49 protein-coding genes, 1 tRNA gene and 5 pseudogenes are annotated in these 57,671 nt (G+C 54.2%); 28 read left to right on the forward strand and 27 right to left on the reverse strand.

The genetic code is table 11. The annotated features are described in order from the left end of the window. Nucleotides 1–170: 170 nt before the first annotated feature. The 3 genes from GOB90_RS19235 to GOB90_RS19245 all read right to left on the reverse strand — a co-directional run bounded on the left by GOB90_RS19235 (nucleotide 171) and on the right by GOB90_RS19245 (nucleotide 1,667). Nucleotides 171–818 carry a TolC family protein gene (locus GOB90_RS19235; RefSeq protein ID WP_306309445.1) on the reverse strand — a complete coding sequence of 216 codons (648 nt, stop codon included), beginning with the start codon at nucleotides 816–818 and terminating at the stop codon, nucleotides 171–173. A gap of 112 nt (nucleotides 819–930) precedes the next feature. Next, nucleotides 931–1,218, reverse strand: coding sequence for a hypothetical protein (locus GOB90_RS19240; RefSeq protein ID WP_242012018.1), 288 nt, complete (start codon nucleotides 1,216–1,218; stop codon nucleotides 931–933). A 158-nt stretch (nucleotides 1,219–1,376) separates the two neighbouring features. Continuing rightward, entirely contained in the window at nucleotides 1,377–1,667 is a 291-nt protein-coding gene (locus GOB90_RS19245) for a hypothetical protein (protein WP_146888749.1), read from the reverse strand. Nucleotides 1,668–1,906: 239 nt separating this feature from the next. Here GOB90_RS19245 and GOB90_RS19250 point away from each other — a divergent pair, with 239 nt between their 5' ends. The 4 genes from GOB90_RS19250 (at nucleotide 1,907) to cysE (ending at nucleotide 4,330) form a co-directional block, all read left to right on the forward strand. After that, entirely contained in the window at nucleotides 1,907–2,296 is a 390-nt protein-coding gene (locus GOB90_RS19250) for a TetR/AcrR family transcriptional regulator (protein ID WP_242012019.1), read from the forward strand. Continuing rightward, nucleotides 2,283–2,498, forward strand: a complete 216-nt coding sequence (locus GOB90_RS19255) for a TetR/AcrR family transcriptional regulator C-terminal domain-containing protein (protein ID WP_242012020.1) — start codon at nucleotides 2,283–2,285, stop codon at nucleotides 2,496–2,498. The genes GOB90_RS19250 and GOB90_RS19255 overlap by 14 nt, the downstream gene beginning before the upstream one ends. 246 nt (nucleotides 2,499–2,744) lie before the next feature. Further along, the gene (locus GOB90_RS13235; protein WP_146888746.1) at nucleotides 2,745–3,128 is read left to right on the forward strand and encodes a YidB family protein; all 384 of its coding nucleotides are present in this window, start codon (nucleotides 2,745–2,747) and stop codon (nucleotides 3,126–3,128) included. Between the two features lie 440 nt (nucleotides 3,129–3,568). Then, entirely contained in the window at nucleotides 3,569–4,330 is a 762-nt protein-coding gene (gene cysE, locus GOB90_RS19565; RefSeq protein ID WP_260175980.1) for a serine O-acetyltransferase, read from the forward strand. A 57-nt stretch (nucleotides 4,331–4,387) separates the two neighbouring features. Here the strand turns inward: cysE and folP are convergent, their stop codons facing one another. From folP to ruvC, 13 genes and pseudogenes are all read right to left on the reverse strand, one after another. Next, nucleotides 4,388–5,416 (reverse strand): dihydropteroate synthase, encoded by a 1,029-nt coding sequence (gene folP, locus GOB90_RS13245; RefSeq protein WP_146888737.1) that lies wholly within the window; start codon nucleotides 5,414–5,416, stop codon nucleotides 4,388–4,390. Nucleotides 5,417–5,493: 77 nt separating this feature from the next. Beyond that, the gene (gene ftsH / locus GOB90_RS13250; RefSeq protein ID WP_146888782.1) at nucleotides 5,494–7,422 is read right to left on the reverse strand and encodes an ATP-dependent zinc metalloprotease FtsH; all 1,929 of its coding nucleotides are present in this window, start codon (nucleotides 7,420–7,422) and stop codon (nucleotides 5,494–5,496) included. A 169-nt stretch (nucleotides 7,423–7,591) separates the two neighbouring features. Next, nucleotides 7,592–8,824, reverse strand: coding sequence for a tRNA lysidine(34) synthetase TilS (gene tilS, locus GOB90_RS13255; protein ID WP_146888733.1), 1,233 nt, complete (start codon nucleotides 8,822–8,824; stop codon nucleotides 7,592–7,594). Between the two features lie 115 nt (nucleotides 8,825–8,939). Beyond that, nucleotides 8,940–9,836, reverse strand: a complete 897-nt coding sequence (locus tag GOB90_RS13260; protein WP_242012021.1) for a tol-pal system YbgF family protein — start codon at nucleotides 9,834–9,836, stop codon at nucleotides 8,940–8,942. Nucleotides 9,837–10,081: 245 nt separating this feature from the next. Then, a complete protein-coding gene (pal, locus tag GOB90_RS13265; RefSeq protein WP_146888730.1) occupies nucleotides 10,082–10,561 on the reverse strand; it encodes a peptidoglycan-associated lipoprotein Pal in 480 nt (159 codons plus the stop codon). Nucleotides 10,562–10,819: 258 nt separating this feature from the next. Then, nucleotides 10,820–12,193, reverse strand: a complete 1,374-nt coding sequence (tolB, locus tag GOB90_RS13270) for a Tol-Pal system protein TolB (protein ID WP_146888727.1) — start codon at nucleotides 12,191–12,193, stop codon at nucleotides 10,820–10,822. A gap of 33 nt (nucleotides 12,194–12,226) precedes the next feature. After that, complete coding sequence (locus tag GOB90_RS13275) at nucleotides 12,227–13,228, reverse strand: energy transducer TonB (protein WP_146888724.1); 1,002 nt, start codon at nucleotides 13,226–13,228, stop codon at nucleotides 12,227–12,229. A gap of 105 nt (nucleotides 13,229–13,333) precedes the next feature. Next, nucleotides 13,334–13,777 (reverse strand): protein TolR, encoded by a 444-nt coding sequence (gene tolR / locus GOB90_RS13280; RefSeq protein WP_146888721.1) that lies wholly within the window; start codon nucleotides 13,775–13,777, stop codon nucleotides 13,334–13,336. 3 nt (nucleotides 13,778–13,780) lie between these two features. Further along, complete coding sequence (gene tolQ / locus GOB90_RS13285; protein WP_146888718.1) at nucleotides 13,781–14,500, reverse strand: protein TolQ; 720 nt, start codon at nucleotides 14,498–14,500, stop codon at nucleotides 13,781–13,783. A gap of 154 nt (nucleotides 14,501–14,654) precedes the next feature. Further along, nucleotides 14,655–15,080, reverse strand: a complete 426-nt coding sequence (ybgC, locus tag GOB90_RS13290; protein WP_146888715.1) for a tol-pal system-associated acyl-CoA thioesterase — start codon at nucleotides 15,078–15,080, stop codon at nucleotides 14,655–14,657. Nucleotides 15,081–15,084: 4 nt separating this feature from the next. Continuing rightward, complete coding sequence (gene ruvB / locus GOB90_RS13295; RefSeq protein WP_146888712.1) at nucleotides 15,085–16,155, reverse strand: Holliday junction branch migration DNA helicase RuvB; 1,071 nt, start codon at nucleotides 16,153–16,155, stop codon at nucleotides 15,085–15,087. After that, a complete protein-coding gene (ruvA, locus tag GOB90_RS13300) occupies nucleotides 16,152–16,769 on the reverse strand; it encodes a Holliday junction branch migration protein RuvA (RefSeq protein WP_146888709.1) in 618 nt (205 codons plus the stop codon). The genes ruvB and ruvA overlap by 4 nt, the downstream gene beginning before the upstream one ends. 83 nt (nucleotides 16,770–16,852) lie before the next feature. Further along, a pseudogene (gene ruvC / locus GOB90_RS13305) lies at nucleotides 16,853–17,365 on the reverse strand (crossover junction endodeoxyribonuclease RuvC); the annotation flags it as partial. Between the two features lie 491 nt (nucleotides 17,366–17,856). Between ruvC and GOB90_RS13310 the strand changes: the two are divergent. Further along, complete coding sequence (locus GOB90_RS13310; protein ID WP_221223404.1) at nucleotides 17,857–18,609, forward strand: sulfotransferase family 2 domain-containing protein; 753 nt, start codon at nucleotides 17,857–17,859, stop codon at nucleotides 18,607–18,609. Between the two features lie 18 nt (nucleotides 18,610–18,627). On the opposite strand, the gene GOB90_RS13315 is transcribed toward GOB90_RS13310, so the two are convergent. Both GOB90_RS13315 and GOB90_RS13320 read right to left on the reverse strand, forming a co-directional pair. Continuing rightward, nucleotides 18,628–19,917 carry an alpha/beta hydrolase family protein gene (locus GOB90_RS13315; protein ID WP_242012022.1) on the reverse strand — a complete coding sequence of 430 codons (1,290 nt, stop codon included), beginning with the start codon at nucleotides 19,915–19,917 and terminating at the stop codon, nucleotides 18,628–18,630. A gap of 168 nt (nucleotides 19,918–20,085) precedes the next feature. Beyond that, nucleotides 20,086–21,456: an amidohydrolase family protein gene (locus GOB90_RS13320; protein ID WP_146888703.1), complete on the reverse strand. Its 1,371-nt coding sequence runs from the start codon at nucleotides 21,454–21,456 to the stop codon at nucleotides 20,086–20,088. 279 nt (nucleotides 21,457–21,735) lie between these two features. Here GOB90_RS13320 and GOB90_RS13325 point away from each other — a divergent pair, with 279 nt between their 5' ends. Further along, entirely contained in the window at nucleotides 21,736–22,134 is a 399-nt protein-coding gene (locus GOB90_RS13325) for a hypothetical protein (RefSeq protein WP_146888700.1), read from the forward strand. Nucleotides 22,135–22,250: 116 nt separating this feature from the next. On the opposite strand, the gene msrQ is transcribed toward GOB90_RS13325, so the two are convergent. The 6 genes and pseudogenes from msrQ to GOB90_RS13355 all read right to left on the reverse strand — a co-directional run. After that, nucleotides 22,251–22,874, reverse strand: a complete 624-nt coding sequence (gene msrQ / locus GOB90_RS13330) for a protein-methionine-sulfoxide reductase heme-binding subunit MsrQ (protein WP_146888697.1) — start codon at nucleotides 22,872–22,874, stop codon at nucleotides 22,251–22,253. 60 nt (nucleotides 22,875–22,934) lie between these two features. Then, complete coding sequence (gene msrP, locus GOB90_RS13335) at nucleotides 22,935–23,870, reverse strand: protein-methionine-sulfoxide reductase catalytic subunit MsrP (protein ID WP_146888694.1); 936 nt, start codon at nucleotides 23,868–23,870, stop codon at nucleotides 22,935–22,937. Nucleotides 23,871–24,004: 134 nt separating this feature from the next. Next, the gene (locus GOB90_RS13340) at nucleotides 24,005–25,207 is read right to left on the reverse strand and encodes an MFS transporter (RefSeq protein ID WP_146888691.1); all 1,203 of its coding nucleotides are present in this window, start codon (nucleotides 25,205–25,207) and stop codon (nucleotides 24,005–24,007) included. A gap of 271 nt (nucleotides 25,208–25,478) precedes the next feature. Further along, nucleotides 25,479–26,072, reverse strand: coding sequence for a preprotein translocase subunit YajC (locus GOB90_RS13345; protein WP_146888688.1), 594 nt, complete (start codon nucleotides 26,070–26,072; stop codon nucleotides 25,479–25,481). A 289-nt stretch (nucleotides 26,073–26,361) separates the two neighbouring features. Further along, nucleotides 26,362–27,453 (reverse strand): acyltransferase family protein, encoded by a 1,092-nt coding sequence (locus GOB90_RS13350; protein WP_146888685.1) that lies wholly within the window; start codon nucleotides 27,451–27,453, stop codon nucleotides 26,362–26,364. Nucleotides 27,454–28,163: 710 nt separating this feature from the next. Beyond that, a pseudogene (locus GOB90_RS13355) lies at nucleotides 28,164–28,256 on the reverse strand (IS5/IS1182 family transposase); the annotation flags it as partial. A 96-nt stretch (nucleotides 28,257–28,352) separates the two neighbouring features. Here GOB90_RS13355 and GOB90_RS13360 point away from each other — a divergent pair. After that, nucleotides 28,353–29,275: pseudogene (locus GOB90_RS13360) on the forward strand (transposase). Nucleotides 29,276–29,573: 298 nt separating this feature from the next. Here GOB90_RS13360 and GOB90_RS13365 read toward each other — a convergent pair. Continuing rightward, nucleotides 29,574–29,650 (reverse strand) — tRNA-Arg (locus tag GOB90_RS13365). 80 nt (nucleotides 29,651–29,730) lie between these two features. Further along, entirely contained in the window at nucleotides 29,731–30,894 is a 1,164-nt protein-coding gene (locus GOB90_RS13370) for an alpha/beta hydrolase (RefSeq protein WP_261765966.1), read from the reverse strand. A gap of 81 nt (nucleotides 30,895–30,975) precedes the next feature. Between GOB90_RS13370 and GOB90_RS13375 the strand changes: the two genes are divergently transcribed. From GOB90_RS13375 to GOB90_RS13475, 21 genes and pseudogenes are all read left to right on the forward strand, one after another. Beyond that, nucleotides 30,976–31,191: a zinc-finger domain-containing protein gene (locus tag GOB90_RS13375; protein WP_146888679.1), complete on the forward strand. Its 216-nt coding sequence runs from the start codon at nucleotides 30,976–30,978 to the stop codon at nucleotides 31,189–31,191. A 256-nt stretch (nucleotides 31,192–31,447) separates the two neighbouring features. After that, the gene (gene polA / locus GOB90_RS13380) at nucleotides 31,448–34,231 is read left to right on the forward strand and encodes a DNA polymerase I (protein WP_146888770.1); all 2,784 of its coding nucleotides are present in this window, start codon (nucleotides 31,448–31,450) and stop codon (nucleotides 34,229–34,231) included. After that, a complete protein-coding gene (locus tag GOB90_RS13385; RefSeq protein ID WP_146888676.1) occupies nucleotides 34,231–34,869 on the forward strand; it encodes an SCO family protein in 639 nt (212 codons plus the stop codon). Before polA ends, GOB90_RS13385 begins: the two co-directional genes overlap by 1 nt. Nucleotides 34,870–34,891: 22 nt before the next feature. After that, the gene (locus tag GOB90_RS13390) at nucleotides 34,892–36,571 is read left to right on the forward strand and encodes an ABC transporter substrate-binding protein (protein ID WP_242012023.1); all 1,680 of its coding nucleotides are present in this window, start codon (nucleotides 34,892–34,894) and stop codon (nucleotides 36,569–36,571) included. A gap of 311 nt (nucleotides 36,572–36,882) precedes the next feature. Further along, nucleotides 36,883–37,908: an ABC transporter permease gene (locus tag GOB90_RS13395; RefSeq protein WP_373322080.1), complete on the forward strand. Its 1,026-nt coding sequence runs from the start codon at nucleotides 36,883–36,885 to the stop codon at nucleotides 37,906–37,908. Beyond that, the gene (locus GOB90_RS13400; protein ID WP_146888669.1) at nucleotides 37,908–38,882 is read left to right on the forward strand and encodes an ABC transporter permease; all 975 of its coding nucleotides are present in this window, start codon (nucleotides 37,908–37,910) and stop codon (nucleotides 38,880–38,882) included. The genes GOB90_RS13395 and GOB90_RS13400 overlap by 1 nt, the downstream gene beginning before the upstream one ends. Beyond that, complete coding sequence (locus GOB90_RS13405; RefSeq protein WP_146888666.1) at nucleotides 38,872–39,885, forward strand: ABC transporter ATP-binding protein; 1,014 nt, start codon at nucleotides 38,872–38,874, stop codon at nucleotides 39,883–39,885. Before GOB90_RS13400 ends, GOB90_RS13405 begins: the two co-directional genes overlap by 11 nt. Further along, nucleotides 39,882–40,859 (forward strand): ABC transporter ATP-binding protein, encoded by a 978-nt coding sequence (locus GOB90_RS13410; RefSeq protein WP_146888663.1) that lies wholly within the window; start codon nucleotides 39,882–39,884, stop codon nucleotides 40,857–40,859. Before GOB90_RS13405 ends, GOB90_RS13410 begins: the two co-directional genes overlap by 4 nt. Before the next feature lie 229 nt (nucleotides 40,860–41,088). Beyond that, entirely contained in the window at nucleotides 41,089–41,823 is a 735-nt protein-coding gene (locus GOB90_RS13415) for a hypothetical protein (RefSeq protein WP_146888660.1), read from the forward strand. Nucleotides 41,824–42,222: 399 nt separating this feature from the next. Next, nucleotides 42,223–44,376: a putative bifunctional diguanylate cyclase/phosphodiesterase gene (locus GOB90_RS13420; RefSeq protein ID WP_206752480.1), complete on the forward strand. Its 2,154-nt coding sequence runs from the start codon at nucleotides 42,223–42,225 to the stop codon at nucleotides 44,374–44,376. Nucleotides 44,377–44,566: 190 nt separating this feature from the next. Continuing rightward, nucleotides 44,567–45,799, forward strand: a pseudogene (locus tag GOB90_RS13425) (alpha/beta hydrolase family protein); the annotation flags it as partial. A 252-nt stretch (nucleotides 45,800–46,051) separates the two neighbouring features. Next, the gene (locus tag GOB90_RS13430; protein ID WP_146888651.1) at nucleotides 46,052–47,092 is read left to right on the forward strand and encodes a sulfate ABC transporter substrate-binding protein; all 1,041 of its coding nucleotides are present in this window, start codon (nucleotides 46,052–46,054) and stop codon (nucleotides 47,090–47,092) included. Further along, entirely contained in the window at nucleotides 47,085–47,954 is an 870-nt protein-coding gene (gene cysT / locus GOB90_RS13435; protein WP_146888648.1) for a sulfate ABC transporter permease subunit CysT, read from the forward strand. The genes GOB90_RS13430 and cysT overlap by 8 nt, the downstream gene beginning before the upstream one ends. A gap of 20 nt (nucleotides 47,955–47,974) precedes the next feature. Beyond that, nucleotides 47,975–48,799 (forward strand): sulfate ABC transporter permease, encoded by an 825-nt coding sequence (locus GOB90_RS13440; protein WP_146888764.1) that lies wholly within the window; start codon nucleotides 47,975–47,977, stop codon nucleotides 48,797–48,799. Next, nucleotides 48,796–49,932: a sulfate/molybdate ABC transporter ATP-binding protein gene (locus GOB90_RS13445; protein ID WP_146888645.1), complete on the forward strand. Its 1,137-nt coding sequence runs from the start codon at nucleotides 48,796–48,798 to the stop codon at nucleotides 49,930–49,932. Before GOB90_RS13440 ends, GOB90_RS13445 begins: the two co-directional genes overlap by 4 nt. 99 nt (nucleotides 49,933–50,031) lie before the next feature. After that, entirely contained in the window at nucleotides 50,032–50,394 is a 363-nt protein-coding gene (locus GOB90_RS13450) for a DUF2849 domain-containing protein (RefSeq protein ID WP_146888761.1), read from the forward strand. After that, nucleotides 50,384–52,096, forward strand: coding sequence for a nitrite/sulfite reductase (locus GOB90_RS13455; protein ID WP_146888642.1), 1,713 nt, complete (start codon nucleotides 50,384–50,386; stop codon nucleotides 52,094–52,096). Before GOB90_RS13450 ends, GOB90_RS13455 begins: the two co-directional genes overlap by 11 nt. Then, entirely contained in the window at nucleotides 52,083–52,571 is a 489-nt protein-coding gene (locus GOB90_RS13460) for a DUF934 domain-containing protein (protein WP_146888639.1), read from the forward strand. The genes GOB90_RS13455 and GOB90_RS13460 overlap by 14 nt, the downstream gene beginning before the upstream one ends. 400 nt (nucleotides 52,572–52,971) lie before the next feature. Then, nucleotides 52,972–53,610 (forward strand): sorbitol dehydrogenase family protein, encoded by a 639-nt coding sequence (locus tag GOB90_RS13465; RefSeq protein WP_242012024.1) that lies wholly within the window; start codon nucleotides 52,972–52,974, stop codon nucleotides 53,608–53,610. A gap of 20 nt (nucleotides 53,611–53,630) precedes the next feature. Next, nucleotides 53,631–55,268, forward strand: a complete 1,638-nt coding sequence (locus GOB90_RS13470) for a GMC family oxidoreductase (protein ID WP_146888633.1) — start codon at nucleotides 53,631–53,633, stop codon at nucleotides 55,266–55,268. Continuing rightward, nucleotides 55,261–56,616: a c-type cytochrome gene (locus tag GOB90_RS13475; protein WP_146888630.1), complete on the forward strand. Its 1,356-nt coding sequence runs from the start codon at nucleotides 55,261–55,263 to the stop codon at nucleotides 56,614–56,616. Before GOB90_RS13470 ends, GOB90_RS13475 begins: the two co-directional genes overlap by 8 nt. A 232-nt stretch (nucleotides 56,617–56,848) precedes the next feature. Here GOB90_RS13475 and GOB90_RS19695 read toward each other — a convergent pair. Continuing rightward, nucleotides 56,849–57,553 (reverse strand): annotated as a pseudogene (locus GOB90_RS19695) (transposase); the annotation flags it as partial. Nucleotides 57,554–57,671 lie beyond the last annotated feature (118 nt).

Consider the following 57,671-nt stretch of genomic DNA (forward strand, 5'->3'; position numbering starts at 1 on the left):
ACCTTAAACCCCAAAGGGCTGAAGACTTTACCCGAACCGGAAGAGCTTTTCAAGAGCCCCGCCGCTGCGGTGAAGCGGGGTATAAGTCCCCCACACACCTACCGTCAACACCTAAAAATCAGAAAATTCATACAAACCCGAAAAAGCCCGGATATCCGCCAGAAATCAGATCAGCCACGGCGACCCGCAGGAAAAACCGATTCCCAGCCGCCGCCCAGCGACAGGTAAAGCCGCACCAGATCCCCGGACACAGTGGACGTCATGTCCGTAAAATCAGTCTCAGAGCGCAGGACACGACGCTCAGCATCCAGCACATCAAGAAAATTCGTCATGCCATGCCGATACTGCTCGCCCGCAAGCACATAAGCCCGGCGATTGGTTTCAACCTGAGCCGAAAGCTCATCACGCCGTGCCTGATCCGTGGAATAAGCAGTCAGCGCATCGTCAACGTCCTTCCATGCCGAAAGAAACGTCTTGCGATAACCAATCGCAGCATCCCGCTGAGCCGACTTCTTCAGTTCAAGCTGGCCCGTCAGCCGGCCGTCCTGAAAAATCGGAAGCGTAATCGACGGACCAACATTCCAGGCCCGTGCATTCCAGAAACCAAAATCCCGGAACGAAAAAGACTGAAAACCAAAACCCGCGTCGATCGTGACTTTCAGATAAAAATCAGCTTCCACCTGCCCCGCCTCCGCCGTCGCGGCATGAAACTGCGCCTCCGACGCGCGAATGTCAGGATGACGGCGTGCCAGATCAGACGGAACACCAGCAGGAACACGAGGCGGAATAGCCGACGGAACAGATAACTCAGACGTCAGAACCCCGGCGGAGAACCCATCAGAAGACTGATCGCATTGACCTGAAGCGTTACCTGCTGCTCCGCCTCAGGAAGTCGCCTCAACCTCAGAACGCGCAGACTGCTCGTCCAGATCACTCACAAGACCAACAATAACGTGATACTCTGAGTGCCCACATCCGCTCGGCCTCGTCACGGTTAGCCCCCGGAATTCTGAGCCGCTCCTGGGAACCCCGGAGCGTCACATAATCACGCGGCAGATATGCCTCGCGAGCGATCAGTATCAAACGCCTCTGCTCGCCGCTCTCCTGAAGGCAGGCCTGAGCGGCTTCATACTGACGGCGGACCCGTCCCCACAGATCAACCTCCCACGTTGCATCAATGCCATCGCGCCACTGATCAAACAGAGGAATCTGTGGCACTGGATGACGAGTCTTCCAGGAGGGAGGAAACCGATCCCCCGGAACTCTGGCCAATGCGCGAAATGATACGCTAAAGCGTTTTTGTGCTTTCCTGCGTGCGCGAATAAGGCCCGGTGGGGCTCAGCCCCGGTAAACCGTTCAGCACAAGCCAGAACGAGTTACGTGCGACTCTGAGCCAGTTCCTCCGTCGCACGCTGAATGTCCAGATTCTGAGAAGCGACCCGATCTTCCAGTGAAGTCAGTTCGGCATCGTGAAACACATTCCACCACGCAACGTCCGGTGCATCGGGCACCGTAGTGCTGTCATTTTTACCATTGGCGACCTGTGTGGAACGCCATTTCGGCGGTGTCCACGTCTGGGGCTTCTGGTAATTCGGCCCGACAGCGCAACCGGGCAGGAGCGCAGCAAGCCCAGTCAGAAGCCACTTTGACTTTACTTTTCTCACCATCCGTCTCTCACAATCGACGTCCTGTCTCTTAATGTTCTCGCGCCATTCATCTCACCCAAAGACCACAAAAATGGCGCCCCGCGGGGACTATTCACATTCCCTGCTGAGCCAGGCGCAGCCCGGCTCAGCAGGGTTCTGCGATACATCTTAATTATGACCGATCGGTTCGGTCATCATGCAAACCTATCGGCTTTCCTCCGGTCATCAATCTCGGGCAGGTTCCAGAAACAGAGGATATTATGAAACGGAAAGACTCCGGAGACGCAGAGACTGAAGATACAGAAGCGAATCTGCTAAAAGCTTCGGACGGGAAAAATGCTGAAACAGCCTCTCATGGAGAGGATCTGAACGCCAAGCGTCAGCAAATCCTTACAGGTGCGGGAGCGATTTTCGCGGAGCTGCGTTACGAGGGTGCGAGTATGTCCCATATTGCGCGTCGCTCCAGCGTGTCCAAAGGGACACTTTATAATTACTTTGACAGCAAAGCGGCGCTCTTTGCTGCCTTTGTCAAACAGAAAGCCTGTCAGGAACTCCCGCACACGTTTAGCTCAATCAGGAAAGATCTGCCCCCAGGGAAACTCTGCTTGGTGTGTCGCCCGGGCTATCATTACTTTCATGACCTCACCTGATGCCCTGATGCTCTACAGAATCGTCGTTTCCGAAGCCGGACATTTCCCGCTGCTTGCCCAGGCATTCTGGGAAAATACTCATGAAGTAGCCATCGCGACGCTGGCCGGGCGGCTGAAAGACCAGAGTGAAAAAGACGGGCTCCGCATAACAGATCCCACTTTTGCCGCCGAACGGTTTTTGCGCTTTGTCAGACGCGGATAGCAATGAAACGGCGCCTCCTGCTGCCCGTAGACATCTCTGAAGCTGAAATTGGGCATATCGCAGCAAGTTCCGCTGATATGTTTATGAGCCTATCCGGCAAAGTCCGACCGAACTGTTCCCGATATGCTGCGTTTATAAGCTGTCAGGCACCGAATGACCACCCGATACAGAGGTTGCTTTCGGTAAAACGGATATGAGCGATGCTCAAAAGCCGTGGCCGCCTTAATTTCTGAAGGAGCTTCGTGAATGACAGCGTCAAGAGAGGACAACCTCCCGACGGGACTTAACACTGTAGCCGATTTTCTGACCGGAGCACCGACCGATCATTCCGGCATCGCCTCGGCTGTAAGTGAGTATGCAGGAAAGGAAAATGCGCCGGGGATTCCCGAAATACGTCGTCGCGCACATGAAGCGGGGCTGGATGGTGTCCTGCTGGGATGGCGTCAGGAAATTTCAAAACAACCCGCCGATGAAACGGTCATTAAAAAACTGATCCCGGAAGATATTATTCAGAAAATCAGCAAAGAAACGGGCGTCTCGGTTCCGGCGACTGTAACCGGACTGGCGCAGGTGTTGCCTGGCATCGTTTATAGGAATGCTCAGCGCGAACATCAGCCTCGGAACAGATGATATTATCCCGGATCTGAGCGACGGTTCTGGTTATCTGCCTCTTTGTGGGGCAGTTTTTTTTGCAATTAATTCTGAATAAGCCGGAAAATTGTAGATATGTTTGGACGGACGAAACGGGTTTCCTCCGGTGCTTTCCTGTGAACGATTTTTGAATTTCGTGTGGATTCAGGTCAGATCCCGTGCATCTGGAATAGCAGCCTGAAAAGTGGTACAAACACCCCCGGTATATGGAGTAACAGGTCTTGAGTATAACGCCTGTTTTCCTTCTGTACGCGAGGTCATTTCATTTTGTCAGGCCGCCAATTCGTTTTGAATACGCACCGAATTACGACTGTTTCGGGGTGATGTTCCCGCAGTAACCAGAACACGGTTTTATTCTTCTTATGCCGCACCCCGATACTCTGCCCCTTCCGGTTAATCTGACCTCACTCTGGACCCGCATGGTCGAGGAGTCACGCGTCTGCTGTGATCCACTGGTTATGGGACTGCTGACAACCGGCATCAGTGCTCATGAGAACTTCGCAACGGCACTGGCGGCGATGGCAGGGCGAAAGCTGGGCAACCATTTCGTTGGCTCCGACGATCTGACTGTTCTCGTTATGGAGTGTTATGCCTCAGCGCCTGATATTGTCTGTGCCGGAGCGGCTGATCTCCTGGCTATCAGAGAGCGCGATCCGGCCTGCCCCGATTTTGTTACGCCATTCCTGTTTTTTAAAGGATTTCACGCGGTGCAGTGTTACCGCGTTGCCAACTGGCTATGGCATGAAGGCAGGCGCCATCTGGCTTTGCATCTCCAGAGCCGTTCATCTGAACTTTTTGCCGTCGATATCCACCCGGCTGCAATATTAGGACGTCGAATTCTGTTCGATCATGGGACCGGCATCGTCGTAGGCGAGACGTCCATTATTGAGGACGATGTTTCCCTGCTCCAGGGGGTCACCCTCGGAGGAACAGGCAAGCATGCCGGAGATCGTCATCCAAAGATCAGACGGGGCGTCCTGATCGGGGCCGGGGCCAAAATCCTTGGTAATATTGAAGTTGGCGAAGGAGCGAAAATCGGCGCCGGGTCAATCGTGCTGGAAGCTGTCCCTCCCTATACGACCGTGGTCGGGAATCCGGCGAAAAAGGTTGGCACGCGGCATACGCATTTACCTTCCCTTTCCATGGATCAGACTCTTCCGCCAATTGACTATATGATCTGAAAGAATGTTCCCGGCAGCTTCCGTCTTTCGCGGCACGTCGCAAGGATCGCTGAAATTTCAGGAAGCGAAGCAACCTTCCCACACCTGAACAGCCTGTTTCATTGCCACATAATCATGGACCCGGAAGAGCGTTCCGGGCAGATTCATCCCCGGCGCTGATGCCGCCAGAGTGCCCGGATCGCGCTGTGAAGCCTGCGTAACGCCGGTCAGACTCCCGATAAATCGCTTGCGGGATGTGCCGAGAACAAGTCTGCAATCGAGATTTGCGAATATCGGAAGACGGCGCAGCAACTCACAATTTTGTTCCGTATTCTTTGCAAAACCAATTCCCGGATCAACTATGATCCTGGATCTGGAAACCCCTGCCCGCTCAGCCTTCTCAATCCGGGCAGCCAGTTCTCTCACGACATCGACGGCCACGTCTTCATAAGACGTAAAGCTGTTCATCGTTTCCGGAGTGCCTCTCATATGCATCAGGATAACCGGACAAGAGCGCTCTGCGAGCAGAGGAAGCGCATCAGGATCGTATGTCAGAGCAGAAACATCATTAATAAGGCTGGCACCGGCATTCAGTGCTGCCTCCATTGTGCGGGCATTCCGTGTATCGACCGAAATGGCGACGCCGGTTCCGACAATTTCCTTAAGCACGGGCGACAGGCGCCCCCACTCCTCCTCAGACGTCACAATATCCGCAAACGGACGCGTGCTTTCCGCGCCGATGTCGATCACGCTCACGCCGCCGGCGATCATATCGTCTGCCCGACTGATTGCCTGCCTGGCGGTTTTATATTGCCCCCCGTCGCTGAAACTGTCCGGCGTAACATTCAGAATACCCATGACCAGGGCTCCGGGAGGAAGATCGGTCATCGGCGCTGATCCGGTCAGCACAGCGAGTTCATCGTTCCAGGCACCCGGAATGCGCTCAACTGGCAGGGGACCCGTTCTCACGTTTCCCTCGATCAGAGTCACGACTGTGAAGGCAGTGGACCCGCCAGCCAGCGGAAGGGCAATGCCGCTGCCGATCGCAGCGCGTGCTTCGCTTCCCCACATAAGTCCTGCAGGTTCAATCAGCCTCCGTGCATCCACGCCACACTCCATTGTCTTACACAAAACAAAAAAGGGCGGGAGCATGATGCTCCCGCCCTGTCCGGATGATCCGGTTCTTAACCCGGCTGAGGAGCCGCGCCCTCCAGAGGGGGCACCGGACGCCCGCCGGATTTACCGATCACCGGAGGTACCGATGAGCGGCGATTTTCCGGCATGAGGTCATCAACTTCCACGCGCTCGATTGGCTCACCACGAAGAATCTGCCGAATCTCTTCACCACTCAGTGTTTCATACTCAAGAAGAGCTTCAGCAAGACGATGCAGTTCATCAATATGATCGATCAGTAACGTGCGTGCCCTCGTATAGGCCGCATCGATAAGCTTCTTCACTTCCGCGTCGATCTCGCGAGCCGTTTCTTCCGACACGTTTTTGCTCTGCGTAACAGAATGCCCGAGGAACACCTCCTGCCCGTTATCGCCGTAAGCAATCATCCCCAGCTTTTCGCTCATGCCCCATTCGGTGACCATACGCCGGGCCTGATCAGTCGCCATCTTGATATCGCCTGAAGCACCGGTACAGACATTTTCGGGTCCGAAAATAATCTCTTCAGCGGCACGACCTCCCATCGCAAGGTCAAGCTCTGCCAGACATTTAAACTTGCTCTTTGAGTAACGATCTCCTTCTGGCAGGCTCATAACCATACCGAGCGCTCGTCCACGTGGAATAATCGTGGCCTTATGGACCGGATCGGTGCCTGGAGTCAGGATCGAGACAAGAGCATGCCCGCCTTCATGAAAGGCCGTCATCTTCTTTTCGTCTTCGCTCATAACCAGCGAACGACGCTCGGTGCCCATCAGCACCTTATCTTTCGCGTTCTCAAACTCACTCATCGCGACGGTGCGCTTACCCTGACGGGCAGCGAGCAAAGCAGCTTCGTTAACCAGATTCGCAAGATCAGCCCCGGAGAACCCCGGCGTGCCACGCGCAATAACTTTGGGATCAACATCTGAAGCCAGCGGTACCTTACGCATATGAACGCGAAGAATCTGTTCACGCCCGTTAACATCCGGATTGGGCACCACCACCTGACGGTCGAAGCGGCCTGGACGTAAAAGCGCGGGATCGAGAACATCAGGACGATTCGTCGCTGCTATCAGGATGACGCCTTCGTTGCTTTCAAAGCCATCCATCTCAACCAGCATCTGATTAAGAGTCTGCTCGCGTTCATCGTTGCCACCACCAAGCCCGGCCCCTCTGTGGCGACCCACGGCATCGATTTCATCAATGAAGATAATGCAGGGAGCGGCCTTCTTGCCCTGTTCGAACATGTCACGAACACGGGATGCACCGACACCAACGAACATCTCGACGAAATCAGAACCGGAAATGGTGAAGAAAGGGACATTGGCCTCACCGGCGATGGCCCGGGCCAGGAGGGTCTTACCCGTGCCCGGAGGCCCGACGAGCAGAACGCCTTTGGGGATTTTGCCGCCCAACCGGGTGAATTTCTGTGGATCTTTAAGGAATTCAACGATTTCCTCAAGCTCAGACTTGGCTTCGTCAATACCCGCCACGTCAGCAAAGGTGACCCGACCCTGCTTTTCCGTCAGCATCTTAGCGCGGGATTTACCAAAGCCCATGGCCCGACCGCCACCTGAGGGCATTTGCCTCATCATGAAAAACCACAGGCCGATCAGCACGAGGAACGGCGACCAGTTCAGAAGATAACGAAGGAAAGGATTCCCTTCGGTCTCAAGTGGCTTGGCAATAACTTCCACGCCTTTATCCGTCAGACGCGATACAAGCCGCTGGTCATCGGGTGCATAAGTCTCAAAAGCAGTGCCGTCAGTCAGCTTACCGGAGACATTATGTTCCTGGATGGTGACGGAACGCACCCGCCCCTGATCAACATCTGCGACAAAGTCTGAGTAAGGCAACTGTTCAGCCGCATGCTGAACGCTGCCGGGCTGAAACATATTGAACAGAAGGAGAAGCAGTACGATAACGCAGACCCACAGGGCCAGATTACGTCCAAAATTGTTAATCACAGTCTCTGTTCCACGCTATGCCTGCCTTCTGTTCGCTCAAACGGTGACACACCATGAGACCGGTTTCGGGCATTGATTGCAATCCTGACTTTACAGATGGTGTCATCATTCAGCGATGAAAGGCACGACTTATCTAAATATATGTTCATGCCGCCCTGATGGCACGTCACTCCGCAGCAGCCTGAGCCCGGTCAGCCGACGACCATAACGCACAGGTCGTGGCAGCGACTGCCGGAGTGAACCGAAAACCTGCCCGCTTCAATGCCGGTTCTTCGCATAGCCCAAGATGAGGGACGCATATCCGCCGGCCACCTCGCCAGAGAGCCGGAAGTGTCGCGCAGAGAACAGCGGGAATCCCTTCGCGCCTGTCACGTTTTAATCCACTCCCCGTCGCGGCAATGCTGATTCCCTCCAGATCGCCGTCATACCGAAGTGCAAAACGTCCGTCCCATATCGCCTCATCTGCGGCAGGCATGGCGGGTGCCATTGCCATATATTCCCGCATCAGGACCCATTCTTCGGGCAATCCCGCTGCCGGAAACACTCTCAGAAGACGTGTTCCGAAGAGAGTACCTGCGCTGTTACGGCTTCGGAATGCCGCCACGACCCGCCTGGATGGCGGATAAGCGTTCCCGCCGACAGAACGAATAAGGGCAGCAAGTATGTCCGGAGATGGCAACTCGTTTCCGAGACGCACCCATCCGGAATGCGAAAAAATTGTGCCTGCTGCCAGTCCCGCTGCCGTGCTCGTTTCATGACCCTGGCGTCGTTCACCTGATTTTACGGCCTCATCAAGAAGCCGAGACCGTTCCGAGGCTGAGAGCCGCTTCCTTATACGAACCCGTTCAGCACATTCATTTTCGTTAGACGGATCATCACTCCATGAAATACCTGCGTGGCGAAGCGTGTTCCGGAGAGAAAATCGGGACATACCCAGAAGTGGCCGGACAAGACGAATATCCGGCGTTTCGGTAGCCCACGCCATCCCCGCGAGTCCGTCGCCTTTTCCTCTGAGTTCCCGCATGGCGATCGTTTCAGCCTGGTCATCAGCCTGATGCCCAAGCAAAAGATTAAGGCTGCCAAATTTTCTGCAGGCCTTTGTCAGGACTGCGTAGCGGGCTTTACGGGCACGATCCGCAAGTCCGGGACCGGGCTGCAATGTACTCAGCGTCAGCAGATGCGCCTCGATGTTCATTTCCTGAAGTGTCTTCAAAGCAGTCAGAGCTTCGCTGGCAGATTCTGCCCGGAGGCCGTGATCTACTACAAATGCCACGAGATTATGCCGCCAGGCAGCAGCCAGCCAGGCGAGCGCCAGTGAATCACCGCCACCTGACACGGCGAGGGCCACGGGGCCGCCTTCCTGGGTATCGGGGCTCCATGGCCCCAGCCGTGCCATCATTGCCCGGAAATAATCCTGGGTGACGACAGCTTCTTTACCAGAATCAGACCGGGCGGAATTCACAGGCCACAATTTTCAGACTGAGCCGCCCCCGAGCTCTCAGCCTCGAACCTGCTTATGAGCACCCTCCCCGTTTGCTATAAACCGCAGCCGCTTTTGACACGCGGGCCGGCGGCGAAGGGAATTCCGCATCCAGCTTGTCCAGAGCCTGACAGGCAGCTTTTTTCTTATCCATTGCGAGAAGTGAAGCGCTGACGCCCAGCAGGGCCTCCGGAGCGCGCGGACTTTTCGGCGACTGTTTATAGGCATCGTAATACGCTGTTGCAGCCTGCCCGTATTGTTTCTGTCCGGCCAGTGACTGTCCGAGCAGGAACTGGGCGTCCACCTTTATTGTCCCTTTTCCATGCTCGAGAGCGGAACTGGCATTCTGCTGAGCACCGACGTAATCTTTTCGCAAAAGCGCGGTATTGCCTGCCTTCAGATAGCCTTCGGGTGTCTCGGCTGAGGCAGACGAAGCCGTTTCCGCGCGAGGCGGTGCAATCGTTTCTTTCGCAGCGGATGAGACCGGAGCTGAAGCACCGCCTTTCCCACTCTGCATGGCAAACTGCATGTCACCCATCTGCTTGGACAGTGACGCGCTCTGTTCTTTAAGCTGATTAGTCAGTTCGTCGATCTGCCCATGCATCTCGCGATTCTGTTCTTCGAGATTATTTACCCGATCCAGAAGCTGTGCGGTGAGATCATTGCCTGAACCGGAGCCCGAGCCTGCGGCAACGGGAGCCGGGAGGGAACCGTTGCCAGTTGATCCACCCGCAGACTGAACCTGGCTGAGCTGCTGTTTCAGCTCCATGATCTGGTCCTGCAACGCGATACCTTCGCGACTGCTCACCTGCGCATGGGCGACCAGCGGACAAACCAGGAGAATCGCAGCCGTGCCCAGCAGGCCAGCGACATGCCTTCTGATATAATTTTTCTGGAACTGCCCAGTCATTGCGGACATCGCGCGGCTCATGGTCCCGGCTCCCTGCCGTTATTCCGGTATGATCCCGACGTGTTGCATTAATGCGAACCGCAGGATCGAAATCTGTTCAAATCGTTTAGCGCATTCATTCGGCCAGCTAAATCAGCCTTATGAGAAGCAGACTGACCTGCATTTATAATATGCGTATGAATAGGACCAGACAAAGAAATGCCGGACAGACGCACGAGGCACCTGTCCGGCATTCTGATAACCGGACCTGCTCTGTCTGGAAAAAATTACTGAACCGACGTCACTGCGTTGCGGTTCTGGCTCCAGACATCTTCCCCGTCGCCGGTCGCTGTCGGGCGATCCTTGCCATAGGAGATTGTCGTCATCCGTGAACCTGCGGCGCCCTTGGCAGTAAGATAATCATGAGCCGCATTCGCGCGACGCTGACCAAGGGCCAGGTTATATTCCTCTGTGCCACGATCATCGCAGTTACCAGCGATCTGCACGGTGACCTGCGGATATTTTGCGAGCCAGTCAGCCTGCTTGTCGAGTGTCGCTTTCGCATCGCTCGTCAGGCCGCTCTGGTTGAGGTCGAAGAAAACACGATCACCAACATTGGCAACCAGATCGGCTTCGCTTCCCGGAACCGGACCGCTTGGCTGAACAGCCGCGCCTGTACCCGTGGCAGCACCTGTGTTGGCGTGATCATTCGCGCAACCAGCCAGCAGAGCTGCTACAGCGAGTGTACCGATAAGTTTCAGTCTCATTGCTTTGATCCTGGGATCAGTTCCATAGCCGGAACATAATGGGGATTAAGACGCGGGAAAAAGCCGGATTTCTCCAACAGTCTCAATTTGCGGACATCACACACGGAAATACTTTCCACATGCAGTATCCACTGCCGGAGACTACATCTGCCTAAGCCATACCCCGCAAGCGCGGTCAAGCATGTTCTCTCTCTGCTGCGCGCTTTTATCAGCCCACTATTGCAGGAAGAGAACATCTCTATCAGTCCCGGAATTTTTTTAAACGTTCAGGGGCGACCATGTCGGGCTGGAAGCACCTTCCGGCGTAGCGATCGCATGCTCATGGAACCCTGTAATATCAATGGTATGAATGCGCGCGCTTCCGTTTTCACCTCCGGTACGTCTGCAGAAAGCCAGAACACGGCCATTCGGACAGAATGTCGGTGATTCCACTGTGTAGCCCTGTGTCATAATGCGCTCACCCGTTCCGTCCGGGTTCATGACGCCGAGCGAGAACTGACCACCGGCAATGCGTGTGAAACCGATGAGATCCCCACGCGGTGACCAGACGGAGTCTCCGTAATTGCCGCTGCCGTAAGACAGACGCCGCGCCGCGCCACCAGATGCACTCATAATATAAAGTGCCGGTGATCCTCCCCTGTCGGAATTGAACACAATCTGCGATCCGTCGGGGCTGAAGCTGGGACTGACATTAATGGCGCCGCCGGAGGACGTGAGTTGTCGCTTTGCACCGGACGCAATATTGACCGAATAGAGTTCCGACCCGCTTCCACGCGCAACCGGAACGATAATCGTACCGCCGTCCGGGCTGTAATGTGGCCCGAGCGGCACACCATTGAAGTCGCCCAGAATGTGCTGGCGCCCGGTCGCAAGGTCAAAAATATAGATGCGCGGTACTGCCGTGGCATAAGACAGAAACGCAATCTGATCCCGCACGGGATTGAAAGATGGCAACTTGGTCTGGCTGCTGCTCAGGACACGATAATTCGCACCGTCCTGATCCATGACAGCAAGACGCATACGTGGCGCGTGAATCGATCCTGAACGGGAAATAAGGCCGATCCGGGTATCGAAGTATCCTTTTTCTCCCAGCATGCGCTGATAGATGACATCACCAATTATGTGCGCAATCCTGCGCCAGTTTGCCGCGCTTGTCGTGTAGGCCGTTCCCTGGATCTGCTGGCCGGTGAGAACATCCCACAGACGGAACTCCACGCGTACCGTCCCCGAACCTGAAGCCGTGCCGGTTACCGCAGCGCGGGCACCCATGGCTTTATAAGGCGCGAAATCGGGGGTTCCTGAATTGGCAGAAGACGGAATGACCTTGAAGAGGCCAGTGTTTGACAGATCATCAGTCAGCACGCCGGTAATCTGCTCGCCAACCCCCGGACCGAACGAGGGAATAACAATCGGAATTGGTGCCGTACGCGCCTGATCAACTGTGATTTCCGCGGCAGGCGCATCGGCTGCCTGTGCACCGGATGGCGTAACGATCATGCCACCGGCGAGACCGGCGCCCAGCACAGCCCCGCCTCCGAGTAAAGAACGTCGGCCAAGTCCCGGCGCCCCGAAGATTTCATTCAATGCGTTGAGCTGGCGACCGGAAAGGTAAGTATCGCGAGTCGAACCCATGGTTTTTTCCTCTCTTCTTGTTAGCCGGGCCTTTTATGGCCGGAAGACGAATTTTAGCTGACGGGTCTGACCCAGCAGATTCTTCGGAATGGGCAGCTTTGAGCAGGTGGGGCTGAGCACGGCAGCCCGCGCCCGCTCGGCCAGAGCACGATAAGATGTATCTGCGTTCATTCTTGCCTGCGTGTCAGGAGCGAACGAAACGATGCGCGCTTCTCCTGTCGCATCCACGGTAACGATCAGATGTGCGGAGAAGCTCGCATAGTCCTTTGCCGCCGTATCCTCAGTATAACAACGACGGACTTCACCACCGATGGCGCGCTGATCTCCCGTGCCCATGCTGGTTGTGATATCGCCATCCGGTGTACCGCCGCCATTCGGTGCACCGCCCTGCCGCGGATTAGCGGCGGCTTTTGGTGCGTGTGTCTGCTTTGAATCCTCCCGGAACGAATCAAGCGTCTCCAGCAGAGAATGCGTATCCGGTGCGGTCTTCTTCGCCTTATTAGGCTGCGTGATATGCGACGGAAGCGCCGTGTCCGGCAATGCATCAGTTGGCTGCGTCTGAGGCGAAGGCGGAGCAACAGCGTGTGATTTCTGCAGCTGTGCCGGCGGGGTCGGCGGCGCTTTGACAGCGTCTGGCGACGGCGCCTCGACCTTTGGCGGGATCGGGGTATCCGGCAGGGGCGGCGCTTCCGTCTGAGGCGGAGGCGGCACAGGCGGAGGTGGCGGCGGAGGCGGCGGAGTTTCCTCCGTTGGCGCCGGTTTCGGGGGCGTCGGAGTTGCCGGGGCTTCTGTCTTCTGAGGTGCCGGGGACGGCGCAGGCTTTGACGAAGGCGTAGAGGACTTCGCCGGGGGACCATTACCGCTTGAGGCGCCCTCGAACTCCATCTGAACCGGCGGCGGCTCAGGAGGTTCAGGAGGTTTCGGCAGGGGCGGAATCACAAGCAGAAATGCCGCCAGCACAAAGAAATGCAAGGCGCCGGACGCAGCAAGCGACTTTCGCATCAGGACAGAATCGGAACGGCGAGGCCGAACCATGAAGTGTCTCGCTCCGACGATCAGACCGATCCGCCAGCCGTCTCATTGCGGCAGGCGGATCGGTGTGTGGATGGCAGGGATAAAATCAGGAGCATGAGATGTGCTTCACTGTCCGGCGGCTGCGGGTTGCTGTGCGAGAAGCGCGACATGCGTGAAACCGCCTGCCGTGATCTGCCCCATCACCTGCATGACCTTGCCGTAATCGATATGTGAATCGCCGCGGACGAAGATGCGATGTGCCGGGTCGTTATCCGATGCCGCTTTCAGCTGGTCGACGAGCTGATCCGCCGACACAGGATTGTCGCCGAGATAGATCGATCCATCGGCTTTAATAGACACGGTGATCGGTTTTGTGTCCGTGTTGACAGGTTTCGCATCTGTCTTCGGCAGATCAACGTTCACGCCGCTGGTCATCATCGGGGAAGTCACCATGAAAATGATGAGCAGAACCAGCATCACGTCGACCAGCGGCGTGACATTGATATCCGACATCGGTTTTCTGCGACGACGCGAACCCCGGCCTCCCCCTCCTCCGACAGACATGCCCATGGATCAGGACCTTTCTTCGGACTGACGGGAAAGGATTGCAGCGAACTCCGTTCCGAAACCATCGAGGCGGTCCTGGAAGCGGGCCAGGGAGTTATTTATGACGTTATAGGCGATCACGGCGGGAATGGCCGTCACAAGACCGATTGCCGTGGCGAACAGAGCCTCGGAGATACCCGGCGCCACGACACTGAGATTGGTGTTGTGCATCGCCGCGATCGAACTGAACGAATGCATGATACCCCAGACCGTGCCGAACAGACCGATAAACGGTGCGACCGGGCCAATTGTGGCGAGAAAAATCATCCAGCGTTCCAGGCGATCCATCTCACGCGTGATCGTGATATTCATGGCGCGATCGACACGCTCCTGAACGCCGCCATGGATCAGATCGATCCCCGGGATCCGGGCTGAACGCCGCCATTCCCCCATAGCCGCGCCAAAAACAGCGGCCAGCGGATGCGTGGGTTTCGCGCCTTCGGTTTCATAGAGATCGTCAAGATTGCCACCGGACCAGAATTTGTCCTCAAACGCCGCAGCCTGTTTCTCTATACGGCGCATGGTCACGATCTTATTAAAGACGATCGCCCAGACTCCGATACTACTCCCGATCAGACCGATCATCACGAATTTGACGACGATCGACGCCTGCATGAACAGGCCCCATAGTGACAAATCCCCGGCCGCAGCCACGCCAAGATTTGCTGCGTCTACCGCATGATCCAAAAACGCCTCCTGTCCTTACGGCCCTGCCATCTTCCTGCCAGTCCTGTCGTCCCGACTCGAAGAGATGCCAGATTAATGTCGCGTTCCTTACTGGCTTCCTACGGAAAGCAGAAGAGACCTTGCGATCATCGACCTGCGCTTCCGGAGACCAGCATTATCGGGCGCCCGGCGTTTCATCGGCGAGCCTGGCAAGAAGAGCACGCCAGGGTGGCGGAAATCGGGCAGCCCTGCCGTCGGCGATACGAATGCAGGCAAGACGGACATCAAGATGCACGAAAAGTTCGTCTCTGTGATACATGCCCTGATCAAGGCGGCAGCTTGCCGCACCCTGCTCCATAAGACGGGTTTTTACGGTCAGCACATCGTCGAGACGGAACGGCGCCCGAAAATCGAGCGTTGCGTTGCGGACCACGAAAGCGAGTCCGTATTCACGATTGAGATCCGAGGCTGCCATGCCGAGACTGCGGATAGCCTCCGTACGGGCCCGCTCACCGAAGGCGAGATACCGGGCGTGATACACAACCCCGCCAGCGTCTGTATCTTCATAGTATACGCGGAAATCAATGCTGTGCGTGGTCAACGGCTTAGTCTCCCTGAATGTCATCATCTGCGAGGAGATCAGACTGAGCGGCCTGGGACGAGGCCGGCGGAATGAGACCAAGATGACGCCAGCCCCGCTCACCGAGAACACGCCCCCGGCTCGTGCGGAGCACAAGACCCTCCTGAATCAGGTAAGGTTCAATCACGTCTTCTATCGTGTCACGTGCTTCGGCAAGAGCTGCGGCCAGCGTTTCGACTCCCACCGGTCCCCCGTTATGGTATTCGGCAATGCGCCTGAGATAACGGCGGTCCATTAAATCAAGCCCCAGACTATCGACTTCCAGCCGTGTCAGCGCAGCATCCGTGAGTTCCGCGCCAACAGGCTCGCCACTCACATTTCCTACTGACGCAAAATCTCTTACGCGACGCAGAAGACGACCTGCGATGCGGGGCGTTCCCCGTGATCGCCGTGCGATTTCATAAGCGCCCGCGTCGGTGAGATCAAAGCCGAGCTTGCGTGCGCCACGCGTCACGATCAGCCGGAGCTCCTCCGGTGTGTAAAAAACAAGACGCAAAGGGATACCAAAACGATCACGGAGTGGCGTTGCAAGCAGTCCGGCACGTGTCGTGGCCGCGACGAGCGTGAAGGGAGCCAGATCGATTCGCACGGAACGCGCGGCGGGGCCTTCACCGATAATAAGATCGAGCTGAAAATCCTCCATTGCCGGATAGAGGATTTCTTCGATCGCAGGTTGCAGACGATGAATCTCGTCAATGAACAGAACATCGCGCGGCTGCAGATTGGTCAGGATGGCAGCCAGATCACCGGAGCGCTGGATAACGGGACCGGAAGTGGCGCGGAAACCTACGCCGAGTTCACGGGCCACGATCTGGGCCAGGGTCGTTTTTCCAAGCCCGGGGGGACCATGAAGAAGAACGTGATCAAGGGCTTCTCCGCGAGCACTCGCAGCTTCTATGAAAATAGCCAGATTCTCGCGACTGGCTTTCTGTCCGGTGAAGTCAGCAAGCGTTTGCGGGCGCAGAACACCTTCCCCAAGATCGTCCTCCCCGCGAGCCGGATCCACCGTGCGATCCGTGTCAGAATGCCCGCTCATCTGGCCAGTTCTTTCAGAGCACCACGGATGACGGCATCGAGCGTGGCTCCCTCTCCGTCTCTGGCAATGATTTTCGTAACGACAGGCCAGGCCTCGGCGCGCCGGAATCCAAGACCTGCGAGAGCCAGCAGCGCATCCCTCTCAATGGAGGCTGGCTGACCTGCCTGAGCGATGACAGAGGAGTTCCCTGCTCCTGGGCCGCCGCCGGGCATTTTCGGCGCTTTGTCGCGGAGTTCCGTTAGCAGACGTTCGGCCAGTCGGCCGCCGACGCCCGGAGCCCGTGTGAGGCTAGCCTTATCAGCGCTGCTGATCGCCGCAATCAGTTCAGATGGCGACATTGTGGAGAGCAGACCGAGAGCAACCCGGGCTCCGACGCCCTGAATCCCAGTGAGCAGCCGAAACCAGTCACGCTCTGCACTATCGGAAAAACCATAAAGCAGAATCGCGTCTTCCCGCACCACAGTCTCAACCAGCACACGGGCCAGTTCAGGGGGCGCAGGCAGAGCAGAAAGTGTTCGGGTCGAGGCAAAGACGAGATAGCCGACGCCGTTGACATCGAGAACGCAGCGATCCGATTCGACCTGCGTGAGAAGGCCTGCAAGTGAAGCAATCATCCGGTGATGTCCGGTGTGACTTTGATCGATGATGATCTGACGCGGCGGGCAGCCGGTGCGTCAGGCCCGGCTGCCCGCCTCTCGGCTGAGGCGCGACCGGCGGCAACACGAAGCGCACTGGCCCGCAGATGGGCATGACAGATTACCACAGCGAGCGCATCGGAGGCATCCGCGCGGCTGATCGTAGCGGTTGGCAGCAGGCGACGAACCATCATTTCGACCTGATCCTTCGTTGCGGCTCCGGTGCCGACAACGGCACGTTTGACGGCCATTGCTCCATATTCCGCCACGGCCAGTCCTTCCAGAGCCGGGGCCAGCAGGGCGACACCGCGGGCGTAACCGAGTTTCAGAGTGGAAGCGCCATTGCGGTTGACGTAAGTCTCCTCCACTGCGGCTTCCTGAGGTTTGTGGGTCTGAATAAGGGCTGTCAGTGCGTCGTAGAGCGCACAAAGACGAGTTGGAACAGGCTCATTGCCGTCAGTCGCAATAACCCCGTCCGCCACGTGGCTCAGACGATTGCCTGCCACGTCGATGATACCCCAGCCGGTAAAGCGCAGACCAGGGTCGATACCAATGAGGCGTGTGCATGACGTCATGTCAGTGTCTTAGCTGCCACATTGTATGGAAGCCAGAGCTGTTCCTGATTTGTGCTTTTTTTTCCACTCGGATCTGTCGCCTGGATCGGACACAGCGGGCAGTGAATTCCATGAAATGGGTCCAGGACCCGGAATCCGACAATCTCATCAGCCGTGATTCTGGTTTGTCTGTTGACGCACCTGACCAGAATCCTGTGGCCGGGCAGGTAATTTTTCCTGTGAGTGATCCTCATCGGGCAGTAAATCACTTCAGTTGCGGTATTCAGTGGCAGGCCAGAACTGAATCCGCTGTTGTTTATGTCAAAACTTGTGTTTTATGTCTGTAATCACACAAAAATGCCGTTTCAGGTACATAACCTCACATGCGTTACATGAAGATACATATTTCGTGTTGTGTAACATATTTGACCTTGTTCTGAATCTTTTTTGAGTGCCGTTATCCTCGCGCGCTTTGTGGTCAGGGCGCTATCCACTAAGCGCCAGAGGAATTCATGCAGCTTTCAGTTTCCAGCTTTCAGGACACTGTATTATCCGGACAATCGTCCGATTTTTCTGACCGGCTGCTCCGGACAATCGGGGTAAGATTGCTCGGAGATATGCATGAACGCTGCTCGGAACTGGGGCTGCCGATACCACAGGGACGAAAGCGCCGTAACCGGCATGAAATGATCAGAAAAGCCGGTGTTCTTTTTATTCATGTCCCCAAAAATGCGGGGACTGCCATCTGCCGCACTTTATATGGTCGTGAACTCGAACATCGCAGCATCCGGTATTTCCGGAAAAGTGTGCCGGCATTATCCGCTCTGCCCAGCGTCGCAATTATCCGTGATCCGGTGGAACGTTTTATCTCTGCTTACCGACATGCAAAAGGCGGTGGTGGCCGCCACAGAGATCTCGCCGAAACCTTCGCGGCGGAGTACGCAGCTTTCAGATCGATTGATGATGCGATTGCTCATGTTGAGCGGGCGGCAAACTGGTACCAGGTGGATCATATTTTCCGTCCTCAGAGCTGGTATGTCACCGATGGAAAAGGCCAGATTCTCGTTGACCGGCTGTTTCATATTACCAGACTTCACGAGTTGTCAGAGTATCTGGATCCGGAGGGAACACTGGCTATTCCGCAGCTGAACGCTGCCATTACGCCATCCCTTTCGGCAACACCGGAACAGGTCGAGCGTATCCGGGCGCTGTATAAACGGGATTATGAAATTCAGACCCGGGTCCTGAACAATCATATGGACTGAGATTTTTCGGTCAGTGTGTCAGAAGTGGCCGCAGTCTGACTGAAATGGTTCATCAGCAAGCCGGGCTTTAATCCATGATATCTGATCTTTAACGGAATTCGTCATTGTCGGATCATGGTCGAGACCAGGGTAAAAGCGAAAAGCAAGCCGGATACCGTTGTTGCAGGCTTTACGGGCAGTTGAACGGACACCGCCTGGTGGAACAGAGGTGTCTCCCCCGCCGGTTATGACCAGCAACGGTCCTCTGACTGACTGATTGCCAATAGCATTTTCCCACAACATCGCCTGCACTGCCAGGTTACGTGTCCAGTTTGATTTTGTGATCTGATTTTCGGTCTTACCGTAGAGCGCTGCATACCCGGTGAACCAGCAACCCGAGGTGGCGATCTCATTATAATGCGCCATACCGGCGTGATTAAGCATGCTCTGAGGTTTATACTCCGGATAACGGGCTCTCAGACCAAAAGCGACCATCGGAAGATAGAAAGGGGCGCCTCCTTCCGCCGGTGCCGGCCTGATGAAGTCCAGCATATCGACTGTGCCGGAAACAGAGACAGCTCCACGATAATGCGGGTCATCGATCTGCTGCTCCATTTCGGCCACGCTCCAGCTGGCCATACCGCCCTGTGAATGTCCGTCGACGACCCAGTCATGGCTCAGACCGGGAAAAGCCTCACGAACGGCACGAACAGAATAAATGACGTCATAGGCCTGCGCGAGTTTATTCATATACTGGTGCGGTCCAGGCGTCGCGAGACCATGATAATCTGTGGCCACGACAGCCAGCCCGGCTTTGGGAAATTCGAACAGCCCCTCGTCTCCGTAGTAGAGATCCTTCATACGCGACGGAGCACAGGGTTGCGCCACACCGCTGGTGCCATGAGCCCAGGCGACGACAGGCCAGCCGCCTTTCGGTGGTGTGCCCTCGGGAATAAGCACGAAAGCAGACGTTGTGACATCGTGCCGTGCGGCATCCAGAGAATGATAGAGAATACGCCAGGCTTTTATGCCTGATGGCAGAACGTAATCTGTGCCGGGCTCCTGACGGATCAGTTTACCCGGCGTGATGTCTCCGGCTGCCGGCGCCGTGTAAAATGCCGTAACGGGAAGCGCGTCCTGTGCTTCCATCGCCCGGGCCTCAGGGAGTGACGTGGGAAGATCATCCCCGGCCTGCGCCGATACGGTGAAAGCAAACAAACTGTTCAGACAGAGTGACAGCATCCATCCGGGGCGTTTCACACGACAATACATGGCAACTCCCGCAGGCTTTTGGGTCCGGGTTACCCCGGATTCCGTAGAATCGGCCATGTGGATGCCCGTATGCGGGAGACAGTGAACCACTTTAGCATCCTTACGATTCCGAAAATATTTTTATACCCGGACAGATCAGGCTACCAGAGTGAAAACTGAATAATCAGACCGGGATTGTCGGCCGCGTTTCTTCACCACGCCTGACTTTCTCGGGATGCCGCTGACTTACAGCGCAGGTTGTGCCGGTTCGCCACCACGCCACACGGACGCGATCTGGTCGACGGCAGTGATGTCATCAGTCGGATCAGACTTCAGGATGACAAGATCAGCGCGTTTGCCGGGAGCGATAATGCCGCGATCAGTCAGATGCATGAGCGCAGCGGCCTGTGCCGTGGCGAGATGCAGGGCTTCCAGCGGTGTTAGTCCTGCCGCGACGATCAGACGAAGCTCGCGATGTTCGGCGAAACCAGGAATCCGTAACGGAGTAGCCCCTGAATCGGTGCCGAAGCCCACATTAACTCCGGCATGAGTGAGGATAACGAGGTTCTTCTGGTTCATGGCAACGGCCTTACGGGATGCATCGGCCAGCGGATTAGCAAGCGTTTTCTCACGCCATGCAGGATCAGCAAACTGAGCCCGCAGAGCCGGATTAAGACCCTGAGCAAGTTCGGGATCATCCAGCAGTTCTGGTTTTTCAGCAAAAAGATAAACTGACTCATCAAGGCTGATCGTCGGAATATACCAGACACCACCAGCCTTCATGGCAGAAATCAATGCGCTGTCAGCCGGCTGATCCCGAACCCCATGGGCCAGAATATCCACGTGCTGTCCCACAAGCTCTTTTGCATAATGGAGATCATGAATATGGGCGGCAACGCGCAGGTTTTTCTCATGCGAATGCGTAATGACGGCCTGAGTAATTTCAGATTTCATAACGGGAAGTCCCGATTTACCAGGCACACCGTTTTTAAAATTATCGACCCAGATTTTTACAAGATCCGTTCCTTCGGATGCCATTTTATCAACATCCGCCCGTGCTTCGTCGGGGGTTGCCGGACGGAGAACCTGGGCATCACCAACATGCATCATGCCGACGGGAGGCGCCCCGTCGGGCACACCGATCCCCTGATCGACGCCGAACAGATCTGCCCCCGCATTGAGGCCGGCATGCTGTTCGCGGCGGAGATCGTCAAACAGAGGCGATTTCGTAACGCCAAGTGCGACCACCGTGGTGACACCATACAGTTCGAACTGACGAAGCTGCGCAAGGATATTGTCTCGCGTGAAATTTGCGCTGCCTGAGGACGTCCCGGAAACGAGACCGACATGGCTGTGGTCAGAAACCAGTCCCGGAATCATCGTCTGTCCGGCAAGGTTGATGATTTTCGCATCCGGAACGGACGGCGCCTGCGCCATGGGTGTAACGGCTGTGATTTTGCCGTGGCGAACCAGCACAGCCATGTCCGTGCGAGCAGGAGCACCCGTGCCGTCAATGACACGCACATGCTCGAACAGGGTTGATGTTTCAGCGGCATATGCGGACGCACTCAGGCCCGGAATCAGAGCGCTTACACAGAGAAGCAATAATTTTTTCATAGGAATGAGAACTCCGGAGATTCTGTGCGGAGAGAGGTCAGATCGATAAATGCTATCCTTGCCATAAGACCGGCGTCTGTCCACTTTTTACCAGCCGCTCGATGAAGAATTACCGGACGGGTATCCATACATAAGGAAACTTATTTATTACAAAGCATCTTTATAAAAAACAGAATATATGGCGCCCCCAGAAACGCTGTTTATAAACCTCCGATGAAACCTGTCCGTCACGAGGCCGTTCAGATCTGAACAGGCCACCGCTATGCCGGAGAACGTCTCATGCCAGATAAAACAAACGCGCCGAAGGATGCCTCTGTAACAGAAGCTATCACTAGGGTTGGGGATACTCTGACTGCTGCGGCAGATGATAAATCGGGCCTCTCGAGTGCTGTTATCGACTACATGGGCGGTGAAGATAGTGTCGGACGGAGGCAAATACGTGAACGGGCAGAACGTGCCGGCCTCGGAGATACACTGCGTCGGTGGGAGCACGAAAGTCTGCCCCATGGCGGTACCGAGGAGATGGTTCCGGCTCTTCTGACACCTGAAGAAATAGACCGTTTTTCAGCACAGACAGGGTTATCGCGGCCTGCCACGGTTGCTGCTCTGGCTGAAATACTGCCGAATGCCTGTCGCCTCGACCATATTGAAGACGAACAGAAATCCGGAGGAGGATAAATTCGGGGACTGTTCTTTATATTGAACTGAACTGCGAGACGTAATCACAGGCTTTCGTGTATCAATAACTGTCGTATTCTGCACGATATGATTCGAGATGACATAAATTCCTGGAATTATTCAGCATAAATGCGTCTATGCACTCTTTTTCCCCACAGGAAATTAATACCTCGAACACTTAGAAGCCCAATTCCGAACAGGACATAGAATATGGCATTCACATGCCATGTCTTGAATGCCATCAGAAAATGGATTGAAGCTGCAATCAGCGCCACATAGACAAGGCGATGAAGATATCGCCAGTTGCGTCCCAGCTTACGAATTGAAAGCCTGTTAGACGTGACGGCCAGAGGCACCAGACACAAAAAAGCTGCCATTCCGAAAATAAGAAAAGGGCGCCGTGTGATATCACGATACAGCGTAACAAAATCGAATCGTAGATCAAGCGCGATATAGGCTGCAACATGCATCACTACGTAAGCGAAAGCGAGCAGCCCGACGGCACGACGATAACCAGTAAGATTAACACCGGAGACAATGCGTAACGGGGTTATGGCCAGAGACGCGAGCAGGAAACGGAATGCCCAGAGACCCAGTATATGCTCAAAGCTACGAACCGGATCCGGGCCAAGTTTGTCATGTACTCCCAGCCAGAAAGACCAGCATGCCGGGACAAAACCTGATGTATAAAGCAATAAATTCAGGAATGATCGCCGTGTCCACCAGACGGATATGACCATTGCATAAGTCCTCCGGAGCCTGCACGCAAAATACAATTTTAAACAACTGTATCTGTATATTTAATAATATTTCCGCAGATCCATCCCCGCATAGAGGCCGGCGACCTGTTCACCATACCCGTTAAACATCCGGGTCGGTTGTCTCTTTTCTCCAAAAAATCCACCACTCCCAATGACTCTTTCACTGGCCTGACTCCAGCGTGGATGATCAACATCCGGGTTCACGTTGGCATAAAAGCCGTATTCATCGGGAGCGAGCCTGTTCCAGGAAGTGGGAGGCATTGTTTCAAGCAGAGAAATCGTCGTGAGAGACTTGATCCCTTTAAACCCGTATTTCCATGGCACAACGAGCCGTAGCGGAGCTCCGTTCTGGTTCGGGAGTATCTCTCCATAAAGCCCTGCCGCAAGCAATGTCAGAGGATTCATCGCTTCATCAAGTCGCAGACCTTCCACGTAAGGCCAGGCGATATTTCCAAAGCTGTCTTTCTGTCCGGGCATTTCATCGGGACGCATGACGGAGCGGAAGGCGACGAATTTTGCTGACCCCAGGGGTTCTGCCTTCCGCAGAATTTCGGCTAGTGGAATACCGTCCCAGGGTATGACCATGGACCATGCTTCGACACAGCGCATTCGGTAAATTCTGTTTTCAATCTTATGCGCGGTAATCTGCTGATCAACATCGATGGTGATGGGTTTCGCAACGGCACCGTCGATACGGAGCGTCCAGGGTCGCGCATGAAAACTACCGGAAAGCCGGGCCGGGTCCGATTTATCAAGTCCGAATTCATAAAAATTATTGTAGTGCGTGATGTCCTCTCGCGGGGTCGGACGCTCTGTTGTTCCAAACGGCCCCGGACTGGTCTGCAGACCAGCGGCTTTTGCCGCGTGTGTCACAGCAAGAAGCCCGGTGGACGCGAGAATTGTCCGACGTCTCAGATAGTGTTCTTTCAGGGTAATTTCACTGGGGGAAGGCTGGGGGAAAAACGAGGAAGCCACGGCAGTTGCTCCTGCCAGAAGGAAGATGATTCGATGATGATATCGTTATTCGGAGCCAGACAGTTCCTGCCGGCTGCGTGGCCGCGTCCCCGTCAGAAGACACTGGCACAGTATCAGAGCTTTATCTACTTTTGCTATGTGTGTGCATGAGGTCCGGTCTCCGCCAGCTTGCGCGGAAACGCCATTGGACTGAACACGGTCAGCAGAATTCCGATTAACGCTACAGAAACTGACGCAGGCACAAGAATAGCAAAACCCAGATTGTTCAGCAGGTGGCCGCCAACAGCGGAACCAAGAAGGATGCCAAAATTACTGCTTGAATTAATGGCCGCCCCAGCAACATCAGCGCTGGTAGCGCGCGCCCGAATAGCTCCGGACATGACAAAAGGAATGACGGCTGCGTAGCCGGCGCACCACAGCCCTACCGCAGCAACTGACATCCAGCCGGAAAGCAGATGATCATATACCAGGCACATGCCCGTCAGCATGGCGATGCCGCCGCCAAACAGCCCGGCCGCAGGCAGACTGTCCACAAGCTGCCCGGCAGCCCAGAGACCCAGCACACTGACAGCTCCGGTAATGAGCAATGCAATACTCAGATCGCGTTCCGGAAGGCCGTGAGCCAGAAGAAGCGGCGACACATACGTATAAAGAAGGTTATGCGCAAAAAAGAAAACAGCATTAACCGCAACAACGATGGCAAAAATCCGTGCTGCGTGCCGGGAACGTAACGTTGGCAGGCGGGGCGTGCCTCCGGCAGGAGCACGGACGCGGGGTAGAAAAACAGCAATGAAAATTGTCAGCAGGACTGCAAGGCCTGCCATTATGTACAGAGCAACACGCCAGCCGGCAAAATGCCCGAGGGCAGCCGCTCCGGGAACACCGAGCACAGAACCAAGAGAGGTTCCGCCATATACAAAAGAAATAGCGCGCCCGGTCATACGCTCCGGGACGAGATAGGCAGCATATGCAGATGCAATAGACATCAGCACGGCATGCGCTACACCGCCGAGCGCCCGCCCCAGGCACAACACGAAGAAAGTCGGAGCAGTTGCTGAGATCAGGTTGGAAATCACATATCCACCCAGGCAAAGCAGCATCAGCATCTTCCGATCCATCCTCGCCGTAAAAATAGTCAACGGGACAGCGCCGAAAGCCACCAGAAGAGCATAAGCACTGACGGCCAGCCCCGCATGCCCTTCCTCAATGTGAAATGCCTGGGAAACATCAATCAGAAGCCCAACAGGCGCGACTTCTGTCGTAACGGCGATAAATGTCGAGGCGAACAAGGCACAAAGGCCTGCGATTGCCGGACCGGACAGTGATTTGAAGAGCATGACTTCCCTGGGCAGAAAAGGTGACGCTGAACGCACTCACCGGGGAAGTCATTTGACATAGATCAGCCGGCGACGGAAAGGTCGGACTCAGAAGGAGGGGGAGATGTTGTTTTCCTCGCATGCCCCCAAATCTGACAGGTCACACGACGGGACCATGACCAGCACAGCAGAGCGAAGTCTTTCAGATGGTGAACTCGTTACTGTGTTCCGGTTCACCGGCACTCCCGATTTTCTCCATGTTTCAGATGATCACCGGGAGCACAATGAATTCTCAGTTACCACTCATCGGAGACGGGTTCTGAGCAGGGGCTGCTACAGGTGCCGCCGTCCCTTCCTGTATGCTGACCGATGGCGAAACAACACGATTCATCACAGTGAAAGAAACGGCATCCATCGTTGTGACATCGACAAGATCGCCAGTTTTCAATGTTGCCAGCAGAGGCTGAAACGCCTTCTGCTGCACGGAAACAGTCTGGCTTGCGCCGGACGGTCCGGCAATCGTGACAATTTTCCGGATTGCATCGACGGCTACGACATGCACACGACGACGCCGGAATGAAATCAGAGTTCCATGAGGGTGACGGTTCCGGTAGCCATGAGCCGCAGAGACTGTTGAAACGGGGGCCGGAGTCTCGGGACTTGCCAGCGTTGCGTCCAGTGTCTGGAAAAACCGGACCCCGATCCGGTCCCCTGGCTGCAGATGCGGGAGATTTCTGGTGCCATGAGGAATTTCAATGGTGATCAGCCCCCCATCGCTATCCCGCAGGAGAAGATCCCCCTCTCCCGCGTCAATCGTTTCCACTGTAGCTACCGTTGTCTGGTTTCCGGTAATCACCGTCTGAGCAGAAATTTTGCCGGTGTGCATGACGCCCGCACAGCAAAGAGTGAATAATATCACAAAGCCGGAATGGCGATGTTTCGTGGCGGCAGGGGTTATCAGGCTTCCGAAAGGCATGGGGAGATCCCGCTTTTTATGTCTTTAATAAGAACGCTGCTATTACATCATTCAGACTGCGGTATCCACTCCTGCCGGGATTCGCACAACCTGCGGTTTTCGGCGCCGGCAGTGGACATACAAACAGGACATCCCATTCTCACCAGGATTTTAGGTTCTCTCCACTAAGCATGACGGATAAAAATTTATCCCTGACTGCTTAACGTGCAGATTCGAGATTTCCGTCTGCAGGTATGGTGTACTGACCTGAATATGCGGCTGCCCGCCTTGAATCCTTAGCCGACGCACGCTCCTTCAGTTTCTTACGCAGAAACCGCGTTACGGGCTGCTCAATAAACTGAAAAACGCAACAGCCAAGAATAACGCCCCCGGCAACCGACAGCAGAGATTGCACAGTCGCACTGACGGAAATAAAATAGTTCAGATAAAGAACAACACGTTTTACGGCGTCAGAAGCTATACTCTGGAAAAGATAGATTGAGTAAGATGCGCTACCCAGATAAAGGAGAACACGACTTTGCGGAAGAGTTCCCCCACGCTCCACCATAAGAGCCGCTGTAAAAATTATGGAGATGATAACGGCTGCCAGCAGCGAACTGAAAGCCAGACTCATTACGGCGAGAAATAGAGTCACCGACAATGAATACAAAAACTGTATTTCTTTACTGAAATTATCAAGATTTATTCCAAAAACTCTTCCCAGAACGGCTCCCGCGCCAAATTCGAGAAGGCGTGGGTCAGTGTAAGCTTTCGCGATTGCAGAACTGAAATCATTTGCTGCGCCAAGCGTACAAAAAAATATCAGAAAAAATATCAGGACAACAATTCTTTTTGTCGTGTTGAGAAGCAAGCATCCCGCGAAAATAAAATAAAAAAACATTTCATAATTAAGAGTCCATCCAAGATACAAAACCGGAAACAGTTTATGCTCTTTGTCAAAATCAGGCATAAAACAAACAGACTTTAGAACGTGCTCTATGTTGCTCGTTACAAGATGGGGCACATAAATATGAAATTTTACCAGAACTAAAGTCGCCAATGTAGCTATATAATAAAGAGGAACAATTCTTACAAATCTTTCTAAAACAAAATCAGAAGGAGAAGTCTCCTTTCGGTCTGTAAGAGCGATCATTATAAAACCACTAATAATGAAAAACAGATCGACTCCATATTTTCCACATTGCGTCAGCGGAATAATTGTTTGAAATTGGTGAAAAACGACAACACTTAGCGCCGCAATCGCCCTCATATACTGGATCGACATTACGACAGAAGTTTTGCGATTCAGCACGCCAAAATCCCCGGCATAGATTCTAAGAAGTAAAAATCTCAGGAAAGCTCATGAAACCGCTATGACATGCCGCATTGATCGTCAATAACTAATCATAAGGATATATGATTTATTATAAAAAAACAAAATTTATTATAGATAAATTCAGAATGTATGATTTATTATGCGTCATGTGATGATAAATTACATTATATTTTTGTTTTTATAGATTGTTATTTTATTTATTTTTATCTATTTAATAATTAATTATAAAAGAAAAAAGAAATCCTTTTCATGTGACCGGTGGATATCTGCCGGCAAACCAGTCTTTTGGATCAGGAGTTTTTGTGCCGTCCTTTTAAGTTTCATCACGATATCTGTCTCTAATGCGTATACAGAAAACAGAATATATTATGGCACTCCACGTTACACCTGTACTAATTTTTATTTTAGATGTAAATAACAAAAAAATATCATAATAAAATACCGTTTTTTATTTATATTAATCTACAAATAATTAACATATAAATAAAATAACCATGAAAAAATAAATTAATAATGTTTATTTAATTACACTTCATAACAAACCAATAAAAATTATTTGATGCGCATAATAATGCAGAGCATAGAGTCATCAAAACAGAAAAATCTGCTTTTATGATCAGCGCAAACTGTCTTATCAGCCAGGCCCGCAGGGGATTTTGGTATTCAGGATTTACCAGGCACAGGACTCATAGCCAGAACATGATGGTTGCTGCGAGGCAGATGGCTGAGAAGAAAGCGTTCGGGCATCTATCGTAGCGTATTGCGACACGCCGCCAGTCCCCCTGAGCCTTCCGAACCTGGAAGGTTCGAAAAACCCCTTGGTTTGAGTGTTTCTGTGTGATGCCATTCCTCCTGTCTTGGATGGGAGGAACGGCATGAAGCAGCCCGGTTTCTTTGATGTTGATGAGCGGCTTGCACGTCTGAGCAGGCCTGGCGATCAACTCGAAGCGTTTTCGCGGACTATGGATTTTGACGTGTTCCGGCCTGATCTGGAGAAGGCCCTGGCGTATTCGGACGGGAGCAAAGGCGGACGCCCGCCGTTTGATCCGGTGCTGATGTTCAAAATCCTGGTGATCCAGCCCCCTGAACAATCTTTCCGATGAACGAACGAAGTATCTGATCAACGATCGCCTTCCGTTCATGCGCTTTCTTGATCTGGGCCTGTCGGATCGTGTGCCCGATGCGAAAACTGTCTAGCTGTTTCGCGAACGCCTGACACAGGCTGGTGCGATTGAGGCTTTATTCAATCGTTTTGACATCCCCCTGCACGATGCAGGCTATTTTTCGATATCGGGTCAGATCCTTGACGCCACACTGGTCGCGGCCCCAAAGCCGCGCAATACCAATGGTGAGAAGGCTGATCTCCGGACTGGCCGGATCCCGGACGACTGGAAAGACAAGCCGGCAAAGCTGTCGCACAAGGACCGCCATGCCCGCTGGACGCTGAAGTTTACCAGGGCGAAACGGCAAGAGGATGGGACCACGCCTTCCACAGACCTGGCCATCCCGTTTTTCGGCTACAAATCTCACGTTTCCATCGACCGGAAGTTCAGACTGATCCGCAAGTGGAGGACACGGATGCCGCAGCCAGTAATGGCACCAGACTACGTGAGGGATTGCCGGATAAAAGCAATACAGCTGCGAGTGTCGAGCATGTCTTGCCGATCAGAAATCACAGATGGGACCGTTTATCCGTAGTGTAGGGGTCAAGCGGGCCACCACGAGGATCGGGTTGGCCAACATTGCCTACAATATGCGCCGTTTTCTCTTTCTCGATAGGATCAATGCAGCCACATAGCGGCTTAAGGCGTAATACCCAACGCTCTGTTCCAAAAGCAGAGCGAAAAAACACCAGGTCAAACCATCAATCATCGCACCATGGGCTGAAATTCACCCCACCAGGCTATAAATCAATGGTTCTTCGATCCCTGCATGTGTCTCAGGGCGTTACCTCTTTGCAGTAGAATTAAAGACAGGTGCCGAGCTCATCATCCCCATACATCTTGCGCTGAAACTGGAGGAAATGTCTAACCGGACCAAAGGTTAGACACTACAATGCAACAGATCGGCGTTTATGTGCAGATTGTTTACTGTTCTGGCGGACCCGACGCGATTCGAACGCGTGACCTTCGCCTTCGGAGGGCGACGCTCTATCCAGCTGAGCTACGGGTCCAGTTAAGCTGTTTCTACTGCACTCAGGGCATAGTTGCCAAGAGCGTTTCCTCAAGCAGCCCCAAAAACTGCATCAGCTCTTTATTTTACCAGCAGACTGTCCATCCGCTCAGGCAAAAGAACGGGAAGTGCGGCGCTGGTGGGACCGGAGGCATGCGGAGTGGCAGCATGCAGGCTGGCCCAGGCCGCTGCGGAGACATCCCCGCCGGATGGAAGCGGCACGTCCGGGGTAAGGAGCCAGGAAAGAATATCAGATGCGATGCGCTGACGTGCTTTGTCGCGGAGAAGCAAGTGATGGCCGCCAGGGATAATGTCACGCCGCACGGTTGCGGGAAGTCTACGCCAGGCACGGGCCATGGCGTCTGCGGGAATCAGCTGATCGTGGTCACCATACACGATAAGCGTCGGCCCGCTCTGGTCGGAGGATCTGCCGGCGGCTTCAGACATCAGATCGACCAGACCACGCAAAGCGATCAGTTTTGTTGAATGGAGCGTGAGAGGATCAAAATACAGGCGGCGGAGGGCCGATATATTATCACTGGCAGTAACACGCACGGGGAGTTCGCGTCCCGTCACGCGACCATTCGGAGCCAGCGCGGCGAGGAGCCGGAGAGGAATATCGGCGCCGGAACCAAGATTCCACACAGCCGGCGCGAGCAGGATCGTTCCGGCGATACGTGGACGTTCCACGTATAACCCGCGATACCCGGACATGGTGAGCATGGCTACGGCGCCCCCCATGCTTTCCCCCATAAGCCAGAGACGCATGTCGGGTCTCTCCTTTGCAATCAGCGTCAGTTCCTCAGCGGTATCCTGCACCATACGTTTCGTTCCCGACCACCCTCCCCTGTCCGGCGCCGCACCGAAGCCTCGCAGATCGGGCGCCCACAGTGTGAAACCGGCGGCAGCAAGGGACGGAGCTGTCATTTCCCAGGCATCGCGGCTGTCGTTAAAGCCGTGCAGGGCGAGAATGATGCCGCGTTCAGGCTTAATGGCCGGCCAGATGCGAACCGGAATTTGCGCCCCATCTGAAAGCGTCAGCATCCGGGAAGGTGGAATCAGGCGGGCATCGGAAGCATAGCGCGAAGGGACATGGATAACGGGTTCGCTGGCACAGCCGCTCAGAAGCAGCAGAGTTATAAAGGAAGCACACAGACGACCTGCTTCAATCCGAAGACGGGATGTTCCGTTACGCCGAACTCTGAAGAGAGCAGACACAAAAGCGTGGGGATGGTTTGAACTCACGGTGTTCCGGCGTATCATTCCAACACTTTATCGCCGGGCACCATGGCCAGCCAGCCCCGGCCCGCAGGACAGGATAGTTTCATGCTCATTCAGCCGACGAACCCGACACCGAAGCCGCGTCTGGGCCATGTTGAAACAGTGATTGTGCAAACGCACAGGATTTCCTGCGATGGCGGACTGGGTGCACTCGGACATCCCCGGGTATGGCTGAAGATTGGCGGACATCAGACATTCTGTCCTTACTGCTCGCGCCTGTTCGTGGTGGACCCGAATGCAGGCCCCGATACGTCGCACTGAAAGCGCGCAACAGGGCTGCTCTTCCAGGCATGACTGCCGGCCATTCCGGTTGCGGCCGGAAAGCCGTAACCTTCGCGCAATTTTCCCCGGCATGTGTTACCTGACGATCTCGTGACGGGCCGGATGTATTCCGCTCGTCTGCTCCGGACTTAAGGTTCGGGCTTTTTGCTGTGCGCGTTTCGTTTTATCCGGTGTTTTCACACCGGAGCAGATGAGAGCGTCTGGCCGGGTTCTCAGTTGCGGGACGACTTATCTCATGACCGATACGGGGATGCCTCACCTTATTCTGGTGGATGGCAGCGGGTTTATTTTCCGGGCGTTTCATGCCCTGCCGCCGATGAGCAACCCGGATGGCGTTCCGGTCAATGCGGTATTCGGATTCTGCAATATGCTGACACGCCTGATGCGAGAGCATGTGGGAACGCATCTTGCGGTTATTTTCGACGCTGGCCGGGTCACATTCCGCAATGAGATTTACCCGCAATATAAGGCACATCGGCCCGATGTTCCTGAAGATCTGATTCCTCAGTTCGGTCTGATCAGGGAGGCGACGGCGGCGTTCGGCGTGCCGGGAATCGAGTTGGACGGATTTGAGGCTGACGATCTGATTGCCAGTTATGCGCGGTCCGTGGCCGAAGCAGGCGGCCAGTGCACCATTGTCTCGTCCGACAAGGATCTGATGCAACTGATCAGTTCTCACGTCGATATGATGGACCCGATCAGGCAGAAGCCGATCGGTGTGCCCGAGGTGGAAGCAAAATTTGGCGTCGGGCCGGATAAGGTCATTGATGTTCAGGCACTGATGGGTGACCCGACGGACAATGTGCCGGGGATTCCGGGAGTTGGACCTAAAACGGCGTCCGCTCTGGTCAATGAATTCGGATCTCTCGAAGCCGTGCTGGCGGCGGCTCCGGAGATGAAAAAATCCAAACGTCGGGATGCACTGATCGAGCATGCGGATGATGCACGGATTTCTCTGAAACTGGTCACACTGAAGACGGACATTCCTCTGCCCGTTCCTGTGACAGATCTGGCAGTGGATGATCCGGATGTCATTTTACTGGGCGAATGGCTGGACAGGATGGGCTTCCGGTCGATCCGACATCGGTTCGGGCTGGGAGACGGGTCGCCGCTGACACAGGCGACAGCCCGTTCTTCGATGCGCGCCGCTCACGTTGCGGCCGGTCCTCCGGCTCCTGCCGCTGAACCCGCGAAGGTGCCTTACGGGCCATATGAAACAGTGACCGATCTGGCAACGCTGGCGACATGGATCGAAGCAGCGGAGCAGATCGGCGTCTGCGCGGTTGATACCGAAACGGACGGACTTGATCCTTTACGGGCACGTATGGTGGGCCTGTCACTGGCGGTCGCCCCGGGGAAGGCCTGTTACGTTCCGCTTTTGCATGAAGGTACGCTGGAAGCGCCTGTCGGTATGCAGATCGAGGTCAGGGACGTTGTCGCCGCGCTGACGCCACTGTTTGCCGATCCGTCGGTGCTGAAGGTGTTTCAGAATGCAAAATTCGATCTGCTTGTATTCCGGCGGGCGGGGCTAGAGGTTCTGACTCCGACCGACGACACGATGCTGATTTCGTATGCGCAGTCGGAAGGTCTGCATGGGCAGGGCATGGATGAACTGTCGAAGCTGCATCTGGGTCATGTACCGATCACATATGATGAGGTAACGGGCAAAGGGCGGAACCGGATTCCGTTCCAGCAGGTAACGCCGGACCGGGCGACGGCCTACGCGGCTGAGGACGCGGATGTGACACTGCGTTTGTGGCAGGTGTTACGACCGCAACTTCGGATCAATCAGGCGCTGGCTCTTTATGAAGAGATTGATCGTCCGCTGATCGCGGTTCTGGCTGATATGGAGCAGGCTGGCATCCGGGTGGACGCGACTGAATTGCGGCGACTGTCGGAGAATTTTTCCGGGCGCATGTCCGTTATTGAAGCTGAGATCCATGCCCTGGCCGGTCGGAATTTTAATGTCGGCTCCCCGAAGCAGCTTGGAGAGATTCTCTTTGATGAGATGGGGCTGAAGGGCAGCAAGCGCGGTAAGACCGGGGCGTGGAGCACGGATTCCTCAGTATTACAGGAACTGGCGGATCAGGGGATCGGACTGGCGGAAAAGATTCTTGCCTGGCGGCAACTGGCAAAGCTGAAGAGTACTTACACGGATGCTCTGATTGCACAGATGGATCCGGCAACGGGACGGGTTCACACCTCGTTCCAGATGGCGATCACGACCACCGGCCGTTTGTCTTCTAACGATCCGAATCTGCAGAATATTCCGGTACGCACGGAAGAAGGTGTACAGATCCGGCGCAGTTTTGTCGCACCGGAAGGAAAGGTTCTGCTGTCGGCGGATTATTCGCAGATTGAGTTGCGTCTGCTGGCAAGCGTCGCGGATGTGCCGACCCTGCGTGAAGCCTTCGCGCTGGGGCAGGACATTCATGCGCGAACGGCATCAGAGGTTTTCGGTGTGCCACTGGAAGGGATGGATGCACTGACGCGCCGTCGGGCAAAGGCGATCAATTTCGGAATTATTTACGGGATTTCCGCCTTCGGTCTGGGCAGACAACTCGCGATTCCACCGGGTGAGGCACGAGCTTATATTGATGCCTATTTTGCTCGTTATCCGGGAATCCGGGCTTATATGGATGCCCGACGGGCTGAAGCAAAGGCACACGGCTATGTCATGACACCGCTGGGACGACGGTGTTATGTACCAGGGATTACGGCAAAAAATGCGGCACAGCGGAATTATGCCGAGCGGCAGGCGATTAACGCGCCTCTGCAGGGTGGCGCAGCAGATATCATCAAGCGAGCGATGGTCCGGCTACCGCGTATGCTGGCAGAAGCCGGCCTGCCTGCGGTGATGCTGCTGCAGGTTCACGATGAACTGCTGTTCGAAGTTGAGAAGCAGGCGGCGGAGGAGACAGCCTCAGTGGTAAAACGCGTTATGGAAGAAGCGGCATCTCTGCCAGTGCCACTGGTGGTGGAAACCGGTATCGGCGCCAACTGGGCGGAGGCACACTGATGTCACAGAATAAGATACATCCTGTGCAAAAGCGCCGGAATCCAAAGCTGATGGTCATCGTCGGGGCCACTTTGCTTGTCGCGGGTATCATGACTTATGCGGGCTATCGCATATCGGATGCCATGGGTCCCATGGTAAGTTCCGAGGGGAATGAAGTCGGCGGACGCTTTCGTCTGATGGACGCATCTGACGGCACGATGACCGATGTAACATTTCGCGGCCGCTGGATGCTGGTCATGTTCGGCGCGATTCATTCTGTGGATGACAGCAGCGCGAAAATGCTGACTCAACTGAGTCAGGCTCTCCATGTTGTCGATCCTGACGGACGCCGGATCGCACCGGTTTTTGTCAGCCTTGATCCGCAGCGGGATCTTTCTGAGCAGTTACGACAATATGCCCTGCAATTCCCGGCGAAAATCATATCCGGTACCGGAGCGCCGGCGACGCTGGAGGCCGTGACAAAGGAGTTTCATGCTTCGATCGAAAAACGTCCTGATCCGGAATGGGGTTATGCATATATGACTTCTCCACAGATCGTTATCATGAACCCTGCGGGTGGCTATGCAGGAATGATGTCATCCTCGGCCAGTGCACAGGAGATGCAGGCCAGACTGCAACCGCTTCTGACACAACATTAGCATGCTGCTCCGGAGTGTTTTTTTGACGGGCGTTATTGCTTTGATGCCCGTTACAGCAGCTTTCGCATCTGACGATAGCGTAGCGTCCCGCCCGGCCGTTCCCCCGGGGCCTCATACAGGCGGGATTCTGCGCCTGACAGCTCAGAACTCCGGTGGGACTCTGGATCCTCAGGTCAGCTATCTACATCTGAACTACCAGATCGAAGCCGTCGTTTATGACGGGCTGACCACATTCGCAAAAGCACCCGGAAGTCTCAATCGCCAGGCCATACCGGATCTCGTCGATTCACTTCCGGTTCCGGAAGATGGCGGACTGACATACAGATTTCACCTGCGACCGGGAATCCGTTTCTCGAATGGAAAATTGCTGACGCCTGATGATGTTGTCTCATCCATGCGACGACTTTTTAAAGTGAACAGTCCGACAGCCGGACCATATTACAGTCATATCGTCGGAGGCACCGCATGTCTGCACGCTCCGGAGCATTGCGTGCTGTCAGGAGGAGTCGAGGCTGATGACGTCACAGGAACAGTCACTTTTCATCTGACACATCCGGATTCCGAGTTTTTTGACAGGCTGGCATTTCTGCACGGCGCTATCGTACCGGCTGAAACACCTGCGCGTGACACAGGAAATACAGCGCCGCCTGGAACGGGGCCTTACTATATTGCCTCTTATGATCCGAATTCAGGAATGGAGCTTAAACGAAACCCGTATTTCCGCGAATGGAATCACGATGCACAGCCGGCAGCCTATCCGGACGCAATTCACTATGCGTTTGGTCTTGATCCCGAGGCTGCCATAACAGCCATTGAGAACGGTCAGTATGACTGGATGTACGAGAACGCTTCACTCGACCGGCTTGCGGAGATTGGCAGTAAATTTACAGATCGCATCCATATCATTGATTTCCTGAATCTTTATTATGCTGCTCTCAATGTTAATATTCCTCCTTTTAATGACCTTCGGGCCAGACGTGCATTTAATTACGCGCTGAACCGGAAGGCGATGGTGATCCATAGCGGTGGTTCGTCGGTGGCGGTGCCATCGTGCCAGATGCTGCCTGTGGGGGCTCCTGGTTTTGAACCAGGGTGCATCTATACGAAGGGAGCGTCCCCTGAAAACCCTGCGCCGGAGTGGAAGGAACCGGACATGGCCCTGGCGCGGCAGCTTGTCGAAGAAAGTGGGACCAGGGGGCAGCATGTCACTGTCATTTCGCCATCGGAACCGGGCTACGTTGCCCGCGCCAACGAATTACGGAGCACGCTGGCCAGCATGGGCTATGTGGCCTCTGTCCGTTCGATCACTCAATCCGTGCAGTTCAATTATATCCAGAACAGCGACAATCGTGTGCAGGTTGGTCTGACCGGCTGGAATGCGGATTATCCGTCCGCGTCAACTTACCTGCAGGCTCTGTTCTCCTGCGGAACATTTACGCCACATTCCGACAATTCGATCAACATCTCCGGTTTTTGTGACCATGACCTTGATGCCCTTATGGACCAAGCGGGCCTCGTTTCTGTTACAGACCAGAAAGCAGGAAATGCGTTGTGGGCTGAGGCATCCCGTCTGCTGATGGCGCAGGCCCCCGCAGTTCCGATCGATCAGGTACGCTGGGTTACGCTGACCTCTTCGCGCGTTCAGGGCGCTTTCGTGGCCCCGATTTACCAGGTGGTTTTTTCCCAGTTTCAGCTCAGATAGTATGCCATTTGTCGTATTTTCTTCTGGAATAATAACAGATAAAGCTCTTTCATATCATTCTGTCTCATTGCCATTCTGAGAAAACCATGTCGGAACCGGAACGTCCCCGGTGACATCTGCTTGTGGTTGACCCCCTCACAAGACGCATTATACAGCCTCTGTTCTCTGCTCTGTCATTGGCCTGCTTCGTGTTGCACATAGTGTCGATGTCAGACTTCGCGCCTGTTGGCTCTGTTCCGGGTTGAGAGACCTGTTACGATGATCATTCTGCTCAAAATCTAATATTCCGGGTGTGAAGGGGGTTTGCTTTTATGATGACACAGACCGATCCTGTGCCCTGCGCCGCCTCCGCACCACCCGGACCATGGCGAACCGCTATCCGGGCACTCAGCGTAAATCGTTCGGCCATGGCCGCATTCGCAACGCTGCTGTTTATCACAATTGCCTGTCTTATGGCGCCGTTTTACGCTCATGACATTGCACATACAGACCCGTTTACCTCCAATGTTGCCGGTTCATTTATGCTGCACGGTCAGGAAATTGATATTATGCAGCCTAATGATAACCCACTTCATCTCGGGCTCAGTCCGGCAGGACCGACCTGGCACGCTTCTGCTTATCTGCTCGGAGCAGACAGTCAGGGCCGTGATGTGGCGGCGCGGCTGTTATATGGTGGCCGAAATTCACTGATGATTTCTTTTTCGGCAGCACTGCTGTGCATCACGATGGCAGCAACGGTTGGTATTCTTGCTGGTTTTTTCGGTGGCTTTGTCGACCTGATCCTTTCGCGCCTGATGGATATCATGTGGGCAGTGCCGGTCTATCTGTTTGCAATTTCACTCTCGATCGTGACGATCAGTCAGGGCCTGAAGATCGGACCATTTACGATTGAAAGCGACAATCTTCTGATCCCGGTGGTGATCATTGCACTGGTGTACGTGCCTTATGCGGCACGACCGATCCGCGGGCGGGTCATGGCTCTGCGGAATGCTGAATTTGTAACCGCAGCGAAAAGCCTTGGCGTTCCGCGCTGGAGGATACTCGTGCTTGATATTCTGCCCAATGTTTCAAACACGCTGGTTGTGCTGACCCCCCTGCTGACAGCCCTGGCGCTCCTGGCTGAATCAGCCCTGTCGTTTCTGTCCATCGGCGTGCAGGCTCCGGCCGCATCGTGGGGAACAATCATTCAGGATGGTGAGGGCCTGATCTACACCCGGCCAATGGTCGCCCTTGCTCCCGGTCTTGCTATTGTGATGGTGGTGCTGGCCCTCAATATTTTTGGCGATGGCCTTCGTGACGCGCTGGATGTACGTGAAACCAGTCGAAAGAACGCGTAATGATCTCAGCCCTTCTCAAACGGCTCGGACAGACACTCTTCGTGCTTTTCGGCATTTCCGTTCTGGTCTTTCTTGTATTCTTTGCCACACCCGGAGCGGACCCGACCTCCCGCATCGCCGGCAAGAATGCCTCGCCGGAAACGATGACCAGGGTAAGACACGAATATGGTTTCGACCGTCCGCTCCCGGTGCAATATGCGACGATGATGAAGAAGCTCTTCATCACCCGTGATCTGGCATCCTACGTAGATCGTGGTGAACTGGTTGTGCCGGAAATCGTGAGAGCGGCGCCGGTGACACTGTCTCTGGCTACGGGAGCCGCAGTGATCTGGGTCGTTGCGTCCGTCGCCATGGGCACGGTTGCAGCAGCTTTTCGGCATACCTGGATTGACCGCAGTCTGATGATGCTTGGATTAATAGGAATTTCAATCCCTGTTTTCTGGCTTGGTCAGGTTGCAAACCTGATCACACAGGCCCGTTATCACGACACATGGTTGTTTTCCTGGGTTCCGGGGCTGGGATATATTCCGTTTTTAGAAAGTCCCGTCGGATGGTTCAGAGCCCTGATTATTCCATGGGTTGTCCTGGCGGTCCTGTTCATTGGAATCTACGGGCGTGTATTGCGAGCTGATCTTATTACAGTGTCAGGCGAGGACTTTATGCGCACTGCACGCGCCAAAGGGCTCTCTCCAACCCGCGTGCTGCTGGTACATGGATTGCGGACCTCCATGATTACCTTCGTTTCCCTGTTTGGCCTCGACTTTGCTCAGCTTATTGGCGGCGGTGCCTTGCTGACGGAAGTGGTGTTCGGATTACAGGGCGTTGGCCGTCTCACCTATCAGGCCCTGTCCAACCTTGATCTGCCGCTGATCATGGCAAGCGTGATGTATTCAGCAGTCTTTGTCGTGATGGCGAATGCCGTCGTCGATGTGGTCTATGTTCTGCTTGATCCCAGAGTTCGTGATGCACGCTGACGTTCCGCTTCTTGAGGTGCAGAATCTCTGCATCAGTTTCAGATCACACGGACGCAACGTGCCGATCGTCGAGAATGTCTCATTCTCCGTTAATATGCAGGAAATTCTTGCTATTGTCGGAGAATCAGGATCGGGCAAAAGCGTGACGGCCACAGCGATAATGGGGCTGATTGATACACGGGATGTAAAAATCACAGGATCGGCGAAATTTCGCGGACAGGAGTTAATCGGTTTACCACAGAAAGCTTTTCGACAGTTACGAGGGCGCCATATTGCAATGGTTTTCCAGGACCCGATGACAGCTTTCACCCCGGTTTATACGATCGGGTGGCAGATCGACGAACAGATCCGGGCTCATGAACGGGTTTCAAAGTCTGAAGCACGAGCCCGGACAGTGCAGATGCTGGGCAATATGGGTGTGCCAGATCCTGAGCGAACAGCAAATCGCTATCCTCATCAGCTTTCCGGTGGATTACGGCAACGGGCAATGATTGCAATGGCCCTGTCCTGTAACCCCGCACTCCTGATCGCTGATGAGCCGACAACTGCACTGGATGTGACTGTACAGGCTCAGATCCTCGATCTTATTCGCAATCTCAGACATGATTATGGTTCTTCTGTATTATTAATCACGCATGACATGGGGGTCGTAGCCGAAACATGCGATCAGGTTATGGTCATGTATTCCGGCCGGGTGGCAGAGTTCGGCCCGGGCGATGCGATTTTTGCGCAGCCTGCGCATCCATACACGGCGGCGCTTCTGGACTCTATTCCGCCGTTGACGGGTCCCCGCCCCACGCGGTTGCCGTCGATCGCGGGATCTCCCCCCTCCCCTTCCGAACGTCCTGCGGGGTGTGCTTTCGCCCCACGCTGTAACTACTCTCATAAGAGTTGCGAGACCGTCCCACCTCTCGTCACGTATGGACAGCAAAGTGTTGCCTGCGTTCTGCCCGTTGAAGGCCGCGCTTTACCATCTCGTGCTGTTACGAAAGATTTAGCGTGACCGGACCTTTGCTGCGCGCAGAGAACCTGCGTAAGGACTACAAGCTCTCCCGTGGGCAAAAACTCCGTGCGCTGGACAATGTTTCTTTCGACGTCATGCCTGGCGAAGTTCTGGGGCTGGTTGGCGAGTCCGGATGTGGAAAATCGACACTCGGACGATGTTTGTTGCGACTGACTGAGCTTTCATCCGGCAGGATTACATTTGACGGACAGGACATTTCATTCCTGAGTGAACGCGCATTGCGACCGTTACGGCGACAGATACAGATGGTATTTCAGGATTCTTACGCTTCATTGAATCCACGTCGAAGAATTGCAGATCTGATCGCAGAGCCTTTATGCGTCCATCGTGATAAAAATGGCTGCAAAAGAAGTGGGCCAGCCATTCAGGCGCGGCTCGCAGAACTGATGAATCTGGTTGGGCTTCCTGTTTCCGCTCTTACCCGATATCCGCACGAGTTTTCCGGCGGTCAGCGACAACGAATCAATATTGCCCGGGCTCTGGCCCTGGCCCCTCAACTTGTGATTGCGGACGAGCCGGTCTCCGCACTGGATGTTTCGGTTCAGGCTCAGATCGTTAACCTGTTTACTGATTTGCGAGAGCAGCTTGGCCTGACTTATGTTTTCATAGCGCATGATCTGGCTGTGGTAAGACAGATCTCAACACGCGTTGCTGTGATGTATCTTGGGGCAGTCGTCGAACTCGGCGATACTGACACCGTATTACATACTCCTGCTCATCCTTATACTGTGGCTTTGATTTCGGCTGTGCCCGAACCGGTTATTCGCCACGCCGCATCCCGCACGCTCCTGCATGGGGATGTACCCAGTCCGATATCGCCCCCCTCAGGCTGTCGGTTTCATACACGCTGCCCACACGCAGAAACCCTTTGTTCTGCTAAAGCACCAGACCTGCATTTACTGTCGGATGGACGCCTGGTTGCATGCCATTTTCCATTAATGGAAAATCTTTGATTTAATAATTTTCAGTAATTTCGAATAATTTTATATTACTTTCAACATTGTGCACAGCAAAACTTTTCAGCATTTTATTGCTATATCGAAACGATAAACTCCTATTTTACTGATGTAAAAAAAAATTTATACATAAACATATTTAATATAATAAGAATAGAATTGTATTAATGAAATATTATCATGGTCTTGCAGGTCGATTCAGGCCTCTATTATTGCGAGGACCATCATGTACGCATTACTATTTTCCGAGCCGGTTCTTGATCGCGACGTAATCCGTGTCGGAACCCGCGAAGGTATTTTTTCATCGCCACTGATCCGTGCCTGCGCACGCGGAGATCAGCAGGCAATCCGTGGTCTCCTGACCGGCTTCTGGCCTTTCGTGCAAGCCTTTGAACGGGCTATTGATCAACGGGTAGGCCATTTGCCGCTCCGTCCGCTGGTAGAGCGCTTCGGACAGTCCCGCGTGAAAGAGTTTTTCGGAGAGGCCCGCGAAGCTGTTCGTGAAATGAAAGACGAAGAAGGGTCACATGCGCTCTTATGGATTTCCGGTGCGGAAGAACTCGGCATCAACCTCAGTTCCGGCGACTACCCCATAATCGGGTCCGTTGAGGAACTGATCAAGGCGTCAACAAGCACGGATCCTGTCGAATTTTTTTCCTGGCTTGCCGGCGTGGAATATCTCGCAGAAGAATTGTCCGCCTATCTTTGCCATGCCCCTGCGTTCACCAACGCGTTTCCATCCCGCCGCTGGATCTGGGGAGAGGCGCACAATGCTCATGAGCATGACGGACCATCACATCTTGAGATTGATGAAGACCTGGCGCGCGCCTATCATCCTTCGCATGATCCAGCGGTCGTTGCCGCGACACTGGCTGCCAATATCGGTCGCTGCATACAGCTTTTTGATATCGCGGCCAGCGAGATTTTCACGGAGACGACACCACAACGAGAGATGGCGTAACACACCTTATAAAATTTGAATTTATAAAGATGGATATGTTATTATATTATTAACTGTTTTTCAAGAGGTTTGCAGTCGTGTGGCCGGTCAGATCTGACCGGCCACACGGGCGACCCTCTACAAACCGGGGTTACAACAATACAGCGCAAAGTCATCCATTCACCACACCCCTCGGCTCACCAACACGACGGTGACAGACGTCAGTCAGGAGCAGAGCAGTTTATCAGGCGTCTCATCGGTCTGGTCAGAGGGCCGGTTATACCGTTGCGTCTGAGGCAAACTGTCATTCTCCAGCGTCGAAGGACGCTTTTGCGATTGCTGCCATTCTATCTTGCCGCCAATGTTGTAAGTGCTCCTCTGACATTGTTGTTTTTCCGGACAGCTCACCCGTTTTATGTAATGAGCCTTTTAACCCTCATTGAGGCCATTGTTCTCGGTTACAGTACTTATATAGCGATTCGGCCAGCTTCTGCCCTTGCTTCGCCAGTGTTCGTTGCGTTCAATCTGACACTGGGTGTCTGCTGGGCCACACTGCCTGTCGTTGTTTTTCCGCATGGGTCCGGTCACGAGCAAACCCTTGTTGCCGGCGTTATTGTCGCTCTGATCGCTACATCGCTTTCAGTCTCACCCGTTATTCTTGGCACAGTTGCTCTTGCGAGTGCTATTATAGCAGGCTGTACTATCGCGCTTCTTAAAGCGTGGCACGTTCACCCACATCTGCTCTATCCGGTTCTTCTGACTGAACTGGCGATTTATGCAGGGTTTATTCTGGGATTGGGATGGGCTGTCTATGTACTTCTGACCCGCTACATGCTCGCAAGTCTTGATCTGGCGGAGCAGACAAACATTGTACGCCTGATGTTACGACGATCAGACCAGAGTGTGGGAGAATGGGTCTGGGAAACCACCTCTGACGGACGACTGAATGGCCCCGTTGCCGGACTTGAAGATATTCTCCAACTGTCCGGCACACTGGAAGGACGTCAGTTTCTGCAGGAACTGGCTGGAAATGCACCGGTTTCCTCTCAATGGCTTCATCTCGCCCAGTGCATGAAATCACGATTGTTTTTTCGGGACCTGGCGATTCCACTTACCCGAAACGGTAAAGAATGCGTGCTCTCCCTCACGGGACACCCTCTTTTCGAAAATGAGGAATTTATCGGTTACAGAGGTATCGGAGCCAATATAACGACAGGCTATGAAGAGGACCGGCGCGCCTCCTTCCGGGCGACGCATGATGGCCTGACCGGCCTGCCAAACCGTTACGCCTATGAAGATGCTCTCCGCGCAGCCCTCATGGCTTTATCCATGGAACGCGAAGCTTTTGCACTGATTGCAATCGATCTCGACGGTTTCAAAGCTATCAACGATTCCATGGGACATGTAGGTGGAGACTTTGCATTAACGGAGATTTCGCGACGGTTAACAACCTGTCTCACCGGCGAAGATGCACTCTTCAGAATCGGCGGCGATGAGATGATACTCATTCATCGGCGGGCAACGGTGGATTCAGCCATCCTGCTTGCCGGTACGATGCTCAGTCTGGTTTCCGAGCCCCTTACAATCGCAGAAACAGTTATCAGGCCGTCGACAAGCATCGGCATTGCGCTGGCTCCGCTGGCAGGATCCAGCGAAAGCGGCCTGCAGGAGGCAGCAGATCTTGCACTTTATGAAGCCAAGCGCCTTGGTGGAAACAGATTTCGGGTTTTTGAACCCTCTTATCGGACTGTTGCGGATTCACGCCGGGATCTGATCCGTGATTTGCGGGAAGCTGTACGTGACCAGTATTTCACACTTCAATATCAACCGGTCGTCAATGCGCAGACGCGACAGCTCGTTGGTTTCGAGGCGCTTGCCCGCTGGACACATCCTGTTCTCGGACCGATCAGCCCCGATCGTTTTATACGCCTTGCTGAAGAAGCCGGTCTTATGCACGAACTGGGATCATCACTGCTTCGTCAGGCATGTCTGACGGCTGTTCGCTGGCCGGAGCCGCTTTGGGTTTCTGTCAATATCTCGGTTGAACAGCTTTATCACCGAAATTTTATTGCTACTCTGAAAAACAACCTTGAACAGACCATGTTACCACCATCTCGCCTGCAACTCGAAGTAACAGAAACAATTTTCATGGAAGCCGATGCCACGACATACGGCGTTCTCCAGTCGTTACAGGCGCTGGGCGTTGACGTTGTACTTGACGATTTTGGCAAAGGTTATTCTTCACTCGGCTATCTGAGATTTTTTCCATTTTCGAAAATAAAGCTTGATGCAAGTTTTGTACGCGACATGCTTTCCGATCCGCGCAGCGCCGCCATAGTCAGCTCTGTTATTGCCCTGGCGGTGGACCTGGGCGTTGCTGTCACAGCGGAAGGCGTCGAAACAACAGAATATTTTGAACGGTTACGCGACAAAGGCTGCACGGAAACTCAAGGCTACCTTTTTGGTCGCCCCATGAAGCAGCAGAATGCCTCCTGCCTCGTAGAAATGCTGACGCGCAAAGAATCTTTTATAATGGACAGCGCAAGCACGGCACTGGCTACCAATATGATCTGACCGGATTCGTGATAAAATAAATATCCTCCTTTCGACCCGCACCCGCTTCAGCCGTGTCTTGTCGGGCTTTCAAACGCATCGCTAGCATTTATATAAGACCGCAACGAAAGGAACCAAAGGATGCGGCGGATCGTTTTCGCTCGCCGTAGTCAGCAGTCCTGCGAAATCTGTATCCACGGAGGCTCACGGACAGACTGATGGTTACGATTATCTGAGCGGATATTTTCTATCGCGGGGTTATGCTGTTCTTCGGCCCATGCCCCGCGGGTTTGGCAACTCATCTGGTCAGATTATTACCGGAGGATGTGATCTCGCATCAGTAGCCCAAAAAAATTCCGATGATATCCGTGTCATAACAAAGACGATTACAACTCTTTCTGTGATCAACAGTCAGAATATCGTTACCGCCGGAATCAGTTTCGGCGGCTGGTTACAGATGGCTATGGGAACCCGCCCACTTCCAGGCACAAAGGCGCAGATTTTATTCTATCCGATCATGCATGAATCCGATTGCCCCGATGACAGTAAACCTCTGACCGACGGCGCCGGAAAGTTTGGAAAAGCCACTAATCTTCCAACATTATGGGTTCAGGGCGATAATGACTCAAGCGCTTCCGCAACATTGTGGAAAGCCATTTATTCATTATATGAGACAGGAAATCCGATTACGACTCTGATAAATATCGGCATATTCGGGAGGGATTCTCATGACCTGCTGGACGATCCGGATGGCCTGTCACCGTGGATAAAGCAAGCGGATGCATTTCTTAAAAAATCCGGATTACCTGGAGATGTTCTGACACCAGCATATCTGCCGGTTCTGCCACCTTTGGCATCAGGTCTGGGCTCAATAGATGATTTCACTATCCTCCCGCAGCAGAATGATCTTATGCGTCAGGCATATCGAACTTTTTTGTCAAAACAGGCACCACGCGCTTTCGTCACAGGAGACAATGTCGCAGTCATCGGCACGGTAACCATTGACCCGATCGGACAAGCCTTAAGCAGTTGCCGCGCAGCAACAACAAATTGCCAGCTCTATGCCTATAACGACCGGGTCGTATGGAGCGGACCGGGCGCACAGGCCACAGTGCCTGAGTCGCTGATCATTCCGTCCGGGAAAACGGCAGGTATATTTTATTCCGCAATCAGAACCGACTGCACAGCACGATATCTCCCCGCTCTGCATATCCTTGAAAAACCTCAGCACGGCACCGCTACCGTTGTTGCAAAAGTTATGTCACATCCAGGCTACACAGGCCTGCTCGCTAAATGTAATGCACAATATGTGAAGGGATCAGGCATCCAGTATCAACCCGACGCAGGATACCGTGGAACAGACCAGATGGTAATTGGAAAACAGAACAGCGAAACCCCGAATGATGTTGACAAAAAAATTATATATAGAATTACAGTAAAATGAAAAATTTTTCTATTTGTAAAATATTTTATTATCACAATATATATTATAATAACAAATATTTAGATCGGACCGTTCTGCATATCTATTTCTGAATATTTTTCCATGGTTCAAAACCCCTTCATATAACGATAAAAAATAGTTGTATAAGCTGAAACCCACCCGGGCTTGCCGGATTTGCCCCGACACCATATTGTGCAATAAATTTTATCACTAAAAATAATAGTGATATTTCCTCTCTAGGGTTTCGGGTCTATGCCTCTGCATCTGCCGCCAACTATCTCACGCCGGGCTTTGCTTGGTGGCGGCCTTGCATGCGCCGGGATTGCTGCGCTTAGTCGCCAGCACCAGGCTCGCGCGGCAAAGACCCTGCTTAACGTCTCCTATGATCCGACACGCGAACTCTATCACGACATTAATACGGCTTTTCACGAAGACCGTGACATCCGGCGCAATGATGGTGCCATTGTCGTACGGACTTCGAATGGCGGGTCCGGCGCGCAGGCGCGATCGGTGCTTGAGGGATCTCCCGCAGACGTAGTTACTCTCGGCCTGGCGCGTGACATAGATATTCTTGCACAAAACGGTTTTCTTGCCCGTGACTGGCAAAAGCGGCTGCCACACAATTCAACACCTTTTACAAGCGCAATTGTTTTTCTGGTTCGAAAGGGAAATCCAAAGGCAATCACGGACTGGCCAGACCTTGTACGTCCCGGCATTCAGGTCGTGACGCCAAACCCAAAGACTTCCGGTGGAGCGCGATGGAATTACCTTGCGGCATGGGGGTGGGCACTGCGCCAGCCAGGAGGGGATGAGGCAACCGCACGAAACTACCTTAAAACGTTGTTTTCACACGTCCCTGTGCTGGATGCAGGCGCACGTGGCGCAACAAACAGTTTCGTGCAACGAGGTCTGGGAGATGTCCTGATCGCCTGGGAAAATGAAGCGCTTCTCGCAGCTAAAGATCTCGGGCCTGATAAATTCGACATTGTCGTGCCAGAACTGACAATTTTAGCGGAGCCTCCGGTGGCTCTGATTGACCGCAATGTTCATAATCACGGCACCGGGACAGAAGCACGGGCTTATCTGGATTTCCTGTACTCCCGCGAAGCACAGAAAATCGGCGCCTCCCACTATTTCCGACCTGTCGATCCGATCATAATCACTGAAAGCGCCTGGCGGTTCCCGACTGTGTCAACATTCGATATTGCAGACCTTGGTGGCTGGGTATCCGTGCAGAAAAAACATTTTTCCACAGGTGGCGTGTTCGATCAGATTTATAGTTCTGATGCTTAAGCCTGTTCATGCGCTGCGCGTGGCGTGGCCCCGGCCAGGAGATCCCCTGCCCGGCTTTCGCTTTGCTCTTATCACCACCGTCTTCTGGATCGGACTGATTGTAGCGCTGCCGCTTACTGCCCTGATCATACGCCCCTGGCAGGAAGGAACGGGGGCAATGGTGGCGGCCATGCAGGATTCGCGGATGTTTGCCGCACTGCGTATCAGCTTCACCACCGCGTTTCTGGCTGCTCTGCTGGATGTGCCGCTGGGGATCATTCTGGCCTGGTCTCTTGTGCGAGCACACCTGCCGGGGCGACGAGTGGTGGATGCGCTGATCGATTTACCATTCGCTATCCCGACGGCTGTTACGGGCATCACTCTTGCAACGCTTTACGGACCACAGGGATGGCTGGGCGCACCCCTTAAATACCTTGGCATCAGTGTTGCCTATACAGCCACAGGCATTGTCGTGGCACTGATGTTTGTTGGCCTGCCTTTTATCGTACGCAGTGTGGAACCGGTTCTGCGGGAATTTCCGCCAGAGCTTGAAGAAGCAGCCGGGTTACTGGGCGCCCGCCCGTGGCAGATTTTGACCCGGGTTGCCCTCCCGACTCTTATGCCGGCCATTGTGAGTGGCTTCGGTCTGGCTTTCGCCCGCGGCATTGGCGAATATGGCTCTGTGATCTTTATCGCCGGCAACCAGCCTTTCCGCAGTGAGATTGCTCCGTTACTCATTGTGGTTCGTTTGCAGGAATTTGATTACGCCGGAGCAACATCGATTGCATTCGTATTACTGGTTGCATCGTCAGTTTGTCTTGCTGGTGTGGCCTGGTTACGCCGGCGAGTGGCACGCGGTCTGATTGCCGGAGCAGATTCGTGAACGCTGCCGGTGATAACAGTATGATTCGATGGGGACTGGTTATTGCGACCTATCTGATTGTCGGACTGATGCTGGTGCTGCCACCGGTTGTGGTCCTTTCCGAGGCCCTGCGGGAGGGGATCGGACCCGCTGTGGCCACACTGGCGGACCCGGATGCTGTCTCGGCATTCAGACTGACGCTGGAAATGACAATCGCCTCGGTGATCTTCAACACTATATTCGGCGTGCTGGCAGCATGGCTGATTTCAAAATATCGTTTTCCATTGCGCGGTCTTCTGGTTGCGCTGATTGAAATACCAATCAGTATTTCACCCGTGGTTGCCGGCCTCGTCTGGTTGTTACTGTTTGGCACGCAGGGCTGGTGGGGAACCGCACTGGAACGGATGCATATTGCCGTGGCTTTCGCCCCGCCCGGAATTCTGCTCGCCACCATATTCGTAACTTTTCCGTATGTAGCCCGGACGCTTCTGCCACTGATGGAACAGCAGGGACGCGACGTCGAAGAAGCGGCGATGTTGCTCGGCGCTTCGTTCTGGCAGATTTTGTTTTATGTGACGTTGCCCAATGCCCGCTGGGCACTTCTTTCAGGAATTTTGCTCACGACTGCCCGCGCAATGGGCGAATTTGGTGCGGTGTCTGTCGTCTCCGGACATATTCCGGGACTTACCGAGACCATGCCACTGCATATCGAAACATTGTATAATGGATACCAGTCAGTCGCGGCATTCACCATGGCGGCTCTGCTCGCAATCATGGCGATGGCGACAGTCTGGTTACGCTCGGTGTTTGAAGCGCGTGCGCTAAGGTTACCTGAACCGGACGTACAGGAAGGAGGGAGAGCATGAGTGTACGTGTTGAAGACCTGACGCGCAGCGTTACCGGGTCGAAGGGGGAGAAAACCCTGCTTCAGGATGTCTCACTGGACGTTCCGAATGGCGAGTTTGTAGCTCTGGTCGGTCCTTCAGGAGCGGGCAAGACCACATTATTACGCGCTATCGCCGGGCTCGATCCGGCAACGTCCGGGCAAATAATGATTGACGGACGGGCGATGCAGGGCCTGGCGCCGCGAGAGCGAAATGTCGGCTTCGTGTTCCAGAATTACGCGTTGTTCCAGCATCTTACGGTCGCAAAAAACATTTCCTTCGGTCTGGACGTCCTGCCGCGCGCGCAGCGCCCCTCGCGGACAGAAATTGCACAGAAGGTTTCCGATCTGCTGCAACTAATCCGGTTGCCGGATCTTGGAAGTGCTTATCCCTATCGTCTTTCAGGCGGACAGCGGCAGCGAGTGGCGCTCGCGCGGGCACTCGCGCGGCGGCCCGGTTTATTATTGCTTGATGAACCTTTTGGCGCCCTGGACCCGGTCGTGAGGCGCGCCGTGAGAACCTGGATTCGTTCGCTTCATGAACAACTGGGACTGACAACCATTCTGGTGACACACGATCAGGAAGAAGCCCTGGATGTCGCGGACCGGGTTGTGGTGATGCAGGACGGGCGGATCATGCAGGATGGAAACGCCGACACTCTTGAAATTCGTCCGGCAACACCATTTGTGATGGAGTTTCTGGGAGAATCCCTCTGCTTCGCCGGCCAGATTTCCAGAGGATGGTTTCTGGCGGACGAGGCACATATTGAGCCATTCCAGGTAGCAGATCAGGAGGCCGGTCCTGCCGTGGCGATGATCCGGCCGTATGAAGTGACACTGGTGCCCGAAGCGGAAGGCAGTTCCCTGAAACGCACTGGCGGACGTTATGGTATGGCCCGGCTGCTAGTCGATCTGGGAGCGCGTTCAGTAGAAATTTTAAGACCGGAGGCAGAAATGCCAGCTGTGGATGGCACAAAGGTCAACCTTGCGATCAGTTCAGCGCGCCTGTTCCGTGACGGTCATTTATTGCACGGAAAAGATCCGGTCGTCAGTGCGGTTACAGCAGAAAACATCAGAGCCTCTGAAATTCCTGCCCATGTTCTCTCCGCAAATTAACGATACATCTGCGTGAATTTCAGGTTTTTTGTTGTAATTACAGAGCCACGATCGTAATTGAACGATGAAGCATAATCTCAGGAGAGTTTTTTCGGCGTGGTGGATATCAGAAGCAACAGACGCGATGCTGAAGGTCAGAGCGTCATCACAGCCAACCGCCTGCTGGACGGAATCGTTGTGTGGCGCGCATTTGATGGCGCCTGGCGTGAACTGATCAGTGATGCGTCACCTGTGCCTAATGATCAGGTTGAAACGCTTCTGGCAATAGTCAAACCCGATGCCCAGTCGCAGGGTGTTGTGGGCATCTATGGTGTGCAGGTGCGCGAAGACGAGGCCGGACAGACCGTGCCGGTGACCGTGCGCGAACGTATCAGGGCCTTTGGTCCGTCTGTTCATCCGGATTTTTCGCCACAGGGCAGTCCGGCAGGGCACAATATCGAGGAGACCCGGCATGTCGGCTGATATACTGATCCGGGATGATGTCTTGCCGGCTGTGCGCTCAGTCGGGACGTATACATACGATCAGATAGATCGAGTCTTTCTGCGTGAGCGGATTGAACAGTTTAAGGATCAGGTTGCCCGCCGCATATCCGGTGAACTGACCGAAGATGAGTTCAAGCCTTTGCGGCTGATGAACGGCCTGTACCTTCAGCTCCATGCCTATATGCTACGTGTTGCAGTGCCTTATGGCACACTTACAGCGCGACAGGTGCGGGCGCTGGCAAGGATTGCCCGTGAATTTGACCGTGGTTATGGGCATTTCACCACACGTCAGAACATCCAGTTCAACTGGATCAGGCTGGAAGATACGCCTGCGGCGCTGGAAGTTCTGGCTGAAGCGGACATGCATGCGATCCAGACCAGCGGAAACTGCATTCGCAACGTGACGTCCGATGAATTCGCGGGTGCTTCAGCGGACGAGTTGCTGGACCCGCGTGTGCATGCGGAAATTCTGCGGCAATGGTCAACTCTGCATCCGGAGTTCACGTTCCTGCCGCGTAAGTTCAAGATTGCAATTTCGGGCAGTCCTCAGGACCGGGTTGCGGCACGTTTTCATGACATAGGCCTGATCGCGCGTCCTGACGTGAACGGACGTCCGCTCTTTGAGGTTTTTGTGGGCGGAGGCCTCGGACGCACACCCATTGTCGGAACGAAACTCCGCGATGATCTGCCAGAAGAAGATCTGGTTGCGTATCTGGAAGCGATTCTGCGGGTTTATAATGAGTTTGGACGGCGCGATAATATCTATAAAGCCAGAATCAAAATTCTGGTTCAGGCGCTTGGGGCTGATGAATTCCGCCAGCGTGTCGATACTGAATTCGTGGCAATGGATCGGGCACGTTATCGGCTGGAGCCGGCTCTTGTTCAGGCCATCCGCAACCGGTTTGGCGTTCCCGCTTTTGAGCCGGAGGGAAATGCTTCCGCTCTTCTGATGGAGATGCGACAAAAAGATCGTGCTTTCGATGCCTGGGTCAGAACAAACACACATGCACACCGTGCTCCCGGCTATATCTCAGTGGTTGTTTCCCTGAAGCCTGCAGGCGGCATTCCGGGCGATGCGACATCCGATCAGCTGGATATGCTGGCGAACCTGGCTGAGCGATTCAGTTTCAGCGAACTGCGTGTCACACATCTGCAAAATGTCGTTCTGGGCCATGTGCGTCAGGATCGGCTCTACGAAGTCTGGCAGGCGCTGTCCGAAGCGGGCATGGGGACCGCTAATATCGGCTTCATTACTGATATCGTGGCCTGCCCAGGTCTGGATTATTGCGCGCTGGCTAATGCCCGGGCGATCCCGATTGCCCAGAAGCTGAGCTCGCGGTTCGCCGATCTTGAGCTGCAGCGCGAAATTGGCAGTCTGCGTATCAATATTTCCGGTTGCATCAACGCCTGCGGGCATCATCATGCCGCACATATCGGTATTCTTGGTGTTGATAAGCGCGGCGAGGAAGCGTTCCAGCTTACACTGGGCGGCTCCGGTGAGGAGGATGCATCGATTGGCCAGATTCTGGGACCGGCAATGAGTGAAGATGATGCGGTCGATGCGGTCGCACGACTGGTTGATTTCTATCTTGTCCGCCGAAACGACGAAGAACGCTTCCTCGATGCCTATCGCCGTCTTGGCACTGCTGCGTTCAAGGATGTTGTCTATGCCCCTGCTTGAGAATGGTCATCTGATCACTGATACATGGCATTATGCGGTCGATGGCGAGGCGCTGGGAGCGGGACCGGTTATTGTTCCGCTATCGCGTCTGAGCGAGGGACTCGGACGCATAACAGGTGCACTGGGCGTTGTGCTTCCGGTCGACCAGAATGTCTCCGCCCTGCGAGATTCGCTGCCGAAAATTTCTCTGGTCGTCATCGGATTTCCGATTTTCAGAGACGGGCGACCATTCAGTCAGGCACGGGCACTTCGGGAGCATCTTCATTTCACGGGGGAGATCCGCGCATCCGGACATATTCTGCCGGATCAGTATGAGTTTCTCATACGCTGTGGCGTCACAACGGTTGAAGTGGCCGAAGAGACAGATTTGTCTGCATGGGAACGGGCGCTTCATCAGTTTCGGGTGGCCATGCAGCCATCAGTAATGAATGAAAAGCCGACGGGCTTCGGATTGCGCCGGTTTCTGCCAGCCTGACAGGCTCTCTTTTTTACCGACTTGCCTTCTGACTGAAGAGGCTGTTTTCAAAGGCCACTCATCCGGCGTTTTTTCTGTTTTGATCAGAACTCATGCCTGCACGCTGATCAAGGCTCGTATGATGTCGGTCTTCCTGTGTGTTTTTGCCAAAGCCGCAGTCCGCTTTCTGACAGACACATGACGATTCTGCCGCTGAGAACAAAAATTTACCGCTCATATTCAGATTTGAAATTGATTTATGCCGGTTTTCAAAGAGTTTTTAAATATCAGGTCATCAGATCATTAATCATATTTTCCATTACCACAGGTTGCAGACCGTCCTGTCTCGCTTTACCCCATTATCAACTTACAGCTCCGCGTCGCATTCCTTCGCGAGGCCTGCTCGATGAAAGGGTATATTATGCGAAAGGAACGGGGTAGCCAGCCTCTCTGCCTGTGGCATGTCTCTCCTAATGCCATGCGCCTGAGCCGGCTGCTGCGCATGTCAAGACGCGATACTCTTCTTGCCGGCATGAGCGCAGCACTTGCGGGAAGCATCGGAGTGGCTGTCGCTCAGGATCAGCAACCTTCCGATCAGCGGAGCAGCAATACAGAAGACCTGCCAGTGGAAGAGTTCATGGCGCTGTCCCGCCGGCTGACAGACCGGGCTGAACTCGACCAGCGGATAGGTGATGCCTTATGCGCGGGTATCGTGCATGGCAATGCGGCGCGCGCTGAGCAAATCCATGCGCTGCATGACCTGCTGACAAAAGGAAATTTTGCCAGCGCATCTGAGTTCGCCCATGCGGCCGAGACACAGGACAAGGCTTACAAAGATGTCGTTCACGAGATCATGACTGGCTGGTATCGCGGCGTAGCTGATGGAAAGGTCGTGGTTTACCGCTCCGCACTGATGTTCGATATCACAAAAGATGCTGTATACCCCAAGACTTATGCCTCTGGCGGTCCGTTTTACTGGACTGCGAAACCTCCTGAAGTAGCGGTGCCAACCGGTCAGCCGGCGATGTCTCCTTCGAAATTTGTCGTAGAGCCCACCTGAGAGCGAGATCAGTCAGTTTCATGTCTTCCGAACAGAATCTTTCCGCAGACGTTGTGATCGTCGGGTCTGGCGTCGCCGGCAGCTCCATTGCCAACGAACTGGCTCGCGCGGGGATTTCCGTCATTGTGCTGGAAGCCGGTCCCCGCGTAGATCGCCAGCATTTTGTCGAAAATTTCCGCAATCTGGAAAACAAGCCTTCTTATCAGGGCCCTTTCCCGGCTGTTCCCTGGGCGCAGCATCCGCCGGATCAGCAGACTCCGAACGAGTATCTGCATACATCAGGCCCGGATGCTGAAGCCTATCAGCAGGTTTATCTGCGGATGATGGGCGGCACGACCTGGCATTGGGCGGGCTGTGCGTGGCGTTATCTGCCATCTGACTTTGAGCTGAAAACACGTTATGGTCAGGGGCGTGACTGGGCTCTGAAGTATGACGACCTTGAGCCGTTCTATTATCAGGCTGAAGTCATGATGGGGGTGTGTGGCCCCGACCCGGCGGTCGAGGATCTCGGTTCGCCTCGGAAACAGGTCTACCCGATGGACGCGCTGCCGATTTCCTATGCGGCACAGCAGTTTCGCAAGTTGATTTCGGAGAAAACACCCTGGCGGGTTGTACATGAACCGCAGGCCAGAAACACACGGCCTTACGACAGACGTCCGACCTGTGAGGGCCATAACAACTGCATGCCGATCTGTCCGATCGGGGCAATGTATAATGGCAGCTATTCCGTTTATGACGCCGAAGCCGCCGGGGCAAAATTCATTCCGAATGCTGTCGTGTATAAAATTGAGCGTGACAGTGCCAACAAACGTGTGACGGCATTACATTACTTCGATCCGGACAAAGGATCACATCGCGTTACAGGCAAATACTTTGTCATCGCAGCACATTGTATCGAAACAGCAAAACTTCTTCTGGTCTCAGCGGATGAGCAGAGCCCGGAGGGCGTGGCTAACAGTTCCGGGCATGTCGGCCGGAATATGATGGACCATACAGGCGTTCAGGTGACCTTCATCAGCGGCGGCGAAGCCTGGTGGCCGGGTCGCGGTCCTCTTGAAACCAATGTGATCGATAATTTCCGGGATGGCCCGTGGCGTAATGAGCGCGGCGCTTATCTGGTTCACATGGTCGATGACAATCAGGTTGATCTGGCTACTCAGCTGGCCATCTCAAAAGGCTATGTCGGCAGAGAACTGGAAGAGCAGATCCGCTATCTTGCTTCTCATACGGTGCGTCTTTTCAGCCATAACGAAGGTCTGGCCGACCCGGACAATCGACTGACACTGAACAAAACCAAAAAAGACATGCTCGGTATTCCGCATCCGGACGTTTACTACAAACTTCCTGAATATACGGTCAGAAGCTGCGAAAACACGCGTGAAGTGTTCCGCCAGATGATTGGTCTGATGCATGGCACGGACGAACAGTGGACGCCTGGCTATTTCCCTCAGGATCATCCTGCCGGCAGCACAATTATGGGTGTGGACCCGAAGGATTCCGTCGTGGACGGGCACTGCCGCACGCACGATCACGACAATCTGTTCATTGCCAGTTCCTCCGTCTTTTCGTCCGTCGGAACGGGCAACATTACTCTCACCGTGGCGGCTCTGGCGCTCCGCGTTGCTGACACGCTGAAAAAAGAACTCATTCATGCCTGATTTAAAAAATTCCTTCTATACGCTTCTTGTTGCAGGAACGGTCTTTGCAGGACCAGGCACCGGGGTTGTTCTTGCGGCTGATACGGACCTGGCTCCGGCCGGTCGCGGCGCGGCTATTGAAGGCAGCGGGCCGGATGACGAAGCCACACTGGCTCGCGGCGAATATATTGCGACAGCAGCAGACTGCATCGCCTGCCACACAAGCAAAGGTGGCAAACCTTTTGCCGGTGGTCTGAAGGTCGGCACGCCAATGGGCGATGTAATTTCAACCAACATCACGCCTGATCCGGAGCATGGAATCGGGAAATATACCGAGCAGCAGTTTGATCAGGCTGTCCGGCATGGCGTGCGGGATGACGGCTCATATCTGTATCCGGTCATGCCTTATGTCTCTTATGCCGGCATGACTGATCAGGACGTAACGGCTCTGTATGCTTGGTTCAGACATCGCGTAAAGCCGGTTGCGGAAAGCCCGCCGGCCACATCTCTCAGCTTTCCGGCCAGCATGCGGTCATCCATGGCTGTCTGGAATATGTTCGCGACGAAAGAAACGCCCGGACAAGGTGATTCTGCCACCTATAACAAGCTGAAACGCGGTGAATATCTGGCGAATGCGCTGGAACATTGCGGGACCTGCCATACACCCCGCAACTTCATGCTTGATGAAAAGCATGATCGCTATCTTGCCGGCGGGCCATTGAGCGGCTGGTACGCGCCAAACATTACATCCAGTGTAAGCAGCGGGATCGGAAACTGGAGCGAAGCCGACATCATCGTCTATCTGAAGACTGGTCGCGCACAGAACCACGCGCAGGCAGCCGGTCCGATGGGTGAAGCCGTTGAGCACAGCACCAGCAGACTGACTGACCCGGATCTGGAAGCTCTCGCCGCCTGGATAAAGCAGGTTCCGGCGATGGATGACGACCTTGAACACAAGCCGAGGGACAGCTTTGGTCAGGCCGTAAACGCACCGGACATCAGGACGAAGGTCCCTTCACGGATTGACGATCTGTCTGAAATGACTGGTCCGCATATCTTTGATGCCAACTGCGCTGCCTGCCATGGACGAAACGGGTCTGGAACCGATGATCATTACGCGCCCTCTCTTTTCGCCAACTCAGTCATCGGGACAACGCGTCCGGATAATCTGATTATGGTGGTGCTGAACGGGGTGAACCGGACAGCAGGAAAAGATCATGCTGGCATGCCGGGGTTTGGCGCAGATTCGCAGGTTCAGCGACTGAGCGACAGCGAAATCGCCAGTCTGGTCAATTATGTCATGGGAACCTTTGGGAGCGGCGATCCGCATGTAACAGCCGAAAAAGTGGCATCGTTCCGCAACAAGTAATATTTTCCTCACCGGCATTGAAAATGTGCCGGAAGTTTTTTCTCGAATATAGCCTGTTACGTCGGTTTCAGGCATGAAACTGACGTACTCTTCTGTCTTTTCAGTGATCTCCCCACATCGGCAGAGAAAAACCAGGCAGTTTATACTATTCTATTTTACTGTATTGTGACTATCTCCGGAAAGACCTCACATATGCACCGGTCGTGTCAGATATAAGAGCCCTTTTGGAAATTCAGGGATGAGCATTTCGGTTTAACATGAGGCTTCCTGTTGCGGTGTAAATCATGACCTTTGCGACGTTGTTACGCTGTTCACCGCCCTTCACGAGTCGCCGCTGGCGGATCGTCCGCCGAATGTGCGCTCCGTCTCTCCTCTACGCGGCAGGCCCCGAATCCCTTTACTGCATCTGAGCGCCGGATACCCTTGATCGAGAAATCGGGAAAAGAACTTTTTCCATCTATGCGGGTGTGGTCGTAACCTCCGTCCGCGAACAGATGCTTCACTCATGACGGCGTTTACGGAGATAGCATCAAGGACCATTCGCTTTCCGACACTACCGAACCGCAGGCAGGAGTGAGCCTGAGCAGAATCTGTCGGCCATCCGCATCAACCGCGATGTAGTAGTTATCTTCTTGCCTGCATCATAACCGCGTATTCCTGCATGAGGAACTTTGATGCTCTGACTATCGATCATACCTCCAATAGACCGGCCTCGCGTCCCGCTGCCTCACGATCAGACATCATGAATGGTTTGGAGCAGAAAGCAGCCCATCAGCCTGTTAAACCACAGCCCGGCTGTCTGCCGTGGACCAAACCGACTGCATCTTCCCGGACCACAGCCTGACCAGACAAGATACCGCAGAGCATTGATGATCTCATAGAAGTCGGTTATCCGCTTCCGGTCGCGCTGGTGCACTGGCGACATCAGGGGCACCATACACTTCCGGTTCCTCATCAGTCAGAAATCAGAGCAGGCGGGTAGCGTTTCGTCTAGAGCGTAATTCAGACCACTTGGCCTCTTTACTCTGGCGTCCATACCAAAGCCTGAATCACGC

The organism is Acetobacter oeni (genome assembly GCF_011516825.1).
GTDB lineage: Bacteria > Pseudomonadota > Alphaproteobacteria > Acetobacterales > Acetobacteraceae > Acetobacter > Acetobacter oeni.

Coding starts and splice junctions, on each gene's coding strand:
- GOB90_RS19245 (WP_146888749.1), bottom strand. CDS start 1,667: ATGGTGAGAAAAGTAAAGTCAAAGTGGCTTCTGACTGGGCTTGCTGCG.
- GOB90_RS19250 (WP_242012019.1), top strand. CDS start 1,907: ATGAAACGGAAAGACTCCGGAGACGCAGAGACTGAAGATACAGAAGCG.
- GOB90_RS19255 (WP_242012020.1), top strand. CDS start 2,283: ATGACCTCACCTGATGCCCTGATGCTCTACAGAATCGTCGTTTCCGAA.
- GOB90_RS13235 (WP_146888746.1), top strand. CDS start 2,745: ATGACAGCGTCAAGAGAGGACAACCTCCCGACGGGACTTAACACTGTA.
- cysE (WP_260175980.1), top strand. CDS start 3,569: ATGGTCGAGGAGTCACGCGTCTGCTGTGATCCACTGGTTATGGGACTG.
- tilS (WP_146888733.1), bottom strand. CDS start 8,824: ATGATGGCACGGCTGGGGCCATGGAGCCCCGATACCCAGGAAGGCGGC.
- GOB90_RS13260 (WP_242012021.1), bottom strand. CDS start 9,836: ATGAGCCGCGCGATGTCCGCAATGACTGGGCAGTTCCAGAAAAATTAT.
- pal (WP_146888730.1), bottom strand. CDS start 10,561: ATGAGACTGAAACTTATCGGTACACTCGCTGTAGCAGCTCTGCTGGCT.
- tolB (WP_146888727.1), bottom strand. CDS start 12,193: ATGGGTTCGACTCGCGATACTTACCTTTCCGGTCGCCAGCTCAACGCA.
- GOB90_RS13275 (WP_146888724.1), bottom strand. CDS start 13,228: ATGGTTCGGCCTCGCCGTTCCGATTCTGTCCTGATGCGAAAGTCGCTT.
- tolR (WP_146888721.1), bottom strand. CDS start 13,777: ATGGGCATGTCTGTCGGAGGAGGGGGAGGCCGGGGTTCGCGTCGTCGC.
- ruvB (WP_146888712.1), bottom strand. CDS start 16,155: ATGAGCGGGCATTCTGACACGGATCGCACGGTGGATCCGGCTCGCGGG.
- ruvA (WP_146888709.1), bottom strand. CDS start 16,769: ATGATTGCTTCACTTGCAGGCCTTCTCACGCAGGTCGAATCGGATCGC.
- GOB90_RS13310 (WP_221223404.1), top strand. CDS start 17,857: ATGCAGCTTTCAGTTTCCAGCTTTCAGGACACTGTATTATCCGGACAA.
- GOB90_RS13315 (WP_242012022.1), bottom strand. CDS start 19,917: ATGGCCGATTCTACGGAATCCGGGGTAACCCGGACCCAAAAGCCTGCG.
- GOB90_RS13320 (WP_146888703.1), bottom strand. CDS start 21,456: ATGAAAAAATTATTGCTTCTCTGTGTAAGCGCTCTGATTCCGGGCCTG.
- GOB90_RS13325 (WP_146888700.1), top strand. CDS start 21,736: ATGCCAGATAAAACAAACGCGCCGAAGGATGCCTCTGTAACAGAAGCT.
- msrQ (WP_146888697.1), bottom strand. CDS start 22,874: ATGGTCATATCCGTCTGGTGGACACGGCGATCATTCCTGAATTTATTG.
- GOB90_RS13340 (WP_146888691.1), bottom strand. CDS start 25,207: ATGCTCTTCAAATCACTGTCCGGTCCGGCAATCGCAGGCCTTTGTGCC.
- GOB90_RS13345 (WP_146888688.1), bottom strand. CDS start 26,072: ATGCACACCGGCAAAATTTCTGCTCAGACGGTGATTACCGGAAACCAG.
- GOB90_RS13375 (WP_146888679.1), top strand. CDS start 30,976: ATGCTCATTCAGCCGACGAACCCGACACCGAAGCCGCGTCTGGGCCAT.
- polA (WP_146888770.1), top strand. CDS start 31,448: ATGACCGATACGGGGATGCCTCACCTTATTCTGGTGGATGGCAGCGGG.
- GOB90_RS13385 (WP_146888676.1), top strand. CDS start 34,231: ATGTCACAGAATAAGATACATCCTGTGCAAAAGCGCCGGAATCCAAAG.
- GOB90_RS13395 (WP_373322080.1), top strand. CDS start 36,883: ATGATGACACAGACCGATCCTGTGCCCTGCGCCGCCTCCGCACCACCC.
- GOB90_RS13400 (WP_146888669.1), top strand. CDS start 37,908: ATGATCTCAGCCCTTCTCAAACGGCTCGGACAGACACTCTTCGTGCTT.
- GOB90_RS13405 (WP_146888666.1), top strand. CDS start 38,872: ATGCACGCTGACGTTCCGCTTCTTGAGGTGCAGAATCTCTGCATCAGT.
- GOB90_RS13415 (WP_146888660.1), top strand. CDS start 41,089: ATGTACGCATTACTATTTTCCGAGCCGGTTCTTGATCGCGACGTAATC.
- GOB90_RS13420 (WP_206752480.1), top strand. CDS start 42,223: ATGAGCCTTTTAACCCTCATTGAGGCCATTGTTCTCGGTTACAGTACT.
- GOB90_RS13430 (WP_146888651.1), top strand. CDS start 46,052: ATGCCTCTGCATCTGCCGCCAACTATCTCACGCCGGGCTTTGCTTGGT.
- cysT (WP_146888648.1), top strand. CDS start 47,085: ATGCTTAAGCCTGTTCATGCGCTGCGCGTGGCGTGGCCCCGGCCAGGA.
- GOB90_RS13440 (WP_146888764.1), top strand. CDS start 47,975: ATGATTCGATGGGGACTGGTTATTGCGACCTATCTGATTGTCGGACTG.
- GOB90_RS13445 (WP_146888645.1), top strand. CDS start 48,796: ATGAGTGTACGTGTTGAAGACCTGACGCGCAGCGTTACCGGGTCGAAG.
- GOB90_RS13455 (WP_146888642.1), top strand. CDS start 50,384: ATGTCGGCTGATATACTGATCCGGGATGATGTCTTGCCGGCTGTGCGC.
- GOB90_RS13460 (WP_146888639.1), top strand. CDS start 52,083: ATGCCCCTGCTTGAGAATGGTCATCTGATCACTGATACATGGCATTAT.
- GOB90_RS13465 (WP_242012024.1), top strand. CDS start 52,972: ATGCGAAAGGAACGGGGTAGCCAGCCTCTCTGCCTGTGGCATGTCTCT.
- GOB90_RS13470 (WP_146888633.1), top strand. CDS start 53,631: ATGTCTTCCGAACAGAATCTTTCCGCAGACGTTGTGATCGTCGGGTCT.
- GOB90_RS13475 (WP_146888630.1), top strand. CDS start 55,261: ATGCCTGATTTAAAAAATTCCTTCTATACGCTTCTTGTTGCAGGAACG.